The sequence below is a fragment of the Maribacter huludaoensis genome, from assembly GCF_029350945.1.
Taxonomy (GTDB): domain Bacteria; phylum Bacteroidota; class Bacteroidia; order Flavobacteriales; family Flavobacteriaceae; genus Maribacter; species Maribacter huludaoensis.
Genome location: NZ_JARKMS010000003.1, coordinates 1 through 57,671, shown reverse-complemented (window position 1 = coordinate 57,671; position 57,671 = coordinate 1). Strand labels below are relative to the sequence as shown.

The window sequence follows — 57,671 nt, the reverse complement described above, 5'->3', positions numbered from 1 at the left end:
TTTAGCAATAGGTCCACTATTTGGAGTTTATCATTTAATGGCAAAGAATGATAAATAATGGTGTTACCAATTTGTAAGTGACCAAATACTTTATTTTAATGAAATTATGGTCAGCCTTATATTTTACTTAATTTTAGAAACCGATTACCCAAACTAACTTTACTAACTCAAAAAAAAAAAATGAAATGAAAAGATTTTTACTTCTTGCATTGTTAATCTCGGCTATGACCTTAACAGCACAAAAAGATCAACGTATTTATGATATTATTGATGCCGTCTCTGCCGAACGTATTAAAAACGACGTTACCAAACTCGCAAATTTTGGAACAAGACATACGTTAAGCGATACAGTTTCCAATACCAGGGGAATTGGTGCGGCAAGAAGATGGATCAAAAGTGAATTCGAAAAAACATCTGCGGCATGCAAAGGTTGCTTAAACGTGTTTTATCAAAAAGATTTAGTTAAAAAAGGCGCTAACGACCGTATTGTTAAAGATGTTGAGGTAGTGAACGTACTTGCCGTTCAAAAAGGTACTAAATACCCCAATCGATACATTATTATGAGCGGTGATATTGATTCTCGTGTTAGCGACCCCACCAATTACACTGACGACTCGCCAGGGGCAAATGACAATGCAAGTGGAATGGCAGGAACGTTAGAAGCCGCTCGCGTACTTTCTAAATACACGTTTGAAAATAGTATTATCTACATGGGTCTTTCAGGTGAGGAACAAGGTCTTTTTGGCGGCGGTGGCATAGCACAATATGCCAAGGATAAAGGTTGGGAAATAATCGGCATATTCAATAATGATATGATCGGTAATATAAAAGGAGTTGACGGCACTATCAGTAACGTTGATTTTAGAATATTCTCTGAACCTGTTCCACCTACAGAAACTGAAAAACAACGTAAAGCAAGACGTTTTTATGGCGGTGAGGTTGATGGTGTTTCTAGACAATTGGCCCGCTACGTACATAAAAACGTGAAGCAATACATGCCAGAGATGAACCCAATGATGATTTATCGTCTAGACCGCTTTGGACGTGGTGGTCACCATAGACCTTTTAACGATGCAGGTTTCCCTGGAATTCGAATTATGGAAGCTCATGAAAACTACACGCAACAACATCAAGATATTCGTGTTGAAGATGGTATTGCATATGGTGATGTTCTAGAACATGTAAATTTTGAGTATGCCGCGAAATTAACGGTTGTAAATGCTATAAACATGGCATCTATAGCTTGGGCACCTCCTGCCCCAACAACTGTTAAAATTGGTGGTATTGTTGAACCTGCGGCGAAGTTTCAATGGAGTAAGGTAGATGGCGCAAAAGGCTATAAAATTTACTGGAGAGACACCACATCCCCTACTTGGGATTATAGCAGGTACGTTGGTGATGTTTCTGAATTTGTTTTGGAAGGCATTGTTATTGATAATTATTTTTTCGGAGTATCCGCCGTTGGTAAAGACGGATTTGAAAGTCCGGTTGTATTTCCTAACGGTATTTTCAGATAAAATAAAAGCTTGCTACTTATGAAAAAAACTATCACTTTTTTGGCTTTAGCCATTTGCACATTTACCCAGGCACAAACTTTTACCGAACAAGATACGCTTAGAGGTAGTATTACCCCAGAACGAGAATGGTGGGATCTTAATTACTATCATTTGGATATTGCGGTAGACCCAAATGAGAAATTCATAAGTGGCAGCAACACAATTCGCTATAAAGTGCTAGAACCCCATCAAGTTCTACAAGTAGACCTTCAACCTCCTCTAAGCATTGAAAAGGTTACTCAAGACGGAAAAGAACTTTCCGTAACCCATAATATAAATGCACATTTTGTACAGTTGACCAAACCCCAGATAAAAGGGGAATTCAATGAAATTGTAGTTACCTATTCAGGTCATCCTAAAGAAGCGGTCAATGCACCATGGGATGGTGGATTTTCTTGGAAAAAGGACAACAACGGTAAAGATTTTGTGGCAACCTCTTGCCAAGGTTTAGGTGCCAGTGTCTGGTGGCCCAATAAAGACCATATGTATGATGAGGTAGATAGTATGCTGATCAGTGTAAAAGCTCCAAAAGGTCTTATGAACGTTTCTAATGGTAGGTTACGCAGTGTAAACAAAGAAACCAACACCTACAATTGGTTTGTTTCTAATCCTATCAATAACTACGGCGTAAATGTCAATATTGGGGATTATGTTCATTTTAGCGAAATGTACCAAGGTGAAAAAGGTGCTCTTGATATGGACTATTACGTGTTAAAGGATAATCTGGAAAAGGCAAAAGAACATTTTAAGGACGCCCCTAAAATGATGAAAGCTTTTGAATATTGGTTTGGTCCGTATCCATTCTACGAAGACTCTTTTAAATTGGTAGAGGTTCCTTATTTAGGCATGGAGCACCAAAGTTCCGTAACTTATGGAAACCAATACAAAAAGGGATATTTAGGAAGGGATCTGTCAAATACCGGATGGGGATTAAAATTTGACTTTATCATAATACATGAGGCCGGCCATGAGTGGTTTGCCAATAACATTACGTATAAAGATGCCGCAGATATGTGGGTTCATGAAGGGTTTACCTGTTACTCAGAAAGCTTGTTCCTAGACTATCATTATGGTACAGAAGCTGCAAACGCCTACATTCAAGGAATAAGGAACAATATTAGAAATGACAAACCTATTATTGGTATTTATAATGTAAATCATGAAGGTAGTGGAGATATGTATTATAAAGGCTCTAACATATTGCATACCCTACGCCAAATTGTTGATAATGACAGAAAATGGAGAACTATCTTACGCGGACTTAATTCAGAATTTTATCACAAGACGGTAACTACAGATGAAATTGAAAAGGTTATCACTTTAGAAATGAAAAGAGATTTAAAACCTTTCTTTGATCAGTATTTAAGAACTACAAAAATTCCGGTTTTTGAATATAAGGTGAAAGGTAATAAGCTCACCTATCGCTTTATCAATACTGTCGAAGATTTTACCATGCCATTGAAAATATACGTAAATGGCACTGCCGCTTGGATAGAACCAACTACTAATTGGAAAACCGAGAACATTAAAGGTGACTTGAATTCATTACAGGTAGACCCAAATTTCTATGTTGAAACTAAAAATTAGATCAACGCATTTAACGTTTTGATCTTTAGCGTTCATGAAATGTTAAATAAGGTAAATCTCAATTGTTTCATTCAATTACTTTTGCGCTCATAGTATTAAGCTTTCATGAAGAAAACCCTTGCCAGATATAGAAATAGTGCTTTTAGAAATTTTATTAGAAAGCACTCTAAATATGCGCCAATATTATTCTTTATAGGTGGGTTTATTTTTGATACCTTAACCCTAGGGCGTATTGACAGAACGTATGACTTAACGGTTCTATGTCTGCACATGACCTCGTTGTCCATAACATTATATCTGTATAATTTAGCAGATGACGGAAAATGGGTCAATACATTTTTAGCGCGATATGAGGAGTACTTACCTTTAGCTATTCAATTCTTTTTTGGAGGATTATCAAGTGCCTATGTTATCTATTTCTCAAGAAGTGTTTCATTATCAAAAACGGCATCGTTCTTTATTATTCTTGTTTTACTATTAATTGCCAATGAATTTTTAAAAAAACGTATTTCCAATAAGTATCTTCAATTTGGCGTGTATTACTTTATAAGCTTTACATTTTTCACTTTTATGATTCCTGTTTTTTTAAAAGAATTGAACACCAACATATTTTTAATTTCGGGTGGTGTCAGCTTGGTAAGTACATTGGTTCTTTTAACTATTATCTATAGTAAAAGTCCTAGTACCAGAAAAGAAATTAAGCTAGGAAAAATGGTGTTTATCATCATAGCCATTTACGGAATAATCAATCTATTTTATTTCCTGAAATTGATTCCTCCCGTACCCTTGGCGTTGGACAAAGGTATTGTAGCACATAAGGTCATTCAAAGAAACGGCAACTACGAAGTTACTTATGAGTCTGAAGATTCCTATATATTTTGGAGAAAACATAAACTGGATTTTAGTTATTCTCCAGACCAACCTGTATATATTTTTTCTTCCATTTTTGCGCCTACAGATTTAAAAAAATCCATTTTTCATAGATGGAGAAGGTATAATGAGAAAACCAAGGAATGGGTAACCGTTGAAGATATTGGTTATGATATTACAGGTGGAAGAGATGGCGGATTTAGGGGTTATACGTACAAGACCAATATAAGTGCCGGTGATTGGGAGGTTCAAGTTTTAACAGAAGAAGAGCAAGTATTAGGGGTCATATCCTTTAAAATAAAACCCATAACAAATCAAAAAAAATTACGGCTTAAAACCTCGTTATTTTAAATACAAAAAAAAATATAATTTTCTGAAATTCAAATAATTAGCACTAAACTTAACTATTAATTCTACTAAATTCAATTAATATATTTTTTAATTGTTACGCGTATGAAAACATAGACTACCTTCGCGCCACCTTAAACTCATAAGTGACGCTATATCAAAAGGTTCAAGCGGTAGAACGTATCTTCGACCAATTGGATAAGGAGTTAGGCTCCTTTCAAAAATCTACAGGACTTGGCTGTGTTGCCAATTGTGGAAATTGTTGTCTAAAACCAGACATCAACGCTACCGCATTAGAGTTTTTACCACTCGCATATCACCTATTTATAAACGGGGAAGCTGAGCAATGGCTAGAAAATCTTCAAATTGACAAGGACAATAAAATATGTCCTGTTCTAAACAAAATCATTGCCCCAGGTGCAAAGGGTTTTTGTTCAGAATATGCCCATAGGGGACTAATTTGTAGATTGTTCGGTTTTTCTGCCATGTTGCACAAAAACCACAAACCTATGTTGGTGACCTGCAAGCCAATCAAAGAAAATAAATCTGAGGCAGTTGCAAAGGCAGAATTACATATTGCAACAAAAACAAACTATCCACTTATTAGTAACTACTACATGCAAGTCCGTTCTATAGATGAGTCTTTAGGTGAAAACTTGTTTCCAATTAGAATTGCTATTGAGAAGGCCATCCAAGCTGTTTTGGCGTATTATGCCTATAGAAAACCACCCAAGAGAAGAAAAATAGTTTAATCTAGATGAATTAAAATGGTGTAAAACGGACCTTTATAGGTAAGTTAACAATCACTTTTAAAAGGATAGTTTGAAAATTTATGCTATTAGCGGATTGGGTGCCGATCAAAGGGTCTTTGAACACTTAAACCTAGATATTGAACTGATAGCATTAGATTGGATAACTCCCCATAAAAATGAATCCATTAAAGTTTATGCCAAAAGGTTAAGCGAGGTAATTGAAACGGATGACGAGTTCTGACTTATCAGTGTTAGTTTTGGAGGCTTAATTGCTACTGAAATAGGCAAAATTCTTAGCCCAATAAAAATTGTTCTTATTTCTTCGGTTCAAACCAAATATGAACTGAGGTCAATTTATAAATGGGTAGGAAATTCAAAAATTATAAAGCTAATACCTACTGCTCTCTTTAATCCTCCTAAAATCATTTCCAAGTAGCTTATGGGAGCCCATAATTCTAAATTATTTTATGAGATTCTTTATGATACGGATCTAAGTTTTGTAAAATGGGCATTACAAGAATTTACCGCATGGCAAAACACAATTACATCTACCAAAGTGCTAAAAATAAATGGCACAAAAGACAAATTGATTCCACCTAGGGGTAAGACAAGAACAAAGCTAATTGAAGGTGGAGAACATTTTATGATCGTTGATAGAGCGGATGAGATTAGCGAAATCCTTAATTTTGAACTTGAAAAATACTTAGTAAACTTCACTATGAACAGCATTGAAGATTTTTTAGCCACTATCCAGATCCAACTTTCAAATGACACTATTAATTGGAACCATCTTCTAAAAACAGTGTTAGCACATTTTAATTGCTCTACCGGTACGTTACACTTTTTAGATAAAGATGCTTTGTTACAACTTAATTCTTATATAGGAATCCCTGAATTTTTGATTCTTAAACTATCTACTATTCCTATAGGTAAAGGTATGGCGGGTATTGCAGCTGAACGCAGAAAACCTGTTGAAATGTGCAATTTACAAACAGATGATTCTGGAGTGGCACGTCCTTCCGCCAAGGACACTAAAGTTGAGGGGTCATTGGCCGCTCCCCTAATATACGATAACAAGTTATACGGAACTATTGGTATTGCAAAACCAGTACCATATGATTTTACCAAAGCTGAAATAGACTTATTAATGCAAGTGGGTGAATTGATAAGTAAAAAATTAAAGTAATATTTCACCCTTATATATAAAAAAGCCCGCAATGCAGCGGGCTTTTTTTTATTACTTGAATTCATTATTTATTTTCAGTTTTGGCCGGTAAGACTACAGATTTAGAACCTGTAAGCGGTATAGTACCTTCGGCACCTGCATCTGTATAACTAGCTGTAATCACCAACATATTGCCCGGTGCTGAGGACTCTGCCGTAATAATACCTTTAGACGGCAAGGACTTCTCTTTCTTTTCATCACCGTTCAATGATAGTATGTACAAACCGATCTGTCTGGTTTCGTCAGATGTGATGTTAGGGTGTGCAGGCATTGTTACCTCTCCCCAAACTCCTGAACCACCTGTTTTCATTTTACCTTGTAAGTACTTTAGAGCATCTTTACGCTTTCTATATTTCGCCGCAATATCTTTATAATTTGGACCAATAGATGGTTCTGCCTCTTTATGGCACGTTTTACAGTCCATTGCTTGGGTCAATGCTTTTCCCGTAACCGTTGCAGAAACTTGCTGGTGTCCCAAATTCATGGCTACTTTATCCATTCCCTCTAGATAATCAACACTTACAAAAATATTGCTTGCATCAACTGCAGTACCATCTGGATCGGTTACCGTAACATCATAGGCTATTTTTTGACCCGGTATATAAAATTCCGGTGCACTTTCACCTAATGAGATAGCTACTTCCGGTCTTGAGTTACCGGCAACGATACCGGTGCTTTCACTTATTGCCTCTTCTCCCTTAACATCTGCAACGGTCACCTTTAACTTATAGACTCCTGCATCTTCATACGTATAGCTGACATTTGACTCTGTGGTTTCTTTAGTATCTCCATTACCAAAATCCCAAATATATTTTATGGCATCATTTTCACGATCACTAGCTTCAACTGTTGCTTTTATGGTCAACGGTATTCCACCAGCTGTTTCACTTACGGTCATATCAGAAATTAACGGTGGTCTGTTTCCTCCATTGAACTCTACATAACCTAAGGATGAATTCGCATTTTGTGAGAACCAACCACTACCATATTCCAATAGATAAATTTTACCATTTGGACCAACTTCCATATCAATTAAACTATTGACCTCTATATTAGGCGCAAACGGTTCCATTTTACTGAAATCTCCATTTTCGTCTAAATGAACGGCAAACATCCAACCACGCATCCAATCGTAAATAATGACCTTACCATCATAATAGCTCGGTAGTTTTTCATCGCCATCAAATATGTCAGAATAATATGTAGGGCCTGCCATTGCATTTCTACCGCCCGTTGCGGTTTGAGGGAAATCTTGTGATCCTACATACGGATAATATATATATGCAGGCATAGCCGGTGGTAATTCTGTTAACCCCGTATTGTTGCGCGAGTTATTTATAGGTTTTTCCGGATCAAATGTTGCACCTGTCTCACCTGTTTCATAATCATAAGCGTTATAGGCAAAGTTGTTACCAATAAACAACGGCCAACCAAAATTACCTGCTTTTTTTGCTTGGTTCATTTCATCATATCCCCTTGGTCCTCTTGTACCCAAACTATCAGCTCTTGCATCAGGACCAACATCGCCCCAATAGAGATATCCTTTTTTCATATCTACCGATATTCTATATGGGTTTCTATGGCCCATGGTATAAATCTCTGGTCTGGTCTTTTCAGTACCTACCGGAAATAAGTTTCCTTCAGGTATGTCATAAGTACCGTCTTCCTTAACTTTTATCCTTAAGATTTTTCCACGAAGATCATTTGTATTTGCAGAAGAACGACGCGCATCATATTGCTCATGACCCGGTATATCGTTCAACGGTGCAAAACCATTGTTTACGTATTTTACCCCTTTCTCATTGAACGGTGTAGAATTATCACCGGTGGAAAGATATAATAACCCATCAGGATCAAATGCAATTGAACCACCGGTATGGCAGCATATTTCTCTTTGGCTGTCCACATCCATTATTACTTGTTCAGATGCTACATTAAACTTACCATCCGTAAATTTCATTCTTGACAATCGATTAACCCACTTATCTCCAGTTGGTGAATAATATAAATATATCCAATGGTTATTTATATAATCGGGATCTTTTTGTAATCCCATTAACCCCTCTTCAGCATTTACGCCCCTGGCATTTAAGGTTTTGCTATATACATCTAACTTCAACACTTCACTAAGGGCATTTGTTTCGGTACTATAAAGCATAACTTCTCCCCTACGTTGCGCAACAAGTACGTCTCCGTTAGGTAGAATAGTCATTTCCGTAGGTTCAAAGAACATACCCTCACTTAAAGTGACTTTGGTAAAACGATCGGCATCCGGCGGTATTTGGGATGTTGCCTTGCCATAATCCAACACCAAGTTTTCGCCAATGGCATATTGAATACCACCTAATACGTGTTTTAAGAACAGGTCTTCTGAATAGCTGGCATCGGCATGACCGCCACCGGTATAAAATGCACGGCCACCATCAAAATCATGGTACCAAGCAATTGGGTGAAAATCCCCGTTTTTGCCACCTTCATAGGAAGATTCGTCCAAGGTCATTAACACGTTAATATCTGGATTGATGTTCTTGTAATTATACAATTCATCCGTTCTTGTCCAAATGGAGTCGGTCAAAAACTGGGTAGCCTTAAAATTCTTGTCCTTTATAATGAAATCTGCCGTTGGCATTCCTTTTGGGTGACTTAAAAACTGAGCTCCCGCCAAGTCATTGTACCAACCCCAATCATACTCGGTATCTGCTGCTGCATGTATACCCACATAACCTCCACCGGCTTGAATATAGCGCTCAAAAGCGGCTTCTTGATACTGGTCCAATACATTGCCCGTTGTACTTAAGAAGATAACGGCAGAATATTGTTCAAGGTTTTCATCAGTAAATAAAGCTGCATTTTTGGTGGTATCTACAGCAAATCCATTTTCCAATCCTAATTTTTGAATGGCCGAAATACCAGCGGGTATCGAAGCATGCTTAAAGGCTACCGTTTTAGAGAATACCAAAACCTTTGGTTCCCCTTCTCGTTTATTGCCACTACACGAGACAATAATAAGCGCAAAGCCCAAAAGCAGCGCATTGAAGATTTTTTTCATACGTAATCAGTTGTTGTTGTTCAGTTGTTTTTAGAATTGATAAAAATAGGGAGCGTTGTTGTATTAACCAATACTTTGTCTGATAAACATTGTACATTTATGATAAATTAAGACCCTTTTTCTATAGTTATGTCAAATAAACCCGAGTTGTATTTTAAAAATGATAGTGAATTTAGAAATTGGCTGCATAATAACCATTCTAACCATTCAGGTGTTCATCTCATTTTCTACTCGGTAGCTCATAAAAATGATAGTATGAGATGGGAAGAAGCTGTGCGTGTAGCTTTATGTTATGGATGGATTGACAGTACGGTAAAAAGTTTGGGTGACGGTAAGCGAAAACAATACTTCTGCCCAAGAAAACCCAAAAGCGTTTGGAGCAAGGTCAATAAAAATCATATTAAAGATTTAAAATCCAATGGCTTAATGCATGAAGCAGGATTAGCTTCGATTAAAATTGCAAAAGAAAACGGATCATGGACTTCTTTAGATGATGTTGAAAACGGAGTCATACCCGAAGCGTTACAAATAGCTTTTGAAAAAAATAGCCAGGCACATACCAACTTCAAGAACTTTACCCATAGCCAACGTAAAAGCTACCTATATTGGTTGAACCAAGCTAAGCGAGAAGAAACCAAAGCGAAACGTATAAAGGAAATAATACAACATGCCCATGAGAATATCAAGTATAGAAATGGCGGTGGTTGGCAGGCTATGAAAAAATGAAATTAACCCGAGTTTTTTAATCATTTTGTCAATCAATCATACAATCATTACCAATGTCTAAAATGCCATAGGATATAAAGCGCAAACTAAAATTTACCACATATTCTTTTTACCTTACCGTTGCAAAACCGCATATATATGATGAGCATATTGAAAATGATGAGAGCTATTGTCTTGTGTTTACTCATGGCAATTGTAAGCTGTAATAAAGAGAAAGAGGCTACCTATGACACTTTGATCAAAAATGGTGCTGTCATCAATCTAGAAGACGGATCGGTCTCAACGGCACATATTTTAATTTCCAATAATAGGATTACCAAAATTACTAAAGACATTGATGCTGGTCATCTAAAGGCCAATACGGTTATAGATGCCACAAATAAATTTATAATACCTGGTTTTTGGGATAATCACACCCATTTTAGGGGTGGAGATTCTTTAATTGATACCAATAAGAACTTTCTTAAGCTTTTTATGGCCAACGGAATTACCACGGTGCGTGATGCTGGCGGAGACCTAACCTCATCCGTTTTAAAATGGCGTAAGGCTATTGAAAACAATGAATTGGTCGGACCTACTATTTTTACATCGGGACCAAAGATTGATGGACCAGGCGGTACATGGGCAGGTTCATTGGAAGTTGAAACTGATGAAGATATTATCACTACCTTAGATTCTTTGCAAGCTATACCGTCTGACTTTGTAAAAATCTATGATAGCCAAATTTCTGGTGAAAATTATTTAAAGGTGATCCAGGAAAGCGAAAAACGTGGCTTGATCACTTCTGGACATATGCCCTTTACCGTTGAACTAGATGCTACCATTAATGCAGGTATAGATGCTGTAGAGCATTTATATTACATCATGAAAGGATGCTCTAGCAATGAAAAGGAAATCACCCAAAAACTGATAGACAAAGAAATCGGATTTTGGGATGCTATGCCCCTACTCCAGTCTTCATATGCCGACTCCACCGCATTAAAAACATTCGGCAAATTGAAAAGGAACAATGTATTTGTTGTTCCTACACTACACATTGGTAGGGTTCTTAGTTATTTGGATGAAGTTGACCATGTTGATGATGACTACTTAAAATATATGGGTCCTGGAATACAACAAACTTATAAAGGCAGAATTGACCGGGTAAAAAATGCTTCTTCAAAACAGGTTGCCGACCGAAAAGCATTAGATCAATTCTTTGGCGAACTGGCTTTTAACTTGAATAAAAACGGAGTATCACTTTTGGCGGGATCAGATAGTGGGGCCTACAATAGCTATACCTACCCAGGCATATCATTACATAAAGAAATGGAAGCTATGGTTGCTACAGGAATTTCTCCGCTAGATGCCCTGAAATCATCAGCCTATAACGGAGCATTATTTTTAAAACAAGATGCGGACTATGGTTCTATTACCGAAGGTAAAATTGCCGATATTGTTTTACTCAACAGCAATCCGTTAGAAAATATTTCAAACACACAAGATATTTATATGGTGCTATCCAATGGAAATCATCATTCCAAATCAGACCTGGACAGACTTTTAACATCTGCTATTGTTCACTAAACCCACTATTGTTATGAAATCCTTTTTTATCGTCCTACTATTCTCTTTCTACCTTGGTTTTTCACAAACACTCTTAAAACCAGACCGGGTATTTGATGGTACGGAAATGCATGAAAATTGGGTGGTTTTAGTAGAGGAAAATCTAATAACATATGCCGGTAAATTATCTGGCATTGATCTACCTGCCCATACCACTGAAATTGAATTAAAGGGAACTACTTTAATGCCCGGTATTATTGAAGGGCATTCCCATATTTTACTACACCCATACAATGAAACCGATTGGAACGACCAAGTTCTCAAAGAGTCTCCGGTTGAACGTGCCGTTAGGGCTACGGTACATGTAAAAAATTCTTTAATGGCAGGTGTAACCACCATGAGAGACCTTGGGGCCGAAGGTGCAGGTTATACAGATGTATACGTAAAGAAAACCATTGAAAACGGTATTATTGACGGACCGCGATTATTGGTTGCGGGACCTGCTATTGTAGCTACGGGCGCATACGGTCCAAAAGGTTTTCATGATGGCGTAACGATACCCTTAGGTGCTGAAGCTACAAGTGGTGTTGACAATTGTATTACCACTGTTCGTAGGCAAATGGGTAACGGTGCAGATTTGATAAAAATTTATGCCGATTACCGATGGACACCGGGTGCCGATTCCAAACCTACATTTCTTCAGGAAGAAATCAATGCAATGGTGGCTACAGCTACTACAGCGGGCAAATATGTGGTTGCCCATGCCAGTACTCCAGAAGGTATGAAAAGAGCCATTCTTGGTGGTGTGGAAACCATTGAGCATGGTGATGGTGGTACAGCTGAAATTTTTGAAATGATGAAAGAAAAAGGTGTTGGCCTATGCCCTACCCTTGCCGCAGGTGATGCCATTACACAATATAGAGGTTGGAACAAAAGTACCGATCCTGAGCCGGAACGTATTCAACAGAAACGAAAATCGTTTAAAATGGCGCTAGACTCTGGCGTGCAAATTGTTTTTGGTGGCGATGTAGGTGTTTTTCCCCATGGAGAAAATTATCGAGAAATGGAATTAATGGTGGATTATGGTATGAAACCCTTAGACGTTTTAATTTCCGCCACTTCTAACAATGCTAAAATGTTTCACTTAAATCAATTAGGAAACTTAAAAAAAGGCTTTCTAGCTGATATCATTGCCGTTGAAGGAAATCCAACCAAGGATATTTCCGTAATAAAGAATGTATCTTTTGTAATGAAAGATGGGGTGGTTTATAAGGAGTAGTTGTTCGTTGTTCGTTGTCCGTTCACTTCGGCTCCGCTCAGTGACCAAAAATCGTTTTTCGTTTTTCGTTGTTGGTTGTTCGTCATAACGAGCGCAACGCAGCTATTTCAAGACTATTAATCATTATACTTAATACTAATTGCTTTGAACTTGATACTTTGTACTAAGTACTTAATACTATTTTCCCGCATCCTTGGTAATTCTCAAAGCACTAGAAACTATAAATACGATGAAACAGGTTTCTATTATGCGTTGTAAAATACCTCTATAGCCAGATTCCAGATTTGAGAATAGTGCGAATATGAAAATACCGCTGATGATTCCCGTAACAATCGCTATTTGAGATAAGCGATTATAGTTCTCAGATTTCTTTAAACCCAACCCTATTCCCATCAAACAAATAGGAAAAAATATATACGTTAAAGATGCCACTGCATTATGTATAAGTTGAGCTAGGCTGGAGTCCATTACATCTGTTGGGCAACCTGCGTCACATGGAAATAATCCTACCAAAGTAGTTCCTAATCCGTAGAAAAGTGCCAAACCAAAAAATCCCGCTACCACTAGCTTTGAGCTTGGAAATTTTTTGGGAGCACTAAAACAATACATAGTTAGGAGAATTCCGCTTGGTACATAGCCGAAGTATTGCAAATACAATCCATATTCAGTATTAGATGCAAAAGATTCACTTATGTACTGACTTACTACGCTGTAATCTTCAATTAATAACGGACCAACAATAGCGGCAATCGCAAATAAACTAACTCCTAAAATACCTATATACGCTATTAGCTTATTGCTCATATTGAAAATTGAATTGGTTGGTTGTTTATATGACGATAATCATTCGGTATTGTTACAGAAATTACAATTCCGCATTCTTACTTTCTTCCCAATCCCTCCGCAAATCTGTAGAAAGAATACTAGTGCCATCATGTTTCCATCCGGGTGGTTTTGTCAAGTATTTGAACCTATTTACCAATGAGGTTTTTGAAGTAAAGAAATCGCCCAACATCTTGTACCATTCTCCAAAAGCAATTTTTATAGGATTGTAGGTATCAATATTTGTAACCAAACCATACACAGGTTTTTCTACCTCTGGCTCAAAGGTGCCGAACAATCTATCCCAAATAATAAAAATACCGGCATGGTTTCTATCTAAATATTGCGGATTGGTGGCATGGTGTACCCTGTGGTGACTGGGCGTATTAAAAACAGCTTCAAACCATTTGGGCAGTTTGGTAATATACTCTGTATGAATCCAATATTGATAGATTAGACTAACGGACATCTGTACCAAAACCATCACCGGATGAAAACCGATGAGTATGAGCGGAGTCCAAAAAATAAAGGTGTAAAATCCGCCAGACCAAGATTGTCTTAAAGCCGTGCTTAGATTGTAATTTTTAGAGGAATGATGCACCACATGGCTAGCCCAGAAAAACCGACTTACATGACTGGTTCTATGAAACCAATAATAGCAAAGGTCTTCTGCAAATAAAAGTATTAACCAAGACCACCACGCAAACGGAATTTCAAAAATATGATAGAAATTATACAGCAAATAAAAGAACCCTAATGCAATGCCCTTGGTTACCAAGCCAATGGCCACATTACCCAAACCCATTACAATTGAAGTACCCGCATCTTTAAACTCATAATCATGAAGCTTGATTTTTACCGACAGTATGACTTCTAAAATTACCGTGACCGTAAAAAACGGAATGGCATAGTGTATTAAATTAGGTATTTCGGGTATTTGCATGGCGGTTTGTTATCTATATTAACCTATCTAATTTACGAATCTATTTGGTCAACTACAATTGCTTAAAAAGACAACTTTTATCACTCATAAAAAATGATAGCAGTATAAGAAAATCGTATGGGTTATGTAACATTTGTCACCCATAAACAGGGGCTTTATTCGTAATTTTACATCAAGAAATTAAGACAACATACTTATGGAAACTTTACATAAAAACGTGGGAATAGACCAAGATTACAAAATAGAGATCAGTGATAAATTAAACCTTCTTTTAGCTAATTATCAAGTTCATTACATGAATTTGAGAGGTATGCATTGGAATGTAAAAGGAAGCAATTTCTTTCTTCTACATGAAAAATTTGAAGAGTTATACACCGAAGCTACTGAAACCGTTGATGAGATAGCTGAACGTATTTTGACCCTAAATCAACAACCTTTACATACGTTTGAAGATTACTTGGACAACAAGACTATTAGAATCATCAAAGAAGTGTCTGACGGTGCTACAGGTATCTCTTTATTGATAGATAACTTGAACGAGTTATTGATTCAAGAGCGAGAAATTTTGGAATTATCATCTGACAACAATGATGAAGGTACCGCTACGCTGGTTAGCGATTTAATATCCGGACAAGAAAAACTAATCTGGATGCTTAAGTCTACCTTACAATAGCACATTGTTTTACCTAAATAAAATGGCAAAAGTCTACTTAGATTTTTGCCATTTTTTTATGTCCCTTTTCCATTTAAAAAATAGTAAGATTACTATGTATTTGTTGAGGTACGTTTTTCAATTTCCAAAGCGCGACCATAAAAGTCACGAAATTGGACTTTATTATATTTTGCACGCATGGCGCTCAAAACATCAGATAGGCTTAGACTACACCAATCCCAAAGCATGGTATCAAAATTATAGGCATACATTTGTTTTTCCACTTCGGCTCTTATGGCATCGATTTCATTAGCGGTGAAACCGTTTTCCAGAAGTCTCTTCAACACCCGTTGCTCGTTCTCTTTGGTAAACTCTGTATCTAAGTATGGTTCTAGAAGCCTATCCCAATTCCAACTATAGGGTATCAATTTTAAATTATGAACTTTGGCAAAAAGCTCTAGTTCCTTCTTCTTTTCAGCGGACACAAAAACAATATCATCTTTTACATATAGTTTACACACACCAAACTCTAAGGAAATAGCATCAATTTCATGGGCTGCTATGCTTGCTGAAGGATAAACAACCGAAGGTTCAAAAGGGTAATCCGTAATTTCAATACTATTTTCTCCTATGCTAGATGTTCCAATACCACAGAGCAGCCTTTTGAAGGTTATAGCATTTCTGGAAATGGTAAAACCGGTGAGCCCGTTTAACTTGAACATATTTTTTAAAAACTTCAGCACTATCTTCTTTGGTTTAAAATGGACCTATAATTAAGAAATAGGTTCCAATAAATCCCATAGGTTGCCATATAGATCCTTAAATACGGCTACCATACCATACGGCATCTTTTCTGGCTCTCTAACAAACTTTACGCCTCTTTCTACCATGGCATAGTAATCTCGCCAAAAATCATCTGTATATAAAAATAGAAATACCCGTCCGCCTGTTTGGTTTCCTACCCTTGATTCCTGCACTTCATTGTCCGCCTTTGCTAAAACCAAAGTGCATTGTCCATCCCCTGGTGGCGTAACTGTGACCCAACGTTTATCCCCTTCTAACGGTGTATCTTCCACCAGAAGGAAGTCTAATTTTTTAGTATAAAATTCAATGGCTTTATCGTAATCATCAACGACCAATGCTATACGTGCTATGGATTGCTTCAATATATTGTTTATTTTATCTGTTAGTTTCCTAAAATATGGGTTTCAAAACCATCTATACTTTTGGTATTCTTATTTTTCCAATATTCTTTGATCTTTTCCTCACCTTGCTTTTTAGACCAATCGTTCAAGGTAGTTCGCTCTTCTTTAAAATCCATGAACGGAACGGCGAATCCGCACGAGGTCTGTACCAAGTCCACTTGCATTTCTATAATTTGCCGGGACCCTGTATTTTCAGGAAAAAGGTTAATGTACTTTGAAAATTCTTGATCTCTTCTATGGTATATTTTAGCTACACCATATAATCTCAAAATTATAGGTTTACCCTCAAAGGCGCAGAACATTATGGTCATTCTATTATTTTTGATGAGGTGTGCAGCCGTTTCATTACCACTACCGGTTAGATTCAACCAAACGATTTTATTCTTGTTAATGACCCGAAAGGAGTCCGTTCCCTTTGGCGAGACATTTACATTGCCCTCTGCAGCCGCAGTACCCACAAAAAATATGTTCTGCTTTTCTATAAATTCCTGTAATTGGGGTGTAATGGATTGTAATTGCTTTCCCATGCCTTTAATTTTTGCTATGTGTAATTTTTCTAGGTACTACTTCTTGTTTCTATTTCTTCCCAATGGACCAGTAGTCTTTACATGTGCTCATTACAACATTGGACAAATGGGATCCTTAAATGAGTGCAGCCAGTCTATATTTATCCAGCTGGCTAGGTTTTACAGGTAGTTTTCGTCTACAAAAACCCAAGCATATAGCAGTAATTTCAATACTAGCACTACCGTAAAAGAAGCCAACAAACTATACCAAAATTTCTTACTGCGGTTTGTAAATTTCGGTTTTATATAATACACCTGCACCGGTATAAATATTACTAAGGCTAAAATAGCCAAAGCTACGGTTACATAAAAATAACCGATCATTGCAATACTTTCCAAGATATTGAAAATGGCACCAATAGCTTCTAAAATATCGTCAACGGTCTCAATACCACTGCCGCCGCTGTAGCCAGAAGTATCTCTTTTAAACCATACTTTAAATTCAATTATAAACAGTGCCGCATTGAACAATAGATAAAGAATGAACCAGGATAGCTTTTTTAGTATTTTAATCAATTTTATTCTTTAGTTCTAATGTTTTAAGGATGTGATATTAAGTTCTATTCAACAATTATTTTTTGAATGTCTTTTTGAAGATCGATTTCAGTACTTATAATCTCTAACATGTATACTTTTAAAAACTCCTTTTTAATTTCTCCGGTCTCTTTATAATTCACGTATATAAAATCTATAAGTTTATCCGCTTTCATTTTCAAAAGTTCCTTTTGTTCCTCAATATCTGACAAGACAGATATTTTATCATATTCTATCAATTCAATTTTAGAATTAGAAATAGCTTTCCAAGAATTAAGTTTAATTAGTGGAACAAAAATACCTTCTGACTTTTCTATTACCTTGCTTAACGATAACTCATCATCTTTCATATAAAAATTCAGAGAATCGATTAAAGTTCTTTGCTTAATTAATTTTTCATCTATATCGTAATTGGTTTCTCTCAACTCTTTATTCATTGATATAAATATCTGATCTATATACTTTGCATCTTTTCGATCTTCATTCCAATTATTGATATAGAGAGCAATTAAAATACCGACTATAATAGTAATTATCTCTTTAATAAATTCTATGATAGTTTTATTCATATTATAAGCTTTGGTTGTCAGTAAATTTCTATTTGCTCATAAAATACTATTTCTATCTTTCAATTTCATAAAAAACAACACCGTCAGCAAAATAGAAATTCCAATACCGATACAATTGGATAGTACGATATCCAATCCCAAACCAACATTTGGGTCATAGAATATGTAAGAACCCACAACACTGGTAATAAAAAATGCGGGCACTAAGGCTATTAAATAATATGTTTTCTTTTGATACAAGTAAACTGCTCCGATCCACAGGGCAATGGCAGCCGTAACTTGGTTTGCCCATGAAAAATACCTCCACAATAACTGAAAATCCATGTTGGTTAAAATAAATGAGATGATAAACAACGGAATTGCCACCATAAACCGATTCTTCAATACTTTCTGATCTATGTTCAAATAGTCGGCAATAATCATACGTGCAGCCCTGAACGAGGTATCTCCGGATGTTATGGGTAGCACTATAACGCCCAATACAGCAATGGTACCGCCAATGCTTCCTAATGAAATAATGGCAATTTTGTTTACCACGGCTGTAGGACCTCCGTTTTGTAGCAGCTCATTTAACTGGTCTCCATCTAAAATACTCATGGATGCCGCCGCCCACACCATGGCAATGGCAGCCTCAAGAATCATCATGCCATAAAATACTTTTCTACCATCTTTCTCATTATTAATGGTACGCGAAATAATGGGCGATTGCGTGGCATGAAAACCCGATAATGCACCACAGGATATCGTTAAGAAAATAACCGGAAAATAAGGAATGTTCTGCGGATGCATATTTTGAAACGTAAGCTCCGGAATAGGATTTCCAATAACGAACATACCTACGCAAATACCAATGGCGCTTAATATGAGCAACAAACCTAGCACGGGATAAAGTTTACCTATGATCTTATCTATGGGCAATAAGGTTGCGATTATGTAATAAAAGAATATGGCAAAAAGAACTATGGTCAAATAATTAGTTTCCGAACCAATAACATCATTGATCATATTTGCGGGTGCGGTTACAAAAACGGTTCCCACCAATATTAAAAGTAATAGGGCAAAGAAATTAACCACGTGACTAAATGATTTGCCTAAAAACCGCGATGCCAATGCCGGCAAGTGTGCACCGCCAAAACGTAAGGAAATCATACCGGTTAGGTAATCATGAACGGCACCTGCAAAGATAGATCCAAGCACGATCCAAATAAAGGCTATGGGACCGTACAAAGCACCCAATATGGGACCAAAAATAGGACCTACCCCTGCAATATTCAAAATTTGAATAAATGCATTTCTATTACTGTTCATGGGCACAAAGTCTACCCCATCTTCCATAGTGTGTGCAGGAGTATCTTTAGTTTCATTGGGCTTAAAGGTTTTATCCACGAACTTGCCGTAGAACATATACCCCAATACCAATAAAATCATTGACGTAATAAATGTAATCATGAGGTTATTTTAGACTTGGTATAAAATGAATTGAATGTTTGTTTTAACTAGTGACCGGTATAGGAGTAAGAAGAATTTTCTAGCCTTAAGTCGAAGCAAATTTAATCTTATTTTTTAAGCCTATCAATCCCAAACATTATAACCACAGACAAAATGGCCACAACAATTGCTTTTACCCAGTCAATTTCATCTTTTGCAAAGGCATCATAAATTATAAAACCGGTTGCTAAACCTAATACGAATTTTAAATTTTGAAGAGAGAGTAATTTTTTCATTTTGTGGTGGATTAGGTAAAATAATAATGTTAACAATTACAAGTGGATTGATATAAAATCGAATCCGCAATAGTTGCGTTATTACACTGTCATAGGTAGTTTTTTATTTCTTTAAATGCTTATACATAATATAGGTATCTACCAATCCTAATTTAGGGTGTCTAAATCCCTTAGGCGTAGTTCCAATGATTTCAAATCCATATTTTTTCCATAATTCCACTGCTCCTTTATTCGTACTTACTACGATATTGAATTGAATTCCTATATATTGATTTTCCTTTGCTATTTCGAGAGAATGTTCACAAAGTTTTTTTCCAATGCCCTTTCCGTGAGAATTGGGGTTTACCATATAACTACAATTTGCAATATGGTTTCCTAAATCAATTTGATTGGGTTTAATAATATATGTACCAAGTATTTGTCCGTTATCTTCAATAACATAAGTTTCCATATAATCAGCAAACCAATGCTTTTTCAAATCCTTTTTTGGTGTATTTGGATTGAAAACGTAGGTATCTCCAGTTTCAATCACTTTTGAGAATATTTCCCATACTTGGTCAATATCAGTTTCTGTTGCTTTTCTAATTTTCAATTCAAGTGGTCGTTAAATTATTCAAAACGGTTAAGAACTAAGGTTTGCAAATCCGAGCGGATTCAATTGTAGTCCAATTTGCTCTAGTTGCGTAATACGTTATTGGCAATAGTATTTTTTACTATTATCTCATTCAGTTTTTGAGTATCAGTTTCCTTAATTTCATTTAGGTCAAACGTAATTGTTTCTCCATTGTTCTTTGTAATTATTAATGTATTCTGAATTAATTCGGTCTTTTTGATTTGGTCAAAATTCAATGATTTTGAAATCCAAGAATTTACCCGAACAACAGCTCCTTTTTTGTTCCATTGAACATAATTCTTATACCAAAACATTTTACTGAAATAAACCAGTTGTATAAAAAACCCAATAGCACTTATTCTTTTGTTCAGTTTTGGATTTTCAAATTCAAATAATTCAAAAAAACCAACCAAAATAAAAATTAGAGATAGGAATAGAATGAATATCCAAATCCAACTTTTCATATGGTCAAAATGTATCTTTTTCTTTTCCATTTGCGTTCAAATGCTATTATTGTTAACGACTTCGTAAGAAAAGCAAGGCAATTGTGAGTGTTACTTTTCTAATGAAACACAAGACAAATTACTACATTTTATTAGTTGTTTTGTTTTTCAAGTCCAACAATTTTAATGCTTTGTGGTAGTTTTCTATTCTTGACAGTGCATTTCCGTCAATGAATAAAATGACCATTAACATGGAAAGAGTTGTAATACAGATTGCTCTCCAAGTTGGAGTATTCAAACATAGAATTAATAATGCCGCTATGATGATTACTATGGGAACAACTTTAAATACCACCACAAATTGGTTAATAGTGGATTCAGATCGTTCAATTTCTGACTGATAAAAGGCAATTTCATCGGAATTAAAATCCTTTTCAAATTGTTTAATTCTTTTATTATTGGCGTAGTTAGTGCCGCTACCAATTATTAGGAGCAAGATATCTACTACTAGTGTTGGAATAATATAAGCCTTTGCTAAATCTGTTTTTCCCAATTGCCAAAATCCTACACTTGCTATAAAAAAGCCAATTGCAAAGAAATAAAGAAACGTGTTGACAATACTTCGGCTTTTGCCCATTCTATTGCTAGTTTTAATACGTCCATAATTTCATTTTTTAAATACAGATAATAGCTTGGATAAGCATCATACGGAAGTAAAGAACCTTTCGTTTTTACTTATATACATTTGGGTTATGCTTCTCCATATACAATTTAGGATTTGGTAATTCTGTAAAACCAAATTTTTCATAAAGCCACTCAGCCGTGTCAGTTAATAAAATCCAGCGTCTTAATCCTTGAAGGTTAGGATGTTCAGTTATTTCGTCCATCAACCATTTACTTAATCCCTTTCCCCTAAATTCCTTTAAAATATAAACATCACCTAAATAGGCAATGGTAGAAAAGTCACTGATTATTCTTGCAAAACCAATTTGCCTGTTTTTGTAGTAGATCCCAAAATTTAAGGAGTTTTCAATGGATGTTTTCAACGTATGGATAGGAATTCCATTTGCCCAGTCGGTTTCGTTTGAAAGAAATTTATGAATATTTTCAACATCTAGCTTGTTCTTGTCCGTTGAAATGGTAAAATCATTTTTATGTACTTCTTTAATTTTCATTTTATTGTTGTCAACTTTTTTAATTCCTGTCATGGAATGCACTTAAGTATAGAACAGTTGTTCTCGTTTATGAACAAAGTATTTCAGTAAAGTTTAAGTCCATTCGCATTTTCATTTAATAATTCTTTTGTGAATTATCATTTAAAAATAAAGTTTTGATTTAAAACAGCTCCTAAATTTCCTTTAAAAAGTATGCATAAGTGGTTATAATAGGTAAGATTTAAATAGGCTCTGTAAGGGGTATTACGTTGTACTTTTAATTCAACAAAATAATGTTAGATGAGTACATTACACATAAAAAACCCAGAAGAAGCTTCTGGGTTTAAACATTTATAAAAGGAGTTCTTATTCTTGTGATGGCGGTTGTAGGGTGTACCCCATTGATGTCATTACATTCAATTGATCATAGTAATGCGCCATCATCGTAATTTTTCCATCTTTTAAAAAGCAGGTTACCTGCGCTGGTATCATTATCTTTTGCCCGGTTTTTTTATTGGATATGGTATCGGTTGTCCAAACCATTACCCATTCGCCCTCATTGATTCCTCCAGTTACTTTTATGGGGGCATAAGACGTGTTTTCGTCAATTGAATGTTTAGTGGTTTCAAAGCTCTCCTTATAATATTCGGCTAACTGAGCGGGGTTCATTTCTTGAGCAAAACTCCCAGAGAGGCCATAAATTTTGGCATCGTCCGCTAATTGCGCCACCATAGTTTGCACATCTCCATTCTGTACTGCATTTACATAATTTGACACGGTAGTTACATTGGCTTCGGCGTTCTCAAAGTCCATAGTAGCTGAAATTTCTTGTGCAGTGCAAATTTGCGGAGTGAACAGCACGGCAAAAGTAAAAAGCATAATCATTTTAATAGTTCTCATAATTTATGTATTTATTGGTTATTATTCTACTCAATTTGTCTCTTGCCACAAATGGGGGAATAATATAGTTAGCTACAAATACTATGGGAACTTTTTTACTTCATCTAATATGAATAAACATGCTTTGTTTTAAACTACTGGAATTTAGTGATTTAAAATTACTTTTTCATAGTATTCATATTAAATAAATAGGATATTATATATATTACTAAAGCTGCTTTTTAATGGGACCGTGAATTATTTTAAATACTAAGGCATATACTTAAGACTTTTACATTTATGACTCGTTAAGAAATATTGAAGCAATCTATAGTTTTTATATTTCATTCAATAGTTTTTCAGAATTCCAAACAGTTGCAAATTCCTCACTCAAATTTGCAAGGGTTGTTAAATGTATTATTTCAGAGCTGTATTTTTCTCCGTTAATTCCAATTCTGTCAAAAGTAGCTGTTGCGTCGGAAATTAAATAAGTCTCATAGCCAAAGTTACCTGCCATTCGTGTTGTGGTAGATACACAGTGATTTGTAGTAATTCCGACTATTACCAAGGTTTTAATTCCTAATCCGTCCAATTGCTCCTTTAAATTGGTTCCTATAAAAGCACTATTTACATTTTTCGTTATTACGGGTTCATTTTTCTCAGGTAGGACATTTTCGTTAAATTCAAATCCTTTATTTTGTTCATTGAGTTTCGATTGTGGATTTGTAGAGCTGTGCCTAATATGAAATATAGGCAAATTTAATTCACGCCATTTCCCTAGTATTTCTCCGCAAATGATTTCAGCGTTTTTATTATTTCTATTTCCTCCCCAATAATCTTCTTCCAAAAAAGCTTTTTGAACATCCACTAGGATTAAAGCTGGATTTTTTTCTCTTAATTTCATTTTGATGTTTGTTCAGTTTTAATGACACACAACGGCTCTGCTAAGCGTGGTGCTGAGGCAAGGAAACTTTTCGTTTCCGCCTGCCTGTCGGCAGGCAAGTCTGCGCACGAAGCTAAAGCTTATTGTTTGGTTTTATTTTTTCTCGTCCAAAGCAAAATCCCAAAGATTTCGCGACTTCATAATTATACACAAACCTTTGGTTTAGGCCCTAAAATCCAAATTACGTTTAAGTTTTATTGTGCACAGGTTTTATTCGGTCAAACTTAGATTCTTGAACTTCATCTGTTTTCCAAATTTCAATTTCATAATAGTCTTCTCCATCAAGTCCATCTTCTGAAAGTTTATCTAAGTTGGAATAGTATATTCTAACTCTATAGATTCCGTTGTCGATTTCAATACGTTTTGCATCAGGATAATATTCCGTACATCCAATTACAACTAGCTTTTCCGATATAATGGTTAAATCAGATTCATTAATTTGAAAAACTTGATGTAAGTTTTCTTTTAGTTTTGGTTCTAAATCACATATTTTAATAGTAACAGGAACGTCCATATTACGAACGGTTCCTATTCCTATTCCTTCAGGCGTAATGGCAAGAAAATTATCAACGGAAAATTGGTCCCATGCATTACCAAAATTTGGGTTCATATTTTCATCATGAAGATGAAATTGAAAATAATCTGCAAAAATTTCTAATTGATATTCTTTCATTTTTTCAAATTATGCCCAACGCTCGGCTATGATCTGTTGCGGAAAATGTCCGCAGGACTTTTAAGCCCAGTCACGAGACATCGTATAAAGTTAAGGATTTCCGTAAGGAAATCTACCGTGAGCAATGGATTATAGGTATTGTTGGTAAACATATTTTTATTTAATGAATATCAATAATCTACACCATAATAAGTTCCTTTGTCCAAGTCACATTTTTTTAAATAATCTTCTAATACCTTTTCATGAATTATACCTCTACTACCAAAAAAGCTGATACTATCATTGTCTTTATGTACTAAAATAATAGCTGGCTCACCTTCATTTAATATATAAGGAGAATATACTTCGTATCCTTTTGAAGGATTTTCTTTTTCTAAATTATAGATAAAGTGAATATCCTTTTTTATGAAATTATTTATTGCGCCTTTTTTGTAAACTTTTGTTATTATGCCTTGTACAGGAAGGAAGTCTTCATCATTATAATCTTCATAATCAAGCTTAGCTTTTTGGTTACAACTTATAATTACAAAAAAAATGATAATTGTCTTTTTCATTTGTTACTATTAGTATTTTCCAAACTTGTTATCCATAATGAGCATGAGTACCTTGAAAGCAATAAAAATTAATGTTTTTTGACACAGTACCTAAGCGTAGTTCGGGGCAAGGAAACGTTGAGTTTCCTTCTGAGCACTAAGCTAAAGCTTATTGTTTGGTTTTATTTTTTCTTGTCCAAAGCAAAACCCCAAAGACTTAGCGACTTCATAAATATACACAGACTTTAGCGTTTAAGCCCTAAGCCCGTATTGTTAACAGGTTGTGTTAACTACTTTATTTTTTTTCCATTTTCATCCCACTTTTGTAAAGTTTCTCCATTTCTTTCTATATGGATTTGCCCATTTTCATGCCAATAATTATACACATCATCTGCATATTTTTCATACTTTAAATTACCATTTTTATACCATTGTTTGAGTCGCTCGTAAGAGTGTTCATTTTTATAAAAGGATAAACTTTTTTTATTTCCATCAAAATCGAAATCAAAACACTCTCCATATACTTTACCTTTATGAAATGAGTATCTTTTTTGAAGGTTTTTATTCAAATAGAAGGTTTCTAGTTGTCCTGTAAATTCCTTTTCAAAAGACTTACCGTCCTTGTCCAAACAAAAATTATTAGGGTTATTTTTTATTTGTTCAGAAAGATGCTGCATAGATGCACTTAGGTTAAAATATGAATCAAACTTTGAATCTAACTTTTCGTAAATAGCATCTCTTTCATCATATTCCAAAGAAGTGTTTCGTAAAGATTCAAATTGATTCGAGTATTTTTTATAGAAACTCGTTGCCTGATTTATGTTTTCTATTACATCTAAATGACCAAATTCTTTGAGTAATTGACATAGAGATGGCAGCTCAGCTACTAGGTCTTCGTATTCTGCGAAAAAATTAATGTAACCGTAACTTTCAAGTGTAAATTCAATTGTGTTTAATAGTTCATAATACAGCTGATGTTTTTTAAACATTTCTCGCTTTGACTCTGAAATAGATGAATCTGAATAGTATTCATTTGCTTCACCAATTAATTGTATTAGAGCGTGAGGGTTTTCTGAATAAAAATAATAGTAGAATTTACTGATTTTTGGAATCATTAGTTATTGTAGTTAACGGACTTGTGTATGAAACGTAGCGTGCAAAAAGACACTAACTTTTCGGATTAACACAGAGCCAAATTTTTATATTTTGTTTTTAATTTTTCTCTTTTTAAAAGCCAAATTAAAAATTTGGCGGACTTTATAAATACACCGAAAACTTTCGGTTAAGCACTTATTAGCTTTGTTTTATACACCGTGTTGTGGTGTCGTTTTTTGTTCCTATCAGATAGATTTATTCATTTACTTTTTGAAAGCAAATCCTTTGAAAATATGTGTCAGATTCAGTATTGTCGACTCGTTCTAATATTACTAATTCATTTTCATTGAGTTTCTCTATCTTACATTTAGCATAATTATATACCTCACCCATAACAATGCTAAAATCACAATATTCAGGTTCTTTTGATATTTCCCAAAAAACTTGTTTAGACTCAGTATCATCAATATAAATGTTAAAATGATAAGTTAATTTCGCTCTGTATTTATCTGTGAATACGATTTGAATATCCGTCAGGTCAATTTTATCAAGATTTTCTTTTCCTATTCCAGAATAAATAAAGTTACTTGGGAATTCATCAATCTTATTTTTATCAAATATTTGCCATTCACTAATATGGTCTAAAGCATCTTCATCAGGAGGGTAGAAAGCGTGCTGATTTTTCCATTCAGTTACTCTCCATTTTCCTATTATTTTGTTTAATGATTCAGATATTTCTTCCATTGATTTTTCGTTTTTTTTAATGCACCACAACGTTTCGGCTAAGCGTAGTGCGGAGGCAGGGAAACCGTTCGTTTCCGTCTAAGCACGAAGCTAAAGCTTATTGTTTAGTTTTATTTTTTCTCGTCCAAAGCTAAATCCATAAGATTTAGCGACCTCATAAATATACACAGACCTTTCTATTTAGTCTTAAAGTCTGCATTACGTTTAGGTTTTGTTAGCAAAAGTATTTTTTGTCAGAAGCTTAAAAGTCCCGGACAAAAGTATCATTAGCGCGGGATATATTGTAGGTTGAAAATCGATGTGAGTGAAAGATGCTATTATATGTCCTGCAGATATTACCATTAATCCTATTAGCGCAAGCTTGAACATTTTATAATTGATATTCATTAATAGAGCACAGATAAAGCTCCCAAAAAGCAATATCTTAGATGTAATTAATAATATGTTCTCAAAAGATGAAGGTTTTCTTAATAAAACAGGAATATGCATTTTTTCGGGATCATTAAAATCTATCGAAATTGAGGTAATGATAAAAAGAATAGAAGCTAATAATAGGAAAACGAATATGGAAGAACCTTTCCATTTTTTGTAAAATATTTGTTTAAGTGCATTTTTATTAGACTTTTCAGATTTTATGTAATTAAGTAAAACCTCTCCATCAGATTTTTTAGAGCTATTTAATTTAAAGCTCAATAGGGTAACTATTGCTACTATTGAAGCTATAATTGTTAATGGATTACTATTTATAGAACCAGCCCTTAAAATTGAGAAACAAAAGAACAATAAAAATGCTATGCTTGTTAGTTTAAGATTTCTATTCACATAACCTCTGTTTATTATAATGTTGATACCAATGAAAATTAACAATAGAGCTAAAAAAGGTTTAAGAACCAATTCGTTTAATTTCAAAAAATCTCCACTTGAACTAAATTTGTATTCAAAAAAACCACGAACAGGTTTTATGAAATAGAGTAAAACTCCAGATATAGCTAATAATATAAAACCAAAATAGTTGCCATTCCAATTATTTTTAAACTTGTAATTGTCTAATTCTTTTATAATTTCATCGTCATTATATCCTTTAGCAATTAGTCCAGAAACAATATCGGGCTTGTTCTTGCTTATGTATTCTAAATGCTTTAGGTCGTTTAAAATAGTAGAGTCTTTTTTCATATTTTTGCTAACGGCTTAGGCTATGATTAGTACGGGAATTAAAAAGCGATTAATTTCGGATCAAGCACTTAGCCAAAACTTTTTATTTTGTTTTAATTTTTTCATTTTAAAGCCAAATCCAAAAGATTTGGCGGACTCTTTAAATATACACAGACCTTAGCTCAAAGCCTAAAACCCGTATTAATTATAGCCATTGTTAGCAGTAGTTTTTAATTTATCTTTTTATAGGTGTACTGTCGAATTTTTGTTATTTCCCATTTTTCTTTTTTAAGTCTTTTGGTTGTTATTGCTTCTAAACAATGAGAGTAAGGTTTTTCAATTACTTTATAAACTATACCATTGTTATTAATTTCAATTGATTTATAACGATTTTTGTTGTTCGGGCTTTCAAATATTGTCTTTATCTTTTCATATGGGATTGAGTAATTAAAAGATAAATTTGTTATATAATCTTTTTGATTACTTCTGCTTATTATATTACCGTGAGTGTCTAAATCAACCTTATAATTTAATTTCTTGTTCTCTTTTATTTCTATTAAAATTCCGAACTTTTTATCATACTTGAAAGAGAGACTATCAATTGTTTTGTATTTTTCGTTTTCTTTTAATTTCTTTTCATGAGTATAACTAATGATTTGGTTATTGTCATTGTATGTGAATTTTTTTAGAACAAATGGATAGCCGTTATCTTTATTCTCATAGTATTGTTTAGTACAATTATTGTTTTCATCATAAGAGTACCAAACTTTAAAATTGAGATAATTTTCATATTCATTTAATATTCTTCTATAGGTTAGCCTCTTTTTATTGTCGTAAGAGAATTCCTCAAATCCTGAATATTTAAGTTGACCATTAACGTTATTTGAATCAATTTTTTTAATTACTAATCCCTTTTCATTGTATTTAAAATATCTTTTCCAATATACCGGGGTTTTGTTGTTTTGATTTAATCCTTGTCTTACTTGAATTTCTATTTTACCTAAGCTATTAAAAACAGAGTAAAACAGAGTGTCCTTTGTAATGGGTCCATTTGAATATTTATTATAGTGTGTTTCTAATATTTTTTTATTGCCTATACGAGTAACACTTATTTCTGTATTTAATGTATCGTAATATTTAAAGTAAGACTCCTTTTTAAAGAGTTCTTTTTTAGTGAAATCATAATTAACCTGCTTAGAAAGCATCCAACTTTTATTTATGAAGTTATAATATTTGTGAATGCTTCTTGTTTTTGTAGAGTCAATTAATTCGATTAATGAATAATTAATAGGAGTTGATACAAAAAATATAGAATCATTATTAATGTTTGTAAGTATCATTTTTCCTTTATTTACAGAAATGGAATCATTATGGGTGAAAGCTTTAATATTAAATTTTCTTTTTTTATTGTTCCAGCTATCAGTCGCACTTTTATAGGTTTTAACACTATCTTGTACCCAATAGAAGTTTTTATTATTTGAATTAATTTGAGAGAAACAAATAATAGTCGTGAAAAATAATAAGATAAGTATTGGTTTTTTTTTCATATTACTGCTAACTATTGTATATGTACACAATTGTACATATCCCTAAATATAAAAATATATGTACAATCGTAATTATCCCTTATTCCTAAATTCAGCGTTACTTCACCTCTTTCAATAACACCTCTATTGACTTCTCCAATTGCTGATCAATGCCGTTTGCAATAACACCGGGTTGGTTTTTAACAATGAACTCTGGATTGGTCTCGTTGTTTTCCATCCACTCGCCTGCTTTGTTTTTGGCACTTACGGGTACTACGCCCCAAACACCTCCATTGGGCAAACGTTCCCAACCGGCAAAGCTACAGGTACCCGGTACGGGCATTCCCACGGTCTTACCGATCTTTAGATCCACATAACCGCTCGCAAAGCAAGAACCGTCGCTATACATAGATTCATTGAACATGGCCAAGGTTGGTTTTGTCCACCTAGAGGTTGGCTCGCCACCAACTACCCTATCCTCGGTTTCGTAAGATAAAAATGGTATACCGGTAAAGAACATGGCCAGGTCTGCCACTAAATCGCCACCACCATTAAAACGGGTATCTATAATGACCGCTTTTTTATCATTGAACTTGCCCAGCATTTCTTCATAAATGGTACGGTAAGGTCCGTCTGCCATTCCGGGTATATGCACATAGCCCAAGGCTCCATTGCTCTTTTCCAGCACTTCCTTTTCATTGGTTTTCACCCAACGGTCATACAACAGACCTCCTTCTTCCCTTAGCGAAATAGGCTTTACGGTCAGCTGTTTCTTTTTGCCTTTTTCATCCACAATATCAAGCAGGGTAAAATCTCCGGCAATGCGGTTTAAATAGCGCGCCACATCCGTGTCCGCACCAATGGTCTCACCGTTTATTTTCTGTATAATCATGCCGGGTGAAATGTCAAAACCAGCCTTATCCAACGGACCGCCTTTTATGACTTCGGTAATTTTTATTCCGTCGCCTTTATAATCATAATCCATAAAAATACCCAACGATGCGGTTTCATCACCATTTTCAATGGCACCGTAGAAGCGTCCGCCGGCGTGACTTACGTTCAGCTCTCCCAACATTTCCGATACCATTTCCATAAACTCAAAGTCATTGCCAATATGCGGCAGGTACTTTTCATATTCGGTACGCATAGCATGCCAATCAATTCCATGAAAGGTAGAGGTATAAAATATGCCATTGGTCTTTAGCCAAATATGATCGAACATAAACTTACGTTCGGCATCGGCATCCAATACCATTTCGGCATTCAGTTTCACCGGTTCTTTTTTACCGCCCGCGACATCTACTTTAGAAATGCTACCATCTGATAATAAAAATAAGTTTTCCTTCTCGGCATCCCACTGTAAACTTGCCGATTTTGCACCTAGCGCCACCAACATTTTGGTGCTTTTGGTACGTATTTCGGTTTCCCAAAGATTATAGTCCTTTTCAAATTTGGTCAGGTAGTACAGTTTTTCCCCATCTTTTGAGAGTACGGCATCAGACAGTTTAGAGGAGTGTATGGTTAATCGCGCCTTTCTTCGGTCTACATCCTCCAAATCGAACTTTAAGGTGTTTACCTTTGGCTTCTCATCCTTTTTATCCTTCTTCTTTTTATCGTCTTTATCCTCGCCTTCTTTTTCTTTTTTAGTCTCTTCTATCATTTTCAACAGATCATACTCTTCTTTGGTATTGTTGAATTTATCCCAAGACTCTTGGGTCAAGAACATGGTATATACATCGGTCTCAAAAGAACCACTGGTGGCATAACTTTTTAGTCCGTTACGGTTAGTGAAATACATGATCTGACTACCATCTTTCACCCATTTTGGGTAGTACTCATAATAGCCACTTTGGGTCAGGTTTTTACGCTTTTTCCCATCCATGGATATCAAAAGCACCTCCGTGTTGTTCAGTGAAACACTCCAATCTACCAATAGCCATTTGCTATCCGGACTCCACTGGTAATACTGGTCTCCGTCCCTCATATGTATGATTTCATCTGGAGTCAGTAATGTGGTGACCTCTTTCGTCTTTAAATTCTTGACCTTTAAGGTCTTTCTATCTTCTATATATGCCACATAGGTACTATCCGGAGAAAACTCAGGCGAGTAAATATCATTTTCAGACGTTACCAAAGTATCTTCTTTGATCAGGGTAGCCGCAAAGAAATAAGGTTCTTCCGATCGCACCTTTGAAGATTTAAAAATGCTCCACTTGCCATTGCGTTCACTGCTGTACGCTACAGATGCGCCATCTGGAGTAAACTTTACAAAGCGTTCCTGTTCCGGGGTGTTGGTGATACGCTTGGTCAACGAACCATCTACAGAGGTCACAAATACTTCTCCCCTGCTTATAAATGCAATTTCTTTGCCGTTAGGGGCTACATCCATTTCTTGCACACCACCGTTGACCGATTTATAGGTGATAGCATTACTATCTTCTTGCGTTCTTACTATGATTTCTACCTTCTTAGCACCTTCACCGGCTTTTAGCGTATAAATTTCACCATCATAACCAAATGCCAAGGTATTGTTCCCAATACTTAACGAGCGTACCGGATGGGTCTTATAATTGGTATGTGCAGTAATTTCTGGTGCTCCCGTCAACGACATGGAATAGACATTAAAAGAGCCTTCTTGCTCGCTTAAATAGTAAATGGCACTACCGTCTTTTGAAAATACCGGATTACGGTCTTCTCCCTTAAAATTGGTTAATTTGGTATGTTTTCCCGTTGCTGGTTCATACGACCAAATATCTCTGGTAATGGCAGATGTGTGATGCTTTCTAAAGGCATCTTCATAGCCTTTTTTATCATGATATACCATTTTAGAACCATCGGCATTTACTTGAACATCTTCTGCTGGAACGGTCAACACCTGATCTACCCTGCCCCCATTTGCGGGAACACTGTACAGTTCTGGTTGTGATGCTGTTGGGTATTGACGATGCTCGGCATCATCCAATCGCATGGCGCCAAATAAAACTGCGGTATCGTCTGCAGAAAAACTGAACGCCTTTTCATCGTTACTATGGTATGTCAATCTGGTTGACGGTCCGCCTTTGGCATCCATGATATACACATCAAAATTGCCGTACCTATCCGAAGAGAAAGCAATTTTTTCTCCGTTCTTGCTCCAAACCGGAGCATAATCATTAGCAACGTGGTACGTTAGCTGTTTTGCCACGCCACCATCTACAGGAACTGTAAAGAGGTTTCCTTTGTACGTAAACGCAATAGTTTCACCGTTGGGAGAAATGGCCGGGTAACGTGCCCATTGTGGATTTGTCTGTGCTGAACATACGTACGTTAGGCAAATTGCCATTACCGATAAAAAAGAGTATTTCATGAATTTAAGTAGTTGGTATTTAGTAGATACGAAAGATAGGTATTTGATTTATCTACGGCAATGAAACTATGATCAATGGTATTCAATTCTACATAGCTGGTTGAAATTGGCTAATTCTGATTAAATTTACTGTACCGACAAATACTATTATCTTGAAAGAAGAAGAGCATTATTGGACAGAAAGGTATATAAATAAAGATATGGGTTGGGACATTGGCTACCCTTCTACGCCCATTAAAGAATATGCCGATCAATTAACCGATAAATCGATTCAGATTTTAATTCCGGGTGCCGGAAATGCTTACGAAGCCGAATACCTTTGGAAGCAAGGATTTACCAATGTCCATATTCTAGATATTTCCCAAATTCCGCTAAAAGAATTTAAAAAAAGAAATCCCGATTTCCCCGATGAAAACATGCACCAATCTGATTTTTTTGAGTTCAAAGGCCAATACGATCTAATTTTAGAGCAAACCTTTTTCTGCTCCTTTGTACCTACCGATGCTAATAGAAATGCCTATGCCAAACAAATGGCAAGCCTATTAAAATCTAATGGGAAATTAGTGGGACTCTGGTTCACTTTTCCCCTAACCGGTGATATGGAAAAACGACCTTTTGGCGGAAACAAAGATCTGTACATCAATTATTTATCACCCTATTTTAAAACGATCACTTTCGATCCTTGCTATAACTCCATTAAACCAAGACAAGGGAACGAGTTGTTCGGGATTTTTCAAGTTCTTTGATTGGTAGTTGGGTGTTGGTTGTTAGTTGCTCGTTGCTCGTTGCTCGGTCACTTCGGCTACGCTCAGTGACCTTGGTTTAGGAGAAACGCATGGCTCAACTATTGGTGAAAACTGAAAACTGTTTTTTGAAAACTGAAAACTGATACTGCCAACTGAACAAACTATCACTTCGGCTACGCTCAGTGACCTACTAATCATTGGTCAGTTCGAGTGAATTTCGAGGAACGAGAAATTTGTATCGAGAACCTTTATGTGTTCCAAAAATTCTCGATACCTGCCCGCCCGCAGGCAGGCAACTTTTCAGTTTCCGCTATGCTACAACTAAAAAGCCACTCGAACTGACCATTCAGCACCGTTAACTACACTGTAACCATCAACTGAAAACTGCTACTGCCAACTGAACACTGAAAACTGATCACTGGACCACAAAACTGTTAAAGGATTACGGATTCTTCAAAACTACATACTGTTAACATCCTTTTAAGAATACTTCCTTTTCTTTTCCGCTATTTTTAGAAACATAACTAACAAACCACTCAAATGACAAGAAGATTACTCTCCCTGTTGATGCTTTTCGCATCTATTTTCGTTTCTGCACAAGATTTTAAAATGGACCTGGTTCAAGACCTAAAGCCCCGTAACATTGGTCCCGGTGGTATGAGCGGCCGTGTAACCGCCATTGATGTTGTCAATGACAACCCGGATATTATGTATGTAGGTACCGCTTCTGGCGGATTATGGAAATCTACTTCCGGTGGCGTAAAATGGGAACCTATTTTTGATAAAGAAGTGACCGCATCTATTGGTGCGCTTGCTATTCAACAAAGTAATCCGTCCATAATTTGGGCTGGTACTGGTGAAGGTAACCCAAGAAATAGCTTAAACGGTGGTTACGGAGTATACAAATCCCTTGATGGTGGAAAGACCTGGAAATCTATGGGGCTTGAAAAAACCAGACATATTCATAGAATCAAAATAGACCCCATGAACCCTAACACGGTTTATGTAGGTGCTATTGGATCTCCTTGGGGAGAACACCCAGAACGCGGAGTTTTTAAGACTACCGATGGTGGCGAGACTTGGGAAAAGGTGTTGTTCGTAAATAATAAAACAGGGGTTGCAGATCTTATTATGGATCCTACCAACCCTAATAAACTGATCGCTGCTATGTGGGAACACAAGCGCGAACCTTGGTTCTTTAACTCCGGTGGCGCAGGTAGCGGACTTTACATGACCCACGATGGTGGTAAAAACTGGAAAAAATTAAGCGAGGAAGATGGCTTACCTGCCGGTGACCTGGGTAGAATTGGTGTTGCCATTGCTCCGGGAAAACCTGAAGTTATCTATGCCTTGGTTGAAGCTAAAAAGAATGCGTTGTATAAATCTGAAGATGGCGGTTTTAAATGGAAAAAAGTAAACGATAAGAGTGATATAGGTAACAGACCTTTCTATTACTCTGAAATTTACGTAGACCCAGAAAATGAAAACAGGGTATTCTCCGTATTCACCTATGTGAACGTTTCGCAAGATGGCGGTAAAAACTTTACGCAATTGATGCCGGCATACCGTGCGGATAACGGGGTACACCCCGATCATCACGCCTTTTGGATCCACCCAGAAAACGGACAGTTTATGATGGACGGTAATGATGGCGGACTCAATATCTCTAAAGATGGCGGAAAAACATGGCGATTTGTGGGCAACCTTCCCGTTGCGCAGTTCTACCATATTGCAGTAGATAATGAATATCCATATAACGTCTATGGCGGTATGCAAGATAACGGTTCTTGGAGAGGACCTGCCTATGTTTGGAAAGCACAGGGAATTCGTAATAGCTACTGGCAAGAAATTAGTTTTGGTGACGGTTTTGATGTTGTTCCAGATCCTGTAGATTCCAGATATGGGTATACCATGAGCCAACAAGGTAATGTACAACGTTTTGATCATGTAACCGGTGATAACTACATTGTACGCCCTACTCCACCAGATGCGGATACCGAATTACGTTTCAATTGGAACTCGGCCATTAGTCAAGATCCTTTTGATACCAGTACCGTTTATTTTGGTAGTCAGTTTGTACACAAGAGTACGGATAAGGCATTGACTTGGAAAGTGATTTCACCTGATTTGACAACTAACGATCCAGAAAAACAAAAGCAAAGTGAAAGTGGTGGTCTATCTATGGATGCAACCGGTGCCGAAAACCATACCACAATTTTGGTTATTGAACCCTCTGCAGTTGAAAAGGATATGCTTTGGGTAGGCTCTGATGACGGTCGTGTGCACTATACCCAAAACGGTGGAGGAACCTGGACAGAAGTAACCGCAAACATCAAAGGCTTACCAAAAGGAAGTTGGATTCCGCAAATAAAGGCATCTGCCCATAATAAAGGTGAAGCATTGTTGATCGCCAACGATTACAGAAGATTCAATTATACGCCATATGCGTACCGCACCAAAGACTATGGTAAAACTTGGACAAGAATTGTTGATGCTACAGATGTAGAAAGCTATACCCTATCTATTATTGAAGACCCTGAAAATCCTAATTTATTGTTCCTAGGTACCGATGACGGATTGTATGTTTCTTTCAATGCCGGAGAAAAATGGCAAAAATGGACCGAAGGTTTCCCAACGGTTTCTACCAAAGATTTAGCCATTCACCCAAGAGAGCAAGATTTGGTAATCGGTACATTTGGTCGTGCTGCGTGGGTTTTAGATGATATTCGTCCGTTACGGGCTCTAGCCGCAGATGTTACAATTTTAAACAAGGAAATAGAATTATTTACTCCGCCAACAGCATATCAGGCATCTTACCAACAACCTACAGGCAGTCGTTTTGGTGCCGATGGTCTTTACCAAGGTGTAAACAGAAAGTCAGGTGCTATGATTACCTATTATTTAAAGGAAGGTAAAAAAGCTGCCAAAAAGGGCAAGGGCATGAAGGGTAAAAAAGAGGATTCATCCGATGAAAAAACAGAAGAAAAAACAGATACCGTTGCGTTGACCGGAGTTCAAAAGAAAGATTCCGTTCAGTTCGATTTTTACGATGGCGATAGACTGATCCGTACTTTAAAATACAAGACTCCTGAAAAAGCAGGATTTCACAGAATCTACTGGGGAATGGATGAAAAAGGCGCGGATAGACCTTCTAGAAAAGTACAGACCAAAAAGAAAGAATCTGGCGGTTTAGACGTAAAACCAGGCACCTATACCATAAAAATGTTATACGGTGATCTGGAAGAAGAAACTACGATTACGGTAAAATCAGACCCACGTTTAGAAGTATCTCAAACAGGAATCAATGAAGCCTATGCAAACGGAAAAGAATTGGAATCATACATGCAGACAGCAGCAGATGCGGTACAGCAATTGGCAAAAAGTAAAGAGGTTGCAGAGAAGTTTCAAAAAGATCTGAAAAAAGAGGACGATAAAAAGTACAAAGAACAAATAGACGCCTCTAAAGATATCATTAAACAAATAGATTCTATCACCGCTATATATTTAGGTAAGGTCGATAAAAGACAAGGAATAACCCGTAGTAAAGAAATGACGGTAATGCAACGTATTCAAATTGCAAGGCGCTACGTAGGATCTAGAAAAACCGGTATGACGGCAACGGAAAAACAATTAATGCAATTTGCCAAAGATGATCTGCAGAGCGCGCTACAAAAAACAAATGCTTTCTTCGCCAAAGAATGGGTAGAATACCAAACTAATATGAAAAGCTTAGATATATCACCTTTTAAAGAAACAGAAGTTTTTAATTTGAATTAATATGTAAAAGTCTAACATTCTAAAAACCACTACTATGAAGTACCTAATGGCTTGCTTTGTGTTTACGCTTATGTTAAGCTGTAAAGAAGAACCTAAAAAACCTTCTATTGCAGAAACGATGAAGACCTATACCATCAAACAAATGATGGATAACGAAGCCATTGGTGGCGGTAGTTTTTCCCCTGATAATTCTAAATTACTTATCTCAAGTAATAGATCTGGTATTTACAACATGTATACGGTGCCTACAAGCGGCGGTGAATTGACTCCCGTTACCATGTCTGACAGTGCATCTGTATTCGCCATATCCTATTTTCCAAAAGATGAACGCATGTTGTTTAGAATGGATGGAAACGGTGATGAGATATTTCATATTTACGTCAGAGATCTAGACGGTACGCAGACCGACCTTACACCGGCAGAAGGTGCCCGTGCATCGTTCTACGGGTGGGCAGAAGATGATATGAGTTTTTACTATACTTCTAACGAGAGAAACCCTAGAAATGATGATATCTATGAAATGGACTTAGAAACTCTTGAGCCTACCCTGATCTATGAAAATACGGAAGGTTATAGCATTGACGGAATTTCCGAGGACAAGAAATATATAACCTTGGGCAAGCCGATCAATACCAATGATTCCGATTTGTTTATTTACACCGTCTCAGATAAAAAGCTGACCAAAATCAATGAAAATCAAAGCGCCAACAGTAGCTCTGGATTTTCCAATGATGGTTCTTCCTTGTATTATACCACAGATGATGGAGAGGAATTCTCTTATTTAATGAAGTACGATATTGCCACTGGCAACAGAGAAAAGGTGATGCAGAAAAATTGGGATATATGGGGTACCTATTTTACGGAAAACGGCACCTATCAAGTGACTTATATTAACGAAGATGCCAAGAATGTCATTGAAATAAAGAATGTTAGCACCAGTGAAAATGTTGCTCTTCCTTCTTTGGATGGTTTGGACGTAACCAGTGTAGATTTCTCAGATGATGAAAAACTAATGCGTTTTTATGCTGGTGGGTCACACACCCCTTCTAATTTGTTCGTTTATAATTTAGAAACCAAAGAACAGACCCAGTTGACCAATGTTTTAAATAGCGAAATAAATGGTGAAGACTTGGTGAACGCAGAAGTAATACGTTACAAGTCTTTTGATGGGGTTGAAATTCCTGCCATTTATTACAAGCCCCACCAGGCAAGTGCGGACACCAAAGTACCTGCCTTGGTTTGGGTTCATGGCGGACCGGGCGGACAAAGTAGACAGAACTTTAGCTCATTTATTCAATATTTGACCAATCATGGGTATGCCGTACTAGCCGTTAACAACAGAGGTAGTAGCGGTTATGGCAAAACTTTTTATCAAATGGATGATTTAAACCATGGCGATAAGGATTTAAAAGATTGTGTAGAAGGTAAAAATTGGCTTGCCCAACAGCCAGAAATAGATGCTAATAAAATTGGAATCATTGGCGGCTCTTACGGTGGTTATATGACTATGGCGGCATTGACCTATACCCCAGAAGAGTTTGCCGTTGGGGTAAATTTGTTTGGCGTAACCAATTGGGTACGAACATTAAAAAGTATACCGCCATGGTGGGAGTCTTTTAAAGATGCCTTATATAAAGAATTAGGAGACCCTTACAGTGCAGATTCCGTAAGGTTAAAAGAGATTTCCCCTTTGTTTCATACCGATAAGGTGATCAAACCCTTAATTGTTTTACAAGGTTCTCAAGATCCTAGAGTACTACAAGTAGAATCTGACGAAATTGTTGCAGGTGTAAAAAAGAACGGTGTTCCCGTAGAATACGTGCTCTTTGAAGATGAAGGTCATGGTTTCGTAAAAAAAGAAAATCAGATCGAAGCGTATAGTAGGGTTTTAGATTTTTTAGATTTGTATTTGAAGAAGGATAAAGCAACACCCATTGAAGAAGGCGATAAGTAAAGCCAAAATTTTAAGTTTCATATTAAATTAAAGAATGAAGAAAGTTTTTACGTTACTAGTATTATTAGCAACTATTAATCAAATAAATGCTCAAAGTGGTGGTACAGGAGAAGACGATTTTGGTAGTTGGTTCATGTATTTTGGAACCAATAAAATTGCCGATAAATGGAGTATACATACCGAAGCTCAATTTAGATATTATGAAATGGCTTCGAACTTTAACCAGTTGCTTCTAAGAACTGGGGTGAATTATCATATTAATCCTGATGCTATCGCTACTTTAGGCTACGGATTTATTGAAACCGATCCTACTTTTACGGAGCTTGATGAACTTGGTGTAAATACTTTAGTCGAAAACAATTCAATTTCCGAGCATCGCATATTTGAGCAATTCATTCTTAAAAATAAAGTGTGGGAATTTAATTTCGAGCATCGCTATCGTTTAGAACAGCGGTTTATACAAAACAATTTTACAGGTGATAGCAACACATTGCACAGAGCCCGTTATAGAATTCAAATGACCTTGCCCCTAACCGATATCTTTTTCTTGAATTTCTATGATGAGATTTTCATAAATCTACAAGACAGTGCATTTGGTCAAAACCGTGCCTATGCGGCACTAGGGGTTAATGTTACCGAAGATTTAAGCATGCAATTTGGTTACTTAAAAAATCACTTTACAGGGGCTAATTACGATCGCTTACAAATTGGTGTTTTTTATAACACCGATCTGCGTGGCATTTTTAAAAAGAAAGAAAAATAAACCGGAAATATATTAGATATTTTTTTGCGTAATCCGTTTCTGTTAAAATCAATTGGAATTGAGCAAAAGGTATAATTTTTAATATGTAACTTTATCAAATAACCTTTAAACACTATAAAAATGAAAATATTTAAAATTGAACTAGCGCTCTTAGCGCTGTTGTTAACCTTTAGCTGTAAAGAAGTTAAAAAAGAAGCGTCTGAAGCAAAAGAAGAAGTTGAAGATTTAATGGATGAGGCTAAAGCAGAAATGAACGATGAAGAAACTGTCGTTAAATTTATGTTGGAACCAAAAAGCGATAGTAATGTAAAAGGTGAAGTAACCTTCACGCAAGACGATGACGAGGTAGAAATGGTAGCCATGCTATCTGGCTTATCTGAAGGCGAGCATGCCATTCATATTCACCAAACGGCAGATTGTACTGCCGCAGACGGATCTTCTGCCGGTGGACACTGGAACCCGACAAATGAACCACATGGTAAATGGGGGGCAAGCGAAGGATACCATAAAGGCGATATAGGTAATTTTACAGCAGATGCCGATGGTAACGCCAAAGTTGAATTTGAAACTGATGAATGGTGTATTGGCTGTGATGATGAAAATAAGAACATTTTAGGAAAAGGGGTTATTGTACACCAAGGTGTAGATGATTACACTTCTCAACCTAGTGGTGCTGCTGGTGCACGTGTTAGTTGTGCCGGTATTATTGAATAGGGTTAATAATAGTATGGATAAAAGCTGTTCTTAGAACAGCTTTTTCTATTTTTAACCGTTACAAAATATTTAATATGCAATTAGACCTATTGGTTGATCAATTTAAAAAGAAGGACCCTTTGGCTTTCGAAAAACTATATGGCATGTATGGTGAAAATATCTGTGGAGTTATCAATACCATAGTAAAAAACGATGCATTGGCCCAAGAAATCTGTCAAGACGTATTTATAAAGATTTGGAATAACTGTGAAAGTTATAATTCTTCTAAAGGTAGATTTTTCACATGGATCCTTAACATAGCCAGAAATGCAGCTATCGATGAAATACGCAGTAGGTCGTATAAAAATGATAAAAAGAATCTTTCCGCAGATTACTTCGTAGGTATTTTACAACTCAAGGAAGAAGAAGAAAGTTCATCAGTAGACACCAAGGGTTTGAGAAACCTAGTACAGAATTTAAAGGAAAAATGTGTTCAGATCATTGAACTGTTATACTTTAGGGGATATACACAAAAAGATGCTGCAGAAGAATTGGAAATTCCCTTAGGCACTGTAAAAACAAGAAATAGAAGTTGCATTTCCCAATTACGGGAGAATATGGAGGTAAGATAGTATGGATGTAGAAAAATACATAGCATCGGGAATTTTGGAGCTTTACGTGGCCGGTATTCTCTCAGAGAAAGAAAATCTTGAGATTGCCAACTATGCCAAGGAGTATCCAGAAATAAAAAAGGAGATCGAGGAAATTGAGGCTTCAATATTAGAATTGTCCAGAAAAGCTTCACCAGGATATCATTATTCATTTAAAGCATTGATGAATAGAATAAATGGTGAGGTCAAGGTAGTTGATATTAATGAAAAACGTAGTACTCCATTCTTATCTTATATGGGTTGGGCTGCATCTGTTTTATTGGCTGTAGGACTCTTCTGGATGTATCAGCAAAATCAAGATTTAAAGTCTAATATTGAAGTCGTAGAAAAGCAGAATGTAGATTTAGAACAACAAATTGCCGATACCGATTCTTCTTTAGAACAGACCCAAAAATTATTGAATACACTTAGAGATAAGAATATTAGTGTAATCCCTTTAGGAGGGCAAGACGTTTCACCTACTTCATACGCCAAGGCGTATTGGAACAAACAAGAAGAAAAAGTATTTATAGATGCCAAAGGGCTGCCAGAACCGCCAGATGGTTTTGTTTACCAAGTTTGGTCTCTTAAACTTTCACCGCTTACACCAACTAGTATGGGACTTCTTGAAGATTTTGCAACAGATGAAAACAAAGTCTTTGCATTAAATAATCCTAATAACTCAGAGGCATTTGGTATTACCTTAGAACCTGCTGGCGGTAGTGAATCGCCAACCCTTGAACAATTGTATACCCTTGGGGTCGTCAATGCTTCATAAGATATAAAACACCTAAGGGAAAGCCTATGAGGCATATAAAGGAAACATACTTTTAAATTAGAGGCAAGCCCAGGGGTATTATATCCTTTGGCGGTAGCAATAAAAATTTATGTATTAATGGGCAGTTTTTATAAACTGCCCATTTTTTTTATTATTTTTCCACCATGGATTTAAAGAAAATTTTTGGAACGGTGCTTACCTTATTAGGAATCGGTGGGCTGGTTTATACTGCAATATTATTCGCTAATAGCAGCGGAACAACAAAACAACTTATTGTCTATGGTGTTTTAGGTGCCATTTTCTTCTTTTCGGGTATAGGACTCATAAGAAATACCAGCCAAAATTAGCCCATAGAATCAACGGTCTGTATTAACCCTGTGTAGGGCAAGACTCTTTACTAGCCATTTAGGTAAGGTCTTATTTGGATTTCTTTTCTTTAGGTTTAAATACAAACCTAGCGCTTTTAAGATAGGTACTTTATGGGTCTCTACCAATTCTATCAACGTGCCATCTGGATCTTCCATATAACTAAAATGTCCGGCGGCATCGCCCATATCAAAACTGTTGGCACTGTCTACGGTAAAAGGAGAGTTGTTCTTGATCGCCTTTTCCCTTATCACAGCCATACCAGATACATCAAAACATAGGTGAATGTAACCCAAATCGCCCCATAGCCTATTTTCAAAAATCTTGTTTGGCCTTTCATCTAACAGCTGAACAAGTTCTAGCTGCGTAGGTCCCAAAAGGTCTCCAAATCCACCAACAGACGTACGTTCTTGCTGTAATATTACTCTTCTGCACATTTTCTTATCGGTGGATAAAACTGAATCTATTGCATCGTACACCACTTTAGTATACCCCAGCATAGTAGAGTAAAAGCCCATAGATTTCGTAATATCGCTTACCCCTATAACAGCACCTAGCACTCCCCCATTTAATGAAGACTGTTTAGAGAAGGAATACATATCCTCTACCAGCTGAACACGGTTTCCAAAGGGGTCGTTAAAATAGAAATTTGGCTTATGGGTATGGTTTATCTGCGATAAATTAAGCACCCCTACTTCTTTTAAGTACGTATGCATTTTCATAAGATTACCACATCTTATCTTCATAGCGTATATACCTAAATCGCCGAATTTTATAGGATTTTCAGATGCTACGGGAATTCGGTCTTTAAATTGCCAAATTTCCAAGCCACCACCACCGGTCATGTTGAGCGATAGGTATGCTTCCCTTTTCTCAACCTTATTATTGGTGTATTGAGACATCAATGACGCAACTGCCTCATCTTCAAATAATAAAATATCAAAACCTAAATGGTTTCTATACCAATTAAATACTTTTTTGACATCTGATACTCCAATGCCTATTTGTTGAATACCGTTAATTATTTCAACCATTATATGGGGTGCGTATCAATTTATTATGAAGCGATTTTAATTTATTTCCTGGATATCCCAACTTAAAAAGTACCACTAAGATGAAATTGGACAAATTGACCCGTAAATACGAATTAGATTCATATTTACGTGCCGAAACTACCAAATCGTTCTTTATTATAGTGTAAGATATCCGCTCTTTCTTCATCCTTGCAAAAAATTCAAAATCCTCCATAAGCACCTGTTGCTCATTAAAACGCCCTAGCTGTTCAAATGCCTTTTTCCTAATGAACAGGCATTGATCCCCGCCACCCGTAAACAAGCCGTCTTTAGCCGTAAAGGCCGCGTTTATTCGCAGGTACCATTTATCCTTATCAAAACGATAAGAAAAAAATCCTGCATCATAGCCGTCTTCTAAACTTTGCAATATGTTATCAATAAATTCGGCAGGTGGTACCACATCTGCATGTAAAAAAACCAGTGTATTGCCTACTGCCAAACTAGCCGCTTCATTCATTTGAGAAGCCCTACCCTTATTCTTGCAACGCAGTATTTTTACCTTGCTACTACATTCCAGCAATTCAATATCGTCAGAATTACCGGGTGACAATGCTACAATTACTTCTACTAATTTATTATGCTCTAAAAAACATGCAATACTAAAAAGCCGCTGTAGATTATCATATTCATTATGGGCAGGTATAATTATACTGATCATATAACGGGTTGATTCGTAGAAATTTGGTTAATATTATTGTTTTGATTGGTACCAACTTGTCTTTATTTACGTAAGTTGGTCAAAATAGTTTTAATACCGGCTTTATAATTTTAAAAAAGTTAACGTAATCAATTAAACATATACTCGACCAAGGTGAAACAAACCTTTCAAATACATTCACGTAAGTAAGGTGACCTAAAACTACATTATGAAATTAAGACTATATTTTCTAGCTATTCTATTTGCATTGTCATGTACGGCCAAAACCAATTTACAGGCACAAACGGAAGCTGGCACCAATAGCGTTGACTTCAATGAGCTATCAGAATCTTTCTTACATAAAATTAAGGCAGAAGAAGATACTCAGGAAATACAAAATATTTTAGCAAATACCACCATTAAGGAATTGGATGCCGCTCTTGCCACCAATGATAAACGTTTGGCGTTTTGGTTGAATATTTACAATGCTTATATACAGGTTATTTTACAGAATAATCCTGAATTGTATGATGACCGTGGCAGTTTCTTTAAATTGGAGCAAATTAAGATTGCCGGCGCAATGGTGTCGTTTGCAAAAATTGAACACGGTCTTATTAGAAAATCTCAATGGGAATATGGTTTAGGCTATATACGTAAATGGTTCCCTAACAAATTTGAACGAAAATTAAGGGTTAAAAAACCTGTGTACAATATACATTTTGCGTTGAACTGTGGCGCCAAAGATTGTCCGCCAGTAGCCATATATGAATGGGAACGCCTACCAGAACAGTTAGCAATAGGCACAAAAAAGCACTTAGAAAAAACAAGTGAGTTCAATACAGAATCTAATGTGGTTAAGGTTACTTCATTATTCAATTGGTTTAGGGGTGATTTTGGCGGAAAAAGCGGTATTAAAAAAATCTTGAAAGAAAACGATATCATACCTTCTACAAAAGATGTAGATATTGAATACACAAACTATGACTGGACCCTATATTTGGACAATTTTATAGAATTGTAGCCATAGCATGGTGTTTTGGTTCTTTAGGTACTACTTACCCCTGCATAACAAATATTCTTATTTGGTTCTTAGTATGTTGATTAGCTAATAGAGTATTAAATTTGCACCCGAAATAGATTTATACTTTTCTATGAAGGTTAACTTTAGTTTCCTTAAAAAATTCTTTATACTAGTATTTGTCCTTTTAGGGGTATTGGCAGTATCTAAATTGGACGAACTTCAATTTTCATTCGATTTTAGCCAGTTTTTTCCTGAAGAAGACCCCGATCTGGCGTTTTACAATGATTACGTTGAAGAATTTGGTACCGACGACAATTTTCTTCTTATTGCAGTAAAGAACGAACCAAATGTATTTCAACAAGAATTTCTAACGGAATTCAAAGCATTTTCAGAAGAAAGTAACAGTTTTGTTCATGTTCTGGAAAGTAGTTCTTTAACCTCGCTTTCCTATCCGCTTAAAACTTCATTTGGCTATACCACATTGCCTATTATACATATTGATGACCCTTCCCAATACCAAAAAGATTGGAAGAAGATAAAAGAAGATTCATTATTTATAAATGTACTGATAGATGAAAATAGAAAGTCTTTGGTTTTGGCATTGGAGACCGATGATAACTTGGACTATAAGCAATCTGAACTTCTCTTAAATACTATTAGAGCATCATTAAAAAAACACAATTTACCGGATTATCATATTTTAGGTAGGGCATTTTTTTATGAAGCAATAGTTGAAATGCAAAAAAGCGAGGTGCTGACCACTACAATTGTGGCATCTATCTTAGTCTTTATCATTCTCTTATTGGTATACCGGAGTATGCCGGTAGTTCTTATCTCTGTATTTTCCATTGCCATGTCACTGTTACTGTTTATGGGATTATTGGGGTGGCTTGGCAAAGAGCTCAATGCAATGGCCGCTTTTTACCCGGTTCTTATGCTTATTGTTGGTACAAGTGACGTCATACACCTAACGGACAGTTACATTCGTAAATTACAGACAGGTATACCACGATATAAAGCAATTACCTCTTCCCTTAAAGAAGTGGGCATGACTACCCTACTCACCTCTATAACCACAGCAGTGGGTTTTGTAACCTTACTATCATCTAGGCTGGTGAGTATTCAAGAATTTGGTATCAATGCGGCAATAGGTGTTCTTGTAGCCTACATAACCGTTATTTTCTTAACAGGTTCCCTACTAATTTTTCTTCCTGAAAAATCATTGATCGGGCGTAAAAGTATCTCTGAGAATTGGGTAAACTATCTTTTAAAAGTTAATACGTTTACCAAAAATTATCCAAAAGCTATTTTAATGGGAACCGTGGTTTTCACCGGTCTTTGTGTTTTGGGTATTTACTTGGTACAAACCAACCAAGAATTAAAGAATACCCTACCGGCCAAAAGTAAAATTGCCAATGATTTTAATTATTTTCAAAATAACTTTTCCGGCTTTAGGCCCTTGGAAATTGCAGTTATGAGCACTGAAGGCAATAAGGTCACTGATTTTAAAGTGGCTGTAGAAATTGAAAAGCTACTGGTTTATTTAAAGACTTTTAAAAGTATTGGTAACGTACAATCTGCCAACCTACCGTACAAAATCTTTAATAAGGCCAACAACCTAAATAAATCTAGCTATTTTTCTTTGCCCAATGATGAAAGAACATTTTTAAAATATCAAAAAGACACACGTAAGTTTGCTCGTAAACAGTTGGCTAAATTTGTAAATACCGATGAAACTATTGCCCGTATTAACGGTAGATTACAAGATATAGGTACGGATAACCTGAAAATTATCTATAACGATATCGATTTATTCGCCAAAACAAAATTAGACACCACACTACTTACAATAAAAGTAACGGGCAAAAGTATTCTGTTGGATAAAAATTCAGAATACATAAGAAGTAGTCTTCTTGAAGGTTTACTTTATGGCCTATTACTGATCGGGGTAATCATGGCTTTTGTTTTTAAGGATATAAAAATCTTTCTTATTTCACTTGTACCTAACGTTCTACCCATATTATTTGCCGGTGGTATGCTAGGTTTTTTAGGAATTCCGTTAGAAGCCTCACTCTCAGTGGTATTCGCCATTGTATTTGGTATTGCCGTTGACGACACCATTCACTTTCTAGGTAAGTACAAATTGGGTATTAGCCAAGGTCTGGATAAGGAAGCCGCCCTTGAGAAAACCTTTGCGCAAACCGGTAGAGCCCTGGTAATTACAACTATTATTCTTTTCTTCGGCTTTATGGTAATGTTATTTTCCATACATCAGCCTAGTGTAACCATAGGATTGATCATAAGTGTAACCTTAGTAACAGCTTTGATACTAGATCTACTATTATTACCGGTACTACTTAGAAAATTAATTTAGATTGAATTATTTGTACGGTCTAATGTCTTTTGCAAAGACCGGTAGGCTAAAATGGTTTTTCCGACCATTAAAATCATTAAGCTAATCCATAATGTAAAGAGTAGGTATTCCATAACACTAATTGGTTTACTTGGTTACTAATTTTAGTTCATTTATTTAAGATGCTGGGGCATTTTAAATGTATTTGGTCGGTAAATATATGCATTTCATCTATCCGCCTGTTAAAAAAAACCAAATTTTCGATGAAATGCGTAATAATAACAACGCCACGACTTTACATCGTGGCGTTGAAAAAAAAAAACAATCCAACCTAAAACAAACATGAAATGAAACTAATTGGGCTAACAATTACAAATCATGAATTTGCTTTTCCATACCAGGACCCAGTTCATAAATGGCCCCTATTAATTCTCCTTTAATCTCCTTTACCCTTACCTCTTTTCCGTTTGCCTTGTATACCTCGGCAGCTTGGTAAAGCAGCGCAGGTTCAAATGTTTTTCCGTATACGTAAGTATCCATAATCTTCATAGCCTGTTCTTTGTCCCCATTTTTAAGGAGGCTATAGCCCAACCAACTGTAAGATTCCGGTGTGGGTCTATTTTCCACTTCTTGTTGTGCCAAAATCAATGCGCTGTCATATTGTTTGGTCTCACCAATATATAAACCAAGATTATAGGCATTATACATATCACCATAAGCGGTATTCTTTACCCTGGTAAAATACTCGTCCAAATTTTTAGTTCGTACAATGTCATCACCAATATGATCCGCTATTTCTGCTTTTAATAAGTAATAATCCGGTGCGCTATAGGTTTGGGTCACTGAATCTAAAATTCTAATGGCCTCCTGTGCATTCTTGTCATTAGAGAATACGATCCAAGCAATACCTTTTTTGGCGTATGCGTTGTTATTATCTATTTCCAATGCCTTTAAAAATTGATGATATGAATCTTCTATTCTACCTGCGTGACCATAATAGTCACCTAAATTAGTATAGCTCCACAGCATTAAATCTTTATTTTTCGATAGTTCTGCCTTTGCTCTTGCCTTTTCCATAAAACTAATGGTAGTATCTAAATCGCCTTTATAATCGTTCCATTTTGCCAAACGAATCATATAACCGAAATCTGACATGTTTTTTAAGCTATCTAAATACTGCTCAGCCAATGGGTAATTACCCAATTCCATATGAACATCGAAATAGAGACTTTGGGTTTCACTTTTTCCCCCACCTATTGCCGCTGCAGAATCTGCCAATTGCAACGCTTCTTTAAAACGATGCTGTGATATGTAATTTCTTGCTAGAGCCCTATAAAAACCCGGTTTACCAATATTGGCAATATCTACGGCTCTTTTTAAACTTTTTTCAGCCTTCTTTAAAAACGCTATATCACCAGTTTGTTGAAAATACCTGTTGTACTCCCCGCCTACTACACCAAAACTGGTTAGCTGCATACTATCTGGTCTTATTTTAGAATTCCAAAGGTCAAAATATTTTGATGTCGTTCTTATCTCGTTAGCGACCAAGAACTTATTGTAATCTTCTTTCTTTGCAATTGCATCATGATTCTTAGTATTACAAGATGATACCAGTAACACTACTATTAATAGCTTTATTAATTTCATAAGGTTGTTTTTTTGTGGATCGCTTAAAATAGGGAGAGCTTTTCAACTCTCCCTTCCCTTCTCTTTCATAAACAATTTAGGGATGTGCCGATCTTACCTACCGTTAACAATAAGCAAGGTGAAGGCAACTTCTTATTCTGGTGCTCCCAAATATGGGAAAGTAGTACCTATAGTGGCCGTTAGCCCAACGCCATCTGAGGTTAATCTAGGTAAATCTGCCATACCATCACCATCGGTATCTTGACCACTAAAACGGTCTCCTTCCATACCACCGAACAATAAAATCAATGAAACATCAATAACATCATCTTGTGGAGTTCTACCTGTCAAAGCAACTTCATCACCATCTGGAACCAAAATTCTACCGTCATCATCTGCATCTGTACCAGGGTTAAAGTATGTTGTTGGCAAGTTTGGTGCAACTTCTAAAACATCGGCAGCCAAGTAACCTGTTAATGTAGGCGCATCTAAACCTAATATGTTGTTTTCATAGTTTACATCTGCAGGATCAGCTCCTAAAATGTTAGCGTACACATCATGATATGCCTCTAACCTAGCTTCAAAATCTGCTTGAAAATTAGCTGCCATTTCTGAAGGAACAGACACGTTATGCGCATCTTTAATATCACCATCTGCACTCAGTACCGTATTGATACCTGGTCTACCCATAAAATCTACTTGGGCATAAGTACCTGTAAAGTCTGGCTCCATTGGTTCCATAGCATCTTCACACGGGGTACATGTACCACCACAATCTACCCCGGTTTCATCACCGTTCATAATACCATCATCACATGTTGGTGTAACCACTACTGGTGTATTGTCATCATCATTGCTACAAGAAGCTAATGCGGCTACTGCCAAAAGAGACAAAAACGTATATTTTATATTTTTAAATTTCATCTTACTATTTTTTAAAAAGTTATTATTGCTTAACATTTGTAGTTACCCAAGTCTTATATACTTCTAGACCCAAAGCATTTTGTCCCGTTGTAGTTCCTAAAAGACTATTAGGAATTTCAACAACTATGGCCATTGTATTGGCGCCATCAAAAGTATCGACTGCAGTTTCATCGTCATCATCTGTAGAATCTGGATCACCAGCTGGTTTAAAACCTAAAGGGGCCGTACCACCAATTACTTCATTGAACTGAAAGAAGTCAAAGAAAAAAGCATCTTGTCTAGGACCTGCAAATAAAGAAACTCCACTATCCGTGGTTTCTACAATAGCAGTTTCAGCAGAAATGTCAACTGAACCTAATGGCGCATCTACCATTACTGAACCGTTCAAACCTGTTTCACTTGGTGCAACCGGACCAAAAAAGTACATTTTACCATCTCTTGGTATGGCTTGTATTACCAAATCTTCTACCAAATCATTATCGGTATCAATATTTATTTCCAGTAATACATTTTCATCGAACGTACCATAAGCCAAATCTGGCAGTACATTAGATTGAAGATCAACCGCAAAAACGGTGTTGTCCGAACCTTCAGTAGGTTCAAACGCATAAAAATCGGCGATATCTGCCGTGGTTCCCATAGAGCTAGGCGCATCAATATGATCTGCCGCCACTAAAAGACCTCCTACTAGGGCTAAAGCCCCAAGTCCCATAAACAATTTTGATTTTTTCATTATCTCTTTTTTTAGATTAGAATCACCCTTACTTACGGAGATAAAAATGGAAGGTTCATTTTTTCTTAAAAAAAATTAAATTATGTTCCAATTCCTTAAAATTCAAATCATCAAAAAAACCATTTATAGTATAGAAGTACTTATTTATAAAGAAGTTTAAACTAATAATTAGCTAACTTTGCGGTGTTAAATTATTAAGATTATGAACCCATCTTCCTCTGGTTGGATTGAGAAATATGGTTCGTTGGTGCAAAAACACCAAGATGCATTCCCAACTTTTGAAGCGCTATACGCTACCCTTAAGAAAAGTGGTTTTGTATATGGTCTAAATGCCAGCATACCGGAGTTTATAGATTTGGAGCATACCCTTTCTGAAGATGAGAAGGCAAAAATTAATTTACTGCATGCCCTATTTTTTACCTATCGCCTAGAAGGGGGCGAAGAATATTCGGTCTTTATTGAGCAGGTTTTTAAGTTCTATGAAATACTTAATATTAGTAGAGCAGGTTTTTTTGACAAATGGTTTACCGGTAACAAGACGTCTGCCAAGCTTGAAAAACTGATGACCTCTAGAATATACATTGAAGATAATATTATCAGTAAAACGTTTAATAGCCTAATCACCAATTCTTTATTATTTATTGACGTATTACTTTTTAAACATTTCTTAAACAATACTATTGCTTTAAAGGAGAAGGCTGAAGAAATTGAGTACCTAGCCATAAACATTGCCTATGATGCCCTTAGTTCTAGGGAGTTGAATAGGAATGACAATAAACTTTCCCAATTACTGGCTTCTTCTTTGACCTATATTAGTTGTGCGGAGAACAGCTTTGATGGTAATTACCGAGAAAGGTTGGTCAACAACAAGAACAAATGGGAAAACCTATATTTATTGGATATGGCCTGTTTAACCGTTTGGGAGGATCATTCTTTGGATTATACCGAATCTGAATTTATTTTTGGTATAGGAGAAGATCTTGGCTTTGATCGTACCGTTATCTCTACATCTATTACGGACGTTACCCAATTCTTTAAATTGAATTTTGATATTATTCCTTATTTAAAAGAAAAGAATTTAGCCCAGCAGTTTTACGATAGTATGGGTAAAATTGTTAAAAAGCTAATACTACGCAACAGTAAGCGTCTGCTTAAAGAACTTTCGCAAAGTGCGGAATTGGTAGCCTTACTTTCAAAGTCTACCATACGTGACCTAAGTGATGAAGAAAAGAAAAAGGTTCAAAATCAATTGTTGGATATTTTTAAGAGCATCCCGTCTTTAGCTATTTTCATTCTGCCTGGTGGTGCAATTTTGCTTCCAATTTTCATTAAACTCATACCTAAGTTATTACCATCGGCATTTGATGAGAACAGAATTGATGATGAAGAGGAAGATTTATACCGTAAGTAACTTACATTCTGATAACCATGTTACCTACTCTAACCAAAGCTTAAAGTCTTTTACCTTTTCCCTGCTCACAATTATTTCGTGGTCCGCATTATTGTTCAACTTGATCTGTAATCTTGAATTTGTATAGGATACAATATCCTTTATATGCTCTATATTCACAAAAAACTTTCTGCTTACCCTGAAGAACACTTGTGGTTTCAATTCTTCTTCCAACTGTTCTAAAGTAGTATCCAACAAATAATTACGGCCATCTTTAGTGGCTGCGTAGGTACCTTTGTTCTCGCTATAAAAACACTCTACATCTTCTGCATTAATAATTTTTAAATGCTGGCCCACCTTGGCGGTAAAGCGCTTTTTGTATTCACGCTCCAACGGATTTACCAATAGCTTTTTAATATCTTCAAAGTCTAATGCTATCTTACTTGGCTCATTATCAGATTTGAACATTTTCCTGTATTTATTCACTGCCTGTTCCAAATCTTCGTCATCAATAGGCTTTAGCAAGTAGTCTATACTGTTCAACTTAAATGCTTTTAATGCATACTCGTCAAACGCCGTTGTAAAGATGATGGCGCTATGTACCTCTATAACATCAAAAATTTCAAATGATAGACCGTCGGATAATTGAATGTCCAAGAATATTAAATCTGGGTGTTCATTGGTCTGAAACCAATCTATTGCTTCCTCTACGGAATGTAACATTGTAGAAACGGATAGGTCCAAACTTTCTAACATTCTACCTAGCCTACGTGCTGCCGGTTTTTCATCTTCAATTATAATGGTCTTCATGGTCTGGTTTTATGGTATTTATAGAATATTGTGCTTAATCTTAGTTGGAATTGATATACTTCTTAATCTTACGTTCTTCCCATTTCTTAATGTACCAAGATATGTTACCTAAAACAAAAATTGCGTGAATGGCCAGTATAATTCCCCAAACAATGGTGGTGCCATATACGTTCCAATTTATCCAATCTAAAAACTCAGGATTGCCCAATGCATCTTTACTTACCAATATAAAAACAAACTTATGTCTCAAAAAGTATAAAATGACGTTTATAATGAGAAAAACCAATAGATGGTTATAAAGGCGCTTTATACTTTCCACTTTCGCCTTTGCCCTTTCATATTTTGACAACCTTTGGTAATCTTCGTTTACAAAGTTGCCGTCCGCTAGATTAGTTTCCATATTATCTATATTTTTCTGCATCCCTTTTATCCTGCTCTACATATTTACTGATCTGGCGCTGTTCCCAATCTTTACTAAAGAAAGGATTGAAGCCAAAAACCCTTGCGGCGTGAAATGCCAAACCTATACCCCAGAAAAACGGAGTTGAAAAAGTACCAATGTTGAACAAAGCTTCTGAAAACGATGCTCCACCAGACATAATACCCATTATTGTAATGGTCATAAGAAATAAATTTACCAGTACGTAAACTAGCAAGTGAATGTAAAACCCTTTCAATTCTTTGACTTTTTTTTGAGCTCTGGCCAATTTATCCGATTGTTCAAATTCGTTTAGTTCCATCTTTGTTTATTTTCTTCTTGTTGTAAAAACTCCTGTAATTTTCTTTCTTCCCAATCGCGATTCATAAACGGATTCAAGTTAAAGATTTTATTCGCTTTAAAAAACAAGCTAATGCTAAAACCGAATACTACCCAAAGAAACCAAGCATACTCCCATTCGTTAAGGTAATAATTTAACGCTGCAACCAGTATTATAGTGACAACGGCCGAAGCTACCTTGCCATAAAATTCCTTGATTTCCTCTACTCTTAATTTTGCCTTATTATATTTTGTGTTTTCCATGATCTTCAGTTTATTAAGTTATAGTTCTTGCATGTATTGTTTGATCTTTCTCTCTTCCCAGTTCTTGCTGAATAACGGATTGTAACCGTAGGCATATAGACCGTTCATAATTACCCCGAAGCCCCAGCCCAAAGCCGGAAAAATTACCCAAGGAAAATTAGTTGTTGAATAATTGATATATGCCAAAATTGGAATTACGATGCAGTATGCCAATAAGTTGCCATAAAAACCTTTTATAGCTTCTACTTTTTCTTTTGCCTTTTGATATTTGTAAGTATCGTTATTTGTAAATTCTGTTTCCATCTTTATAAGTTTTAGGTTACTATTATTTGATTATTATATTTCAAATTTCGGCAGATAACCCAGGTTTTAAAAAAATGAAATACCCAATTGTAATTTTTAATGACTGAATTGTTGAAAGAGGTATTTATAGCCCAAAAACTTTAAAAGCCATACTATTTTATTGTACTATCATTTTGTTCTTGCTCTGTTTTTTAAGGGTATAAAAGCTGTTTGGAGGCTATGATGCATTTTTAATAGATACCGGTAATTTTGATGGTTAGAAACAAAAATTACCTTCTGGGAGTGTAAATAGCTCTTTTGCATAAAAAGGAAATGCAGAGATAATTTATCAATAAATTCAGCCGCAAACTTTACATCAACGCCTCTTTACATTAAAACGTAAATAAAACTGATATTCAAATTATTGTGCACCCTGATTTTTTGGCCGTTTGTGGTTACGCTATATTGGCTATAAAAAAGACAACACCTTCATAACTGCTATATATCTAGTTGGAAGAACTATTGGGTATACTATAAATTGATGATATTGCCGGCAAGCACGGAACGCTGTAGTTCAATGACATTTTATTCTCTTAGGATAGTTTTACGGAACTGGGCTAAAATATATTTAGAAGTTATCCTTCTCCATCAATTCCTTGATTTTTTTCTCTTCCCAATTCTTTCCGAACAAAGGGTTATATCCGTATGCCTTTAATCCGTGGGCTATTAGGCCTATTCCCCAACCAACAGCAGGAAAAATGACCCATGTAAAACTGGTGGTTCTATAATTTATAAATGCCAGAACAGGAATAACGATACAGTACGAAGTTAGGTTACCATAAAACCCTTTTATTTCCTCTACACGTTTTTTGGCTTTTTCATAGCGCTTGGCACTAATATGTGAATCTTGTGTTTCTCTAAAAGATATAGTGCTGGTCAACATTGGCAGCCTTACCTTAAACTCGTTCAAGGTCTTAAAAATTTGCATTTCCTTTTTTGTCAATATTGCGTAGCGCTGACGTATATTCTGCAACCCCACGCCACTACTCTTTTTTACTACTTGCTTTTCTTGAAGGTTATTGGTAACGTATAAATATCCATCTTCCTCATATATTTTAATATGTAATGGCTTAGATGATGTTACTACGTTATGCTTTACCGCATTTTCTAATAGTAGTTGTAATGATAGTGGCACTATTTTGGCTTCTGGATCCGTTGCTTCATCCGGAATTTCAAATATGATACTATCTTCAAAACGCATTTTTAATAATCGTACATAGGTTCTGGCGAACTTTAGTTCTTCATCTACGGAAATTAGATTTTTGCTCTTTTGCTCTAACACATATCTGTATACTTTAGATAATGACGTAGTAAACTTTTGTGCCTGTATGGGGTCTTCTTCAATTAAGCTTGTTAACACGTTTAAGCTATTGAACAAAAAGTGGGGATCTAGTTGGTTCTTTAAGGCATCGAACTTTGCAGATGCCGAGCCGGCTATAATTTTCTGCTCTTTAACTTTGGTATCTTGTAGTGCTTTATAGAAATAAAAGGCATGTAAGAATAAGGAAACTACCAAAGTTACCAATAAGGCATAGAAATAATACTCTACTCTTTCCTCTGCTACAAACTCTTTAAAACTGTGCCCAAAAATGTAAACCTCGGTAAATGCTCGTACCAGACCAAATGTACATACGGTTAGTATTATTGAGCCTGCAGCACCGTACCATAAGCGTTTTTGGGTTTCATTCTCCCAAGTATATTTTTTAGAGATATAGTCGCTGAAATACATGTTTACAATAGAAAGTGCAAAAGAGTAAAGAAAGGCTATTCCCGAAAATTGCAATTCACTATATAATGTTTTGCTTTCCCAATCAGATAAAAGCAAACGAACTAATTCCATAACCAGCGTTATGATAATTGCCGTTCTTACCACCTTTAAAAAACTACCCATGTACCTTTTTCTTTTATTGCTTTCTAATTTTTAAAATTAGGGATTTCATTTTAGAAGTATACCTCTTTCTAATAATACCCCGGTCAAAAGCAAACATGAAGACTTTTCTTCCAAATCAAAAAAAATAGGGTCCCAATTGTATTTTTTCGGTACTAAACTGTAGTGACAACCAATTGTTATGATTCTTATTATTGCTTTTCATATTTAAATAGATGTAAGTTTGTACAATTTTTCTTTCTTAAACTGTAAAAATCTTATAGATTTAAAAATTCATATATATATGATATATGTGCAATTGTGCATATATACAATTGTTGTAACCAATTTAAATGACTTCTTCAAAATTTATAAACATAGTTCTTAAAGCTGTCCGAAGTTTTTGGGTAATTGTACTTATTGGGTTTTTTGGAATAATAATCGCAATTGGAGTTCTATTCAATCAAGTTAATGAGGACAATGAGTTTGGTAGTTATAAAATTCCAGAAAATCTAGCCCATATGAAAAAAACTATGGAGGGGTTTTCAAAAACCGAAATGGATTCATTAAAACTACTTAAACCTGAAACCGAAAAACTAATAATTACGGGAACAGGTTATGGAGGATATACTTTCTATTATTGGCATAAATCAAAACAACCAGGTAATCTATATATCAGAGGTTTTGAATCACAAAGAGAAGTAGAACTAATGGAAAAGGAATTACCAAAAAGAACTAGAAAAACCGTTGTAAGCGCTGATGGAAATTACCATTTGTATACATCTGAAACAGCAATCCATGAAGGGACTTTCGAAAAATTTTATCCCGCAAGATTTGAACTATGGTTTGAATCTGAAAATGGAAAAGAAAAAGAAAAACTAACGGAGATAGAATATCTAATAGATGGCTGGGACCGCTAAAAAATATGAAATTGTACGCGGAAAAACTGGTTACAACAAAACCTAAACGTAATGCGGACTTTAGAGCTAAAACGAATGGTCTGTGTATATTTATAGAGTCGCTAAATCTTATGGATTTAGCTTTGAACAAGAAAAAATAAAACTAAACAATAAGCTTTAGCTTCGTGCGCAGAC

57 protein-coding genes (1 of these 57 running past the window's edge) are annotated in these 57,671 nt (G+C 35.8%); 23 read left to right on the top strand and 34 right to left on the bottom strand.

Annotated elements, in window-relative coordinates:
• The 7 genes from PXC01_RS10150 to PXC01_RS10120 form a co-directional block, all read left to right on the top strand.
• On the top strand, positions 1 to 58 hold the 3' end of the coding sequence (locus tag PXC01_RS10150; RefSeq protein WP_276472188.1) for an MFS transporter. 1,109 nt of this gene lie to the left of the window's left edge; 58 of the gene's 1,167 nt are visible here — the last part of the coding sequence; its start codon lies beyond the left edge, outside the window; its stop codon occupies positions 56 to 58.
• A gap of 127 nt (positions 59 to 185) precedes the next feature.
• Entirely contained in the window at positions 186 to 1,517 is a 1,332-nt protein-coding gene (locus PXC01_RS10145) for a M28 family metallopeptidase (protein ID WP_276472187.1), read from the top strand.
• An 18-nt stretch (positions 1,518 to 1,535) separates the two neighbouring features.
• Positions 1,536 to 3,143, top strand: a complete 1,608-nt coding sequence (locus tag PXC01_RS10140; protein WP_276472186.1) for a M1 family metallopeptidase — start codon at positions 1,536 to 1,538, stop codon at positions 3,141 to 3,143.
• 105 nt (positions 3,144 to 3,248) lie between these two features.
• Positions 3,249 to 4,364, top strand: a complete 1,116-nt coding sequence (locus PXC01_RS10135; protein ID WP_276472185.1) for a DUF2914 domain-containing protein — start codon at positions 3,249 to 3,251, stop codon at positions 4,362 to 4,364.
• A 143-nt stretch (positions 4,365 to 4,507) separates the two neighbouring features.
• Positions 4,508 to 5,113, top strand: a complete 606-nt coding sequence (locus tag PXC01_RS10130; protein WP_276472184.1) for a YkgJ family cysteine cluster protein — start codon at positions 4,508 to 4,510, stop codon at positions 5,111 to 5,113.
• 70 nt (positions 5,114 to 5,183) lie between these two features.
• Complete coding sequence (locus tag PXC01_RS10125; protein WP_276472183.1) at positions 5,184 to 5,354, top strand: hypothetical protein; 171 nt, start codon at positions 5,184 to 5,186, stop codon at positions 5,352 to 5,354.
• 198 nt (positions 5,355 to 5,552) lie between these two features.
• A complete protein-coding gene (locus PXC01_RS10120; protein ID WP_276472182.1) occupies positions 5,553 to 6,299 on the top strand; it encodes a GAF domain-containing protein in 747 nt (248 codons plus the stop codon).
• A gap of 64 nt (positions 6,300 to 6,363) precedes the next feature.
• On the opposite strand, the gene PXC01_RS10115 is transcribed toward PXC01_RS10120, so the two are convergent.
• Positions 6,364 to 9,387 (bottom strand): ThuA domain-containing protein, encoded by a 3,024-nt coding sequence (locus PXC01_RS10115; RefSeq protein ID WP_276472181.1) that lies wholly within the window; start codon positions 9,385 to 9,387, stop codon positions 6,364 to 6,366.
• 129 nt (positions 9,388 to 9,516) lie between these two features.
• On the opposite strand from PXC01_RS10115, the gene PXC01_RS10110 reads away from it, so the two are divergent.
• From PXC01_RS10110 to PXC01_RS10100, 3 genes are all read left to right on the top strand, one after another.
• Positions 9,517 to 10,113, top strand: coding sequence for a YdeI/OmpD-associated family protein (locus PXC01_RS10110; RefSeq protein ID WP_276472180.1), 597 nt, complete (start codon positions 9,517 to 9,519; stop codon positions 10,111 to 10,113).
• A 138-nt stretch (positions 10,114 to 10,251) separates the two neighbouring features.
• A complete protein-coding gene (locus tag PXC01_RS10105) occupies positions 10,252 to 11,679 on the top strand; it encodes an amidohydrolase family protein (RefSeq protein WP_276472179.1) in 1,428 nt (475 codons plus the stop codon).
• A gap of 13 nt (positions 11,680 to 11,692) precedes the next feature.
• A complete protein-coding gene (locus tag PXC01_RS10100; RefSeq protein ID WP_276472178.1) occupies positions 11,693 to 12,937 on the top strand; it encodes a metal-dependent hydrolase family protein in 1,245 nt (414 codons plus the stop codon).
• Positions 12,938 to 13,114: 177 nt separating this feature from the next.
• Here PXC01_RS10100 and PXC01_RS10095 read toward each other — a convergent pair whose 3' ends face one another.
• A complete protein-coding gene (locus PXC01_RS10095) occupies positions 13,115 to 13,741 on the bottom strand; it encodes a DUF998 domain-containing protein (protein WP_276472177.1) in 627 nt (208 codons plus the stop codon).
• A 61-nt stretch (positions 13,742 to 13,802) separates the two neighbouring features.
• Entirely contained in the window at positions 13,803 to 14,702 is a 900-nt protein-coding gene (locus tag PXC01_RS10090) for a sterol desaturase family protein (protein ID WP_276472176.1), read from the bottom strand.
• Positions 14,703 to 14,898: 196 nt separating this feature from the next.
• On the opposite strand from PXC01_RS10090, the gene PXC01_RS10085 reads away from it, so the two are divergent.
• Positions 14,899 to 15,375: a Dps family protein gene (locus PXC01_RS10085; protein WP_276472175.1), complete on the top strand. Its 477-nt coding sequence runs from the start codon at positions 14,899 to 14,901 to the stop codon at positions 15,373 to 15,375.
• Positions 15,376 to 15,467: 92 nt separating this feature from the next.
• Here PXC01_RS10085 and PXC01_RS10080 read toward each other — a convergent pair whose 3' ends face one another.
• The 20 genes from PXC01_RS10080 to PXC01_RS09985 form a co-directional block, all read right to left on the bottom strand.
• Positions 15,468 to 16,076 (bottom strand): hypothetical protein, encoded by a 609-nt coding sequence (locus PXC01_RS10080; RefSeq protein WP_276472174.1) that lies wholly within the window; start codon positions 16,074 to 16,076, stop codon positions 15,468 to 15,470.
• Positions 16,077 to 16,127: 51 nt separating this feature from the next.
• A complete protein-coding gene (locus tag PXC01_RS10075) occupies positions 16,128 to 16,520 on the bottom strand; it encodes a VOC family protein (protein ID WP_276472173.1) in 393 nt (130 codons plus the stop codon).
• Between the two features lie 20 nt (positions 16,521 to 16,540).
• Positions 16,541 to 17,086, bottom strand: a complete 546-nt coding sequence (locus PXC01_RS10070) for a pyridoxamine 5'-phosphate oxidase family protein (RefSeq protein ID WP_276472172.1) — start codon at positions 17,084 to 17,086, stop codon at positions 16,541 to 16,543.
• Between the two features lie 159 nt (positions 17,087 to 17,245).
• Positions 17,246 to 17,641, bottom strand: a complete 396-nt coding sequence (locus tag PXC01_RS10065; protein ID WP_276472171.1) for a hypothetical protein — start codon at positions 17,639 to 17,641, stop codon at positions 17,246 to 17,248.
• A gap of 44 nt (positions 17,642 to 17,685) precedes the next feature.
• A complete protein-coding gene (locus tag PXC01_RS10060) occupies positions 17,686 to 18,228 on the bottom strand; it encodes a DUF6090 family protein (RefSeq protein ID WP_276472170.1) in 543 nt (180 codons plus the stop codon).
• Between the two features lie 36 nt (positions 18,229 to 18,264).
• Positions 18,265 to 19,677, bottom strand: a complete 1,413-nt coding sequence (locus PXC01_RS10055) for a carbon starvation CstA family protein (RefSeq protein ID WP_276472169.1) — start codon at positions 19,675 to 19,677, stop codon at positions 18,265 to 18,267.
• A gap of 107 nt (positions 19,678 to 19,784) precedes the next feature.
• Positions 19,785 to 19,952 carry a hypothetical protein gene (locus PXC01_RS10050; RefSeq protein WP_276472168.1) on the bottom strand — a complete coding sequence of 56 codons (168 nt, stop codon included), beginning with the start codon at positions 19,950 to 19,952 and terminating at the stop codon, positions 19,785 to 19,787.
• Between the two features lie 103 nt (positions 19,953 to 20,055).
• Complete coding sequence (locus tag PXC01_RS10045; protein WP_276472167.1) at positions 20,056 to 20,544, bottom strand: GNAT family N-acetyltransferase; 489 nt, start codon at positions 20,542 to 20,544, stop codon at positions 20,056 to 20,058.
• Positions 20,545 to 20,627: 83 nt separating this feature from the next.
• On the bottom strand, positions 20,628 to 21,059 hold the full coding sequence (locus PXC01_RS10040) for a hypothetical protein (protein ID WP_276472166.1): 432 nt from the start codon (positions 21,057 to 21,059) through the stop codon (positions 20,628 to 20,630).
• 91 nt (positions 21,060 to 21,150) lie between these two features.
• Entirely contained in the window at positions 21,151 to 21,645 is a 495-nt protein-coding gene (locus PXC01_RS10035) for a hypothetical protein (RefSeq protein WP_276472165.1), read from the bottom strand.
• Between the two features lie 94 nt (positions 21,646 to 21,739).
• Positions 21,740 to 22,216 (bottom strand): GNAT family N-acetyltransferase, encoded by a 477-nt coding sequence (locus tag PXC01_RS10030; protein ID WP_276472164.1) that lies wholly within the window; start codon positions 22,214 to 22,216, stop codon positions 21,740 to 21,742.
• A gap of 312 nt (positions 22,217 to 22,528) precedes the next feature.
• Positions 22,529 to 23,062 (bottom strand): nuclear transport factor 2 family protein, encoded by a 534-nt coding sequence (locus tag PXC01_RS10025; RefSeq protein WP_276472163.1) that lies wholly within the window; start codon positions 23,060 to 23,062, stop codon positions 22,529 to 22,531.
• 316 nt (positions 23,063 to 23,378) lie between these two features.
• The gene (locus PXC01_RS10020; RefSeq protein ID WP_276472162.1) at positions 23,379 to 23,945 is read right to left on the bottom strand and encodes a cysteine hydrolase family protein; all 567 of its coding nucleotides are present in this window, start codon (positions 23,943 to 23,945) and stop codon (positions 23,379 to 23,381) included.
• Positions 23,946 to 24,171: 226 nt separating this feature from the next.
• Positions 24,172 to 24,657, bottom strand: coding sequence for a hypothetical protein (locus PXC01_RS10015; protein ID WP_276472161.1), 486 nt, complete (start codon positions 24,655 to 24,657; stop codon positions 24,172 to 24,174).
• A 170-nt stretch (positions 24,658 to 24,827) separates the two neighbouring features.
• Complete coding sequence (locus tag PXC01_RS10010) at positions 24,828 to 25,211, bottom strand: hypothetical protein (protein ID WP_276472160.1); 384 nt, start codon at positions 25,209 to 25,211, stop codon at positions 24,828 to 24,830.
• Positions 25,212 to 25,480: 269 nt separating this feature from the next.
• Positions 25,481 to 26,305 (bottom strand): toxin-antitoxin system YwqK family antitoxin, encoded by an 825-nt coding sequence (locus PXC01_RS10005; RefSeq protein ID WP_276472159.1) that lies wholly within the window; start codon positions 26,303 to 26,305, stop codon positions 25,481 to 25,483.
• A gap of 235 nt (positions 26,306 to 26,540) precedes the next feature.
• Positions 26,541 to 27,029, bottom strand: coding sequence for a hypothetical protein (locus PXC01_RS10000; RefSeq protein ID WP_276472158.1), 489 nt, complete (start codon positions 27,027 to 27,029; stop codon positions 26,541 to 26,543).
• Between the two features lie 204 nt (positions 27,030 to 27,233).
• Positions 27,234 to 28,202 (bottom strand): hypothetical protein, encoded by a 969-nt coding sequence (locus tag PXC01_RS09995; protein WP_276472157.1) that lies wholly within the window; start codon positions 28,200 to 28,202, stop codon positions 27,234 to 27,236.
• Between the two features lie 209 nt (positions 28,203 to 28,411).
• Positions 28,412 to 29,728 (bottom strand): hypothetical protein, encoded by a 1,317-nt coding sequence (locus tag PXC01_RS09990; RefSeq protein ID WP_276472156.1) that lies wholly within the window; start codon positions 29,726 to 29,728, stop codon positions 28,412 to 28,414.
• Positions 29,729 to 29,825: 97 nt separating this feature from the next.
• Positions 29,826 to 33,053, bottom strand: a complete 3,228-nt coding sequence (locus PXC01_RS09985) for a S41 family peptidase (protein WP_276472155.1) — start codon at positions 33,051 to 33,053, stop codon at positions 29,826 to 29,828.
• 152 nt (positions 33,054 to 33,205) lie between these two features.
• Here PXC01_RS09985 and PXC01_RS09980 point away from each other — a divergent pair, with 152 nt between their 5' ends.
• The 8 genes from PXC01_RS09980 to PXC01_RS09945 all read left to right on the top strand — a co-directional run bounded on the left by PXC01_RS09980 (position 33,206) and on the right by PXC01_RS09945 (position 42,761).
• Entirely contained in the window at positions 33,206 to 33,799 is a 594-nt protein-coding gene (locus PXC01_RS09980) for a methyltransferase domain-containing protein (protein WP_338089463.1), read from the top strand.
• Between the two features lie 540 nt (positions 33,800 to 34,339).
• Positions 34,340 to 37,576: a VPS10 domain-containing protein gene (locus PXC01_RS09975; protein ID WP_276472154.1), complete on the top strand. Its 3,237-nt coding sequence runs from the start codon at positions 34,340 to 34,342 to the stop codon at positions 37,574 to 37,576.
• Positions 37,577 to 37,610: 34 nt separating this feature from the next.
• On the top strand, positions 37,611 to 39,530 hold the full coding sequence (locus tag PXC01_RS09970; protein WP_276472153.1) for a S9 family peptidase: 1,920 nt from the start codon (positions 37,611 to 37,613) through the stop codon (positions 39,528 to 39,530).
• Between the two features lie 34 nt (positions 39,531 to 39,564).
• On the top strand, positions 39,565 to 40,293 hold the full coding sequence (locus tag PXC01_RS09965) for a DUF2490 domain-containing protein (protein WP_276472152.1): 729 nt from the start codon (positions 39,565 to 39,567) through the stop codon (positions 40,291 to 40,293).
• 120 nt (positions 40,294 to 40,413) lie between these two features.
• Entirely contained in the window at positions 40,414 to 41,007 is a 594-nt protein-coding gene (locus PXC01_RS09960; protein WP_276472151.1) for a superoxide dismutase family protein, read from the top strand.
• A gap of 74 nt (positions 41,008 to 41,081) precedes the next feature.
• Positions 41,082 to 41,618 (top strand): RNA polymerase sigma factor, encoded by a 537-nt coding sequence (locus tag PXC01_RS09955; protein WP_276472150.1) that lies wholly within the window; start codon positions 41,082 to 41,084, stop codon positions 41,616 to 41,618.
• Position 41,619: 1 nt separating this feature from the next.
• Positions 41,620 to 42,414 carry an anti-sigma factor gene (locus tag PXC01_RS09950; protein WP_276472149.1) on the top strand — a complete coding sequence of 265 codons (795 nt, stop codon included), beginning with the start codon at positions 41,620 to 41,622 and terminating at the stop codon, positions 42,412 to 42,414.
• A gap of 164 nt (positions 42,415 to 42,578) precedes the next feature.
• Positions 42,579 to 42,761 carry a hypothetical protein gene (locus tag PXC01_RS09945; protein ID WP_058103114.1) on the top strand — a complete coding sequence of 61 codons (183 nt, stop codon included), beginning with the start codon at positions 42,579 to 42,581 and terminating at the stop codon, positions 42,759 to 42,761.
• Positions 42,762 to 42,770: 9 nt separating this feature from the next.
• On the opposite strand, the gene PXC01_RS09940 is transcribed toward PXC01_RS09945, so the two are convergent.
• The gene (locus PXC01_RS09940; protein ID WP_276472148.1) at positions 42,771 to 43,814 is read right to left on the bottom strand and encodes a VOC family protein; all 1,044 of its coding nucleotides are present in this window, start codon (positions 43,812 to 43,814) and stop codon (positions 42,771 to 42,773) included.
• Positions 43,807 to 44,511, bottom strand: coding sequence for a glycosyltransferase (locus PXC01_RS09935; protein ID WP_276472147.1), 705 nt, complete (start codon positions 44,509 to 44,511; stop codon positions 43,807 to 43,809). The genes PXC01_RS09940 and PXC01_RS09935 overlap by 8 nt, the downstream gene beginning before the upstream one ends.
• Positions 44,512 to 44,719: 208 nt before the next feature.
• Between PXC01_RS09935 and PXC01_RS09930 the strand changes: the two genes are divergently transcribed.
• Both PXC01_RS09930 and PXC01_RS09925 read left to right on the top strand, forming a co-directional pair.
• Positions 44,720 to 45,511 carry a DUF547 domain-containing protein gene (locus PXC01_RS09930; RefSeq protein ID WP_276472146.1) on the top strand — a complete coding sequence of 264 codons (792 nt, stop codon included), beginning with the start codon at positions 44,720 to 44,722 and terminating at the stop codon, positions 45,509 to 45,511.
• 130 nt (positions 45,512 to 45,641) lie between these two features.
• Positions 45,642 to 47,885 carry an efflux RND transporter permease subunit gene (locus PXC01_RS09925; RefSeq protein WP_276472145.1) on the top strand — a complete coding sequence of 748 codons (2,244 nt, stop codon included), beginning with the start codon at positions 45,642 to 45,644 and terminating at the stop codon, positions 47,883 to 47,885.
• Positions 47,886 to 48,233: 348 nt separating this feature from the next.
• Here PXC01_RS09925 and PXC01_RS09920 read toward each other — a convergent pair whose 3' ends face one another.
• The 3 genes from PXC01_RS09920 to PXC01_RS09910 all read right to left on the bottom strand — a co-directional run bounded on the left by PXC01_RS09920 (position 48,234) and on the right by PXC01_RS09910 (position 51,147).
• Entirely contained in the window at positions 48,234 to 49,511 is a 1,278-nt protein-coding gene (locus PXC01_RS09920) for a tetratricopeptide repeat protein (protein WP_276472144.1), read from the bottom strand.
• 132 nt (positions 49,512 to 49,643) lie between these two features.
• Positions 49,644 to 50,414: a DUF4331 family protein gene (locus PXC01_RS09915; protein WP_276472143.1), complete on the bottom strand. Its 771-nt coding sequence runs from the start codon at positions 50,412 to 50,414 to the stop codon at positions 49,644 to 49,646.
• Positions 50,415 to 50,436: 22 nt separating this feature from the next.
• Positions 50,437 to 51,147, bottom strand: a complete 711-nt coding sequence (locus tag PXC01_RS09910) for a DUF4331 family protein (RefSeq protein WP_058103121.1) — start codon at positions 51,145 to 51,147, stop codon at positions 50,437 to 50,439.
• 202 nt (positions 51,148 to 51,349) lie between these two features.
• Here PXC01_RS09910 and PXC01_RS09905 point away from each other — a divergent pair, with 202 nt between their 5' ends.
• Complete coding sequence (locus PXC01_RS09905) at positions 51,350 to 52,558, top strand: LETM1-related biofilm-associated protein (protein WP_276472142.1); 1,209 nt, start codon at positions 51,350 to 51,352, stop codon at positions 52,556 to 52,558.
• A 24-nt stretch (positions 52,559 to 52,582) separates the two neighbouring features.
• On the opposite strand, the gene PXC01_RS09900 is transcribed toward PXC01_RS09905, so the two are convergent.
• The 6 genes from PXC01_RS09900 to PXC01_RS09875 form a co-directional block, all read right to left on the bottom strand.
• Complete coding sequence (locus PXC01_RS09900) at positions 52,583 to 53,347, bottom strand: LytR/AlgR family response regulator transcription factor (RefSeq protein WP_276472141.1); 765 nt, start codon at positions 53,345 to 53,347, stop codon at positions 52,583 to 52,585.
• Between the two features lie 40 nt (positions 53,348 to 53,387).
• Positions 53,388 to 53,747 carry a 2TM domain-containing protein gene (locus tag PXC01_RS09895; RefSeq protein WP_276472140.1) on the bottom strand — a complete coding sequence of 120 codons (360 nt, stop codon included), beginning with the start codon at positions 53,745 to 53,747 and terminating at the stop codon, positions 53,388 to 53,390.
• 1 nt (position 53,748) lies between these two features.
• Entirely contained in the window at positions 53,749 to 54,087 is a 339-nt protein-coding gene (locus PXC01_RS09890; RefSeq protein ID WP_276472139.1) for a 2TM domain-containing protein, read from the bottom strand.
• The gene (locus PXC01_RS09885; protein WP_276472138.1) at positions 54,078 to 54,368 is read right to left on the bottom strand and encodes a 2TM domain-containing protein; all 291 of its coding nucleotides are present in this window, start codon (positions 54,366 to 54,368) and stop codon (positions 54,078 to 54,080) included. Before PXC01_RS09885 ends, PXC01_RS09890 begins: the two co-directional genes overlap by 10 nt.
• 18 nt (positions 54,369 to 54,386) lie before the next feature.
• Positions 54,387 to 54,671, bottom strand: coding sequence for a 2TM domain-containing protein (locus tag PXC01_RS09880; RefSeq protein WP_276472137.1), 285 nt, complete (start codon positions 54,669 to 54,671; stop codon positions 54,387 to 54,389).
• 607 nt (positions 54,672 to 55,278) lie between these two features.
• Complete coding sequence (locus tag PXC01_RS09875) at positions 55,279 to 56,601, bottom strand: 2TM domain-containing protein (protein ID WP_276472136.1); 1,323 nt, start codon at positions 56,599 to 56,601, stop codon at positions 55,279 to 55,281.
• 329 nt (positions 56,602 to 56,930) lie between these two features.
• Between PXC01_RS09875 and PXC01_RS09870 the strand changes: the two genes are divergently transcribed.
• On the top strand, positions 56,931 to 57,497 hold the full coding sequence (locus tag PXC01_RS09870; RefSeq protein ID WP_276472135.1) for a hypothetical protein: 567 nt from the start codon (positions 56,931 to 56,933) through the stop codon (positions 57,495 to 57,497).
• Positions 57,498 to 57,671: the final 174 nt, after the last annotated feature.

Bases quoted from the DNA above. Each gene is read 5' to 3' on its own strand.
- PXC01_RS10070 (WP_276472172.1), bottom strand. From the start codon at position 17,086: ATGGGAAAGCAATTACAATCCATTACACCCCAATTACAGGAATTTATA.
- PXC01_RS09885 (WP_276472138.1), bottom strand. From the start codon at position 54,368: ATGGAAAACACAAAATATAATAAGGCAAAATTAAGAGTAGAGGAAATC.
- PXC01_RS10090 (WP_276472176.1), bottom strand. From the start codon at position 14,702: ATGCAAATACCCGAAATACCTAATTTAATACACTATGCCATTCCGTTT.
- PXC01_RS10095 (WP_276472177.1), bottom strand. From the start codon at position 13,741: ATGAGCAATAAGCTAATAGCGTATATAGGTATTTTAGGAGTTAGTTTA.
- PXC01_RS09905 (WP_276472142.1), top strand. From the start codon at position 51,350: ATGAACCCATCTTCCTCTGGTTGGATTGAGAAATATGGTTCGTTGGTG.
- PXC01_RS09930 (WP_276472146.1), top strand. From the start codon at position 44,720: ATGAAATTAAGACTATATTTTCTAGCTATTCTATTTGCATTGTCATGT.
- PXC01_RS09950 (WP_276472149.1), top strand. From the start codon at position 41,620: ATGGATGTAGAAAAATACATAGCATCGGGAATTTTGGAGCTTTACGTG.
- PXC01_RS09875 (WP_276472136.1), bottom strand. From the start codon at position 56,601: ATGGGTAGTTTTTTAAAGGTGGTAAGAACGGCAATTATCATAACGCTG.
- PXC01_RS09880 (WP_276472137.1), bottom strand. From the start codon at position 54,671: ATGGAAACAGAATTTACAAATAACGATACTTACAAATATCAAAAGGCA.
- PXC01_RS09940 (WP_276472148.1), bottom strand. From the start codon at position 43,814: ATGGTTGAAATAATTAACGGTATTCAACAAATAGGCATTGGAGTATCA.
- PXC01_RS10060 (WP_276472170.1), bottom strand. From the start codon at position 18,228: ATGAATAAAACTATCATAGAATTTATTAAAGAGATAATTACTATTATA.
- PXC01_RS09945 (WP_058103114.1), top strand. From the start codon at position 42,579: ATGGATTTAAAGAAAATTTTTGGAACGGTGCTTACCTTATTAGGAATC.
- PXC01_RS10040 (WP_276472166.1), bottom strand. From the start codon at position 21,059: ATGGAAAAGAAAAAGATACATTTTGACCATATGAAAAGTTGGATTTGG.
- PXC01_RS09975 (WP_276472154.1), top strand. From the start codon at position 34,340: ATGACAAGAAGATTACTCTCCCTGTTGATGCTTTTCGCATCTATTTTC.
- PXC01_RS10050 (WP_276472168.1), bottom strand. From the start codon at position 19,952: ATGAAAAAATTACTCTCTCTTCAAAATTTAAAATTCGTATTAGGTTTA.
- PXC01_RS10140 (WP_276472186.1), top strand. From the start codon at position 1,536: ATGAAAAAAACTATCACTTTTTTGGCTTTAGCCATTTGCACATTTACC.
- PXC01_RS09965 (WP_276472152.1), top strand. From the start codon at position 39,565: ATGAAGAAAGTTTTTACGTTACTAGTATTATTAGCAACTATTAATCAA.
- PXC01_RS09955 (WP_276472150.1), top strand. From the start codon at position 41,082: ATGCAATTAGACCTATTGGTTGATCAATTTAAAAAGAAGGACCCTTTG.
- PXC01_RS10015 (WP_276472161.1), bottom strand. From the start codon at position 24,657: ATGAAAGAATATCAATTAGAAATTTTTGCAGATTATTTTCAATTTCAT.
- PXC01_RS09970 (WP_276472153.1), top strand. From the start codon at position 37,611: ATGAAGTACCTAATGGCTTGCTTTGTGTTTACGCTTATGTTAAGCTGT.
- PXC01_RS09910 (WP_058103121.1), bottom strand. From the start codon at position 51,147: ATGAAAAAATCAAAATTGTTTATGGGACTTGGGGCTTTAGCCCTAGTA.
- PXC01_RS10145 (WP_276472187.1), top strand. From the start codon at position 186: ATGAAAAGATTTTTACTTCTTGCATTGTTAATCTCGGCTATGACCTTA.
- PXC01_RS09870 (WP_276472135.1), top strand. From the start codon at position 56,931: ATGACTTCTTCAAAATTTATAAACATAGTTCTTAAAGCTGTCCGAAGT.
- PXC01_RS09960 (WP_276472151.1), top strand. From the start codon at position 40,414: ATGAAAATATTTAAAATTGAACTAGCGCTCTTAGCGCTGTTGTTAACC.
- PXC01_RS09890 (WP_276472139.1), bottom strand. From the start codon at position 54,087: ATGGAACTAAACGAATTTGAACAATCGGATAAATTGGCCAGAGCTCAA.
- PXC01_RS09985 (WP_276472155.1), bottom strand. From the start codon at position 33,053: ATGAAATACTCTTTTTTATCGGTAATGGCAATTTGCCTAACGTACGTA.
- PXC01_RS10135 (WP_276472185.1), top strand. From the start codon at position 3,249: ATGAAGAAAACCCTTGCCAGATATAGAAATAGTGCTTTTAGAAATTTT.
- PXC01_RS10120 (WP_276472182.1), top strand. From the start codon at position 5,553: ATGGGAGCCCATAATTCTAAATTATTTTATGAGATTCTTTATGATACG.
- PXC01_RS09895 (WP_276472140.1), bottom strand. From the start codon at position 53,747: ATGGAAACTAATCTAGCGGACGGCAACTTTGTAAACGAAGATTACCAA.
- PXC01_RS10080 (WP_276472174.1), bottom strand. From the start codon at position 16,076: ATGTTCAAGTTAAACGGGCTCACCGGTTTTACCATTTCCAGAAATGCT.
- PXC01_RS09935 (WP_276472147.1), bottom strand. From the start codon at position 44,511: ATGATCAGTATAATTATACCTGCCCATAATGAATATGATAATCTACAG.
- PXC01_RS10010 (WP_276472160.1), bottom strand. From the start codon at position 25,211: ATGAAAAAGACAATTATCATTTTTTTTGTAATTATAAGTTGTAACCAA.
- PXC01_RS10030 (WP_276472164.1), bottom strand. From the start codon at position 22,216: ATGACAGGAATTAAAAAAGTTGACAACAATAAAATGAAAATTAAAGAA.
- PXC01_RS10020 (WP_276472162.1), bottom strand. From the start codon at position 23,945: ATGAAATTAAGAGAAAAAAATCCAGCTTTAATCCTAGTGGATGTTCAA.
- PXC01_RS10005 (WP_276472159.1), bottom strand. From the start codon at position 26,305: ATGATTCCAAAAATCAGTAAATTCTACTATTATTTTTATTCAGAAAAC.
- PXC01_RS10115 (WP_276472181.1), bottom strand. From the start codon at position 9,387: ATGAAAAAAATCTTCAATGCGCTGCTTTTGGGCTTTGCGCTTATTATT.
- PXC01_RS09920 (WP_276472144.1), bottom strand. From the start codon at position 49,511: ATGAAATTAATAAAGCTATTAATAGTAGTGTTACTGGTATCATCTTGT.
- PXC01_RS10100 (WP_276472178.1), top strand. From the start codon at position 11,693: ATGAAATCCTTTTTTATCGTCCTACTATTCTCTTTCTACCTTGGTTTT.
- PXC01_RS09990 (WP_276472156.1), bottom strand. From the start codon at position 29,728: ATGAAAAAAAAACCAATACTTATCTTATTATTTTTCACGACTATTATT.
- PXC01_RS09915 (WP_276472143.1), bottom strand. From the start codon at position 50,414: ATGAAATTTAAAAATATAAAATATACGTTTTTGTCTCTTTTGGCAGTA.
- PXC01_RS09925 (WP_276472145.1), top strand. From the start codon at position 45,642: ATGAAGGTTAACTTTAGTTTCCTTAAAAAATTCTTTATACTAGTATTT.
- PXC01_RS10025 (WP_276472163.1), bottom strand. From the start codon at position 23,062: ATGAGAACTATTAAAATGATTATGCTTTTTACTTTTGCCGTGCTGTTC.
- PXC01_RS10110 (WP_276472180.1), top strand. From the start codon at position 9,517: ATGTCAAATAAACCCGAGTTGTATTTTAAAAATGATAGTGAATTTAGA.
- PXC01_RS10035 (WP_276472165.1), bottom strand. From the start codon at position 21,645: ATGGGCAAAAGCCGAAGTATTGTCAACACGTTTCTTTATTTCTTTGCA.
- PXC01_RS09900 (WP_276472141.1), bottom strand. From the start codon at position 53,347: ATGAAGACCATTATAATTGAAGATGAAAAACCGGCAGCACGTAGGCTA.
- PXC01_RS10105 (WP_276472179.1), top strand. From the start codon at position 10,252: ATGATGAGCATATTGAAAATGATGAGAGCTATTGTCTTGTGTTTACTC.
- PXC01_RS10055 (WP_276472169.1), bottom strand. From the start codon at position 19,677: ATGATTACATTTATTACGTCAATGATTTTATTGGTATTGGGGTATATG.
- PXC01_RS10085 (WP_276472175.1), top strand. From the start codon at position 14,899: ATGGAAACTTTACATAAAAACGTGGGAATAGACCAAGATTACAAAATA.
- PXC01_RS09995 (WP_276472157.1), bottom strand. From the start codon at position 28,202: ATGAAAAAAGACTCTACTATTTTAAACGACCTAAAGCATTTAGAATAC.
- PXC01_RS10000 (WP_276472158.1), bottom strand. From the start codon at position 27,029: ATGGAAGAAATATCTGAATCATTAAACAAAATAATAGGAAAATGGAGA.